Below are 56,451 nucleotides of genomic sequence, written 5' to 3' on the forward strand. Positions count from 1 at the left end.
CAGAAGGGTCTCCGCGTCTCCCACCTGCTCCAGGCCTGCGTGGACGAGTTCAAGGAGAACGAGGACCTGCCCAACACCACCAACCCGGACGACTGGGCCCGGATCTCCGGAAAGAAGGGCGAGCGGATCGTGTACATCCGTACGCTCATCACCGGAAAGCAGGGCGCGGACACCGGACGCTCCATCGACACGGTGGCGAATACCGGTCAGTACCTGTAACGGCAGGGCGGCTGCGGGTGCCCTCGGCGGGTACCCGCAGCCGACTGCTTTTCGGGCCACGACCGGAGCAGCCAATGACGCAAATGATCTCCCCACCAGCGCAAAGGCGTTCTAGGCTCGTTCCTGCCGCCGAGTCGCGCCGTGCGGGGACGGGCACCGCACACGCACCGGAGCGCCGGCGGTACTTGAGCGGCGCCCACGACCGAGGGTGCCGCCGGGCAAGGAGGGCCGCATGACCGTACGGCGAGTAATGGGCATCGAGACGGAGTACGGCATCTCCGTCCCCGGCCACCCGAACGCCAATGCCATGCTCACCTCGTCCCAGATCGTCAACGCCTACGCAGCGGCGATGCACCGGGCCCGCCGGGCCCGCTGGGACTTCGAGGAGGAGAACCCGCTGCGCGACGCGCGAGGCTTCGACCTCGCCCGGGAGGCCGCCGACTCCAGCCAGCTCACCGACGAGGACATCGGCCTGGCCAATGTCATCCTCACCAACGGTGCGCGCCTCTACGTCGACCACGCCCACCCCGAGTACAGCGCGCCCGAGGTCACCAACCCCCGCGACGCCGTCCTCTGGGACAAGGCCGGCGAGCGGATCATGGCCGAGGCCGCCGAGCGGGCCGCGCAGCTGCCCGGCGCCCAGCCGATCCACCTCTACAAGAACAACACCGACAACAAGGGCGCCTCCTACGGCACGCACGAGAACTACCTGATGAAGCGGGAGACCCCCTTCTCGGACATCGTGCGCCACCTCACGCCCTTCTTCGTCTCCCGCCAGGTCTTCGCCGGGGCCGGCCGCGTCGGCATCGGCCAGGACGGGCACGAGCACGGCTTCCAGATCAGCCAGCGCGCGGACTACTTCGAGGTCGAGGTCGGCCTGGAGACGACGCTCAAGCGGCCGATCATCAACACCCGCGACGAACCGCACGCGGACGCCGAGAAGTACCGCCGGCTGCACGTGATCATCGGCGACGCGAACCTCTCCGAGATCTCGACGTACCTGAAGCTGGGCACGACCGCCCTGGTCCTGTCCATGATCGAGGACGGCTTCATCGCCGTCGACCTCGCCGTCGACCAGCCCGTGCGCACCCTCCACCAGGTCTCGCACGACCCGTCGCTCAAGCGCCTGGTCACCCTGCGCAGCGGGCGCACGCTCACCGCGGTCCAGTTGCAGATGGAGTACTTCGAGCTGGCCCGCAAGTACGTCGAGGAGCGCTTCGGCGCCGACGCCGACGACCAGACCAAGGACGTCCTCAGCCGCTGGGAGGACACCCTCACCCGGCTGGAGAACGACCCGATGAGCCTGGCCGGCGAGCTGGACTGGGTCGCCAAGCGGGAGCTGATGGAGGGCTACCGCCGCCGCGACGACCTGGACTGGGACGCGGCCCGGCTGCACCTGGTCGACCTCCAGTACGCCGACGTGCGGGCCGAGAAGGGCCTCTACAACCGCCTGGCGGCCCGGGGGCGCATGAAGCGGCTGCTGGACGAGTCCGAGGTCGACAGGGCCCGCAGGAAGCCCCCGGAGGACACGCGCGCCTACTTCCGCGGGCGCTGCCTGGAGCAGTACGCGGACGACGTCGCGGCCGCCTCCTGGGACTCGGTCATCTTCGACCTCCCCGGCCGCGACTCGCTCCAGCGTGTTCCAACCCTGGAACCGCTACGCGGAACGCGAAATCACGTCAAGGAGCTCCTGGACCGCTGCCGTACCGCGGAAGACCTGGTCAGGGTCCTGTCCGGCGGGTGAGCGGAGCCAGGGGGGTACCCGGTGCGTCCGGGCGGCCGGGGTGGAAACCCCACCGCCCGGGAATCATCGGGATGGCCCCCGTACGTTGGAGAAACTGCGGGGCCGATGTCGGACCCGGCTTGTAGGGTCTGATCATCACCGATCGGCAGGCGAACTGAGCGGGGTGAGGGTTATGGCAACCAAGGACACCGGCGGCGGTCAGCAGAAGGCCACCCGGTCCACGGAAGAGGCCGAGGAGCAGGCGCAGGACGCGCAGGCCTCGGAGGACCTCAAGGAGCGGCACGAGAAGCTGTCGGACGACGTGGACTCCGTCCTGGACGAGATCGACGACGTGCTCGAAGAGAACGCAGAGGACTTCGTGAGGTCATTCGTTCAGAAGGGTGGCCAGTAGGGCCCTTCGCCTTCGAATCGAAGGTGACGGGTGGGGGTTCGGGTAGTGGAAGAGACGACAGGGCGGCGCTGCTCGCGGTGCAGGCGCGACCTGCCGCGGGCGGCTTTCGCTGGAAACCGGTCGATGCCCGACGGCCTGCAGGCGTACTGCCGTGAGTGCTCTGCCGAGTACTACCGTCAGCGCCAGCAGGCCAAGGGGCGGGTGGTTCGGCAGAGGGTGCCGGTCCCGCCCGGGCACAAGCGGTGTCCGCAGTGCGAAGCGATCAAGCCCCACTCCGAGTGGGAGCCCGACAAGTCGTCCTCGGACGGCTGGTCCAGTTACCGCCGTGCGTGCCGGGCGGAGCGGGATCGCATCAGCTGTTTCCAGCGGAAGTACGGCCTCACGCCGTCTGAGCTGGGCGCCATGATCGTGGCACGGCGAGGCATCTGTTGCATCTGCCTCGCGGCCCCCGCCGAGCATGTGGATCACTGCCATGAGACGGGTAGGGTCCGTGGCGTACTGTGCTTCAGCTGCAACGCTGCACTGGGGCAGTTCAAGGATCAGCCCGAGGTCATAAGGCGGGCTGCTGCATATGTGGAAGGAAACGCGTGGAAGCCAACACTCGTAGCACCGGGCGTCTACCAGCTGCCTTCCTGACGCCAGGATCCTCTTCGTTCATGGACTTCCTCGCCGAGCACCAGCCCGAGCTGCTGCCCGGCAACCGGCAGCTGCCGCCCGCCAAGGGCGTGATCGAGGCGCCGCACGGCACGACCATCGTGGCCGTGACGTTCCCCGGCGGGGTCGTGCTCGCCGGTGACCGCCGGGCCACGATGGGCAACGTGATCGCGCAGCGGGACATCGAGAAGGTGTTCCCGGCCGACGAGTACTCGGCTGTCGGCATCGCGGGCACCGCCGGCCTGGCCGTCGAGATGGTCAAGCTCTTCCAGCTCGAGCTGGAGCACTTCGAGAAGGTCGAGGGAGCCCAGCTGTCCCTGGAGGGCAAGGCGAACCGGCTGTCGACCATGATCCGCTCCAACCTCGGCATGGCCATGCAGGGCCTGGCGGTGGTCCCCCTCTTCGCGGGGTACGACCTGGACCGCGAGCGGGGGCGCATCTTCTCCTACGACGTCACGGGCGGCCGTTCCGAGGAGCACAACTTCGCGGCGACGGGCTCCGGCTCGATCTTCGCGCGCGGTGCGATGAAGAAGCTGTTCCGTGACGACCTGACCGAGGAGCAGGCCACCACCCTGGTGGTGCAGGCCCTCTACGACGCGGCTGACGACGACTCGGCGACCGGCGGTCCCGATGTCGCCCGCCGGATCTATCCGATCATCACCGTGATCACCGAGGACGGCTTCCGCCGGCTCACCGGGGACGAGTCGTCGGAGCTCGCCCGCGCGGTGCTCCAGAAGCGCCTGGAGGAGCCCGACGGCCCCAAGGCCGCCCTGCTCTGAGCGCGGGCCCGGTTCTTATCAAGGTGATCCAGTGACCATGACAGAAAGGGACGGATAACCGGTGTCGACGCCGTTCTATGTCTCACCCCAGCAGGCCATGGCCGACCGGGCGGAGTACGCCCGCAAGGGCATCGCCCGTGGCCGCAGCCTGGTCGTGCTGCAGTACGCCGACGGCATCGTCTTCGTCGGCGAGAACCCGTCCCGCGCGCTGCACAAGTTCAGCGAGATCTACGACCGGATCGGCTTCGCTGCGGCCGGCAAGTACAACGAGTACGAGAACCTGCGCATCGGTGGCGTCCGCTACGCCGACCTGCGCGGCTACACCTACGACCGCGACGACGTCACCGCCCGCGGCCTGGCCAACGTCTACGCCCAGACGCTGGGCACGATCTTCTCCTCCGCGGCCGAGAAGCCGTACGAGGTGGAGTTGGTGGTGGCCGAGGTGGGGGAGACCCCCGAGGGCGACCAGATCTACCGGCTGCCGCACGACGGCTCCATCGTGGACGAGCACGGCTCGGTCGCGGTGGGCGGCAACGCCGAGCAGATCAGCGGTTTCCTGGACCAGCGCCACCGTGACGGCATGAGCCTCGCCGAGGCCCTCAAGCTGGCCGTGCAGGCCCTGTCGCGGGACACCAACGGCAGCGAGCGGGAGATCCCCGCCGAGCGCCTGGAGGTCGCCGTACTGGACCGCACGCGCCCGCAGAAGCGCAAGTTCAAGCGGATCGTCGGCCGCCAGCTCGCCCGCCTGCTGGCGGCGGACGGCGCGAGCACGGAGGCGGAGAGCGCCGAGGGCAACGAGGACTCCGACGAGGAGTAGCCGTCCCCCGCACGTCCATCCGGGTGCCCCGGCCGGAGAGATCCGGCCGGGGCACCCGGCTTTTCACGCCGGCGCGCGTGGTGGCGCCGTGGAGCCCCGGACGACCAGTTCGACGGGGATGTCCCCGCCGTCCGGCTCGCGGCCCTCCAGGACCGCCAGCAGGGCCCGCATGCCCCGCTCCCCGAACAGCTCGGCGTCCAGCCGCACCGTCGTCAGCTCGGGGTCGAGCGCGGTGGCCAGGGCCAGGTCGTCCAGGCCGGTGACGGACATGTCGTCCGGGACGCGCAGCCCCAGCCGGCGCAGCGCCTTGTAGGCGCCGGCGGCGAGCTTGTCGTCGTCGCAGACCACCGCCGTCGGCCGGGGGCCCGGCGCGGTGAGCGCGGCCTCGGTGGCGGCGAGCGCGCCCTCGATGGAGATCGGGGCCCGGACCGTGCGGACCTCGGTGCCGGGCACGGCGGCCAGGCGCGCGGCCAGCTCCCTCGCGCGGACCTCGAAGGTCCAGGAGGGCACGTCGGCGGCGAGGTGCAGCACCCGTCGGTGGCCGAGGGCCAGCAGGTGCGCGGCGACCTGCCGGACGCCGTCGGCGATGTCCAGGTTCACGGTCGTGGCGCCCCGGCTGCCCTCCGGGTCGCTGTCGAGCATGACCAGGGGCAGCTGGTCGCCCCGGATCGCGGTGAGGGCGTCGGCGGCCATCGAGGAGGCGATGACGCCGTCCAGGGCGGCCTGCGCGGAGGCGAAGGGGTCGCGGGCCGGGCCGATGCCCTCGGGGGAGGGGTAGAGCACCACGCCGAAGCCGTGTTCGGCCGCCACGCGCGCGGCACCGGTGTAGACGCCGGCGAAGAACTCCGTCGTCAGGGCGGGCACCACGAGCAGGACGGTACGGGTGCGGCCCAGGCGGAGGTTGCGGGCGGCGAGGTTGGGGCGGTAGCCCAGCTCGCGCGCGGCCTCGCGGACGCGCTCGGCGGTGGTCTCGGAGACCCGGCCGCGCCACTTGTCGCCCAGTACGAGGGAGACGGCGGCCTGGGAGACGCCGGCCGCCCGGGCGACGTCCCGGCTGGTCGGGCGCGTGCTGCTGCGGGCCACCACATGACTCCCGGTCGTCTGGACGTGCGAATGCGCACATGGTACGTATGAACGAGAGACGTTATACGTAACACTTCCGGGCCCTCACGGCGTCCCGGCGAGCCGCGGAGGCAGCACATGGCCACGGGATACCTGGACATCCTGAGGGCGAGGCACGCCCTGCGGCTGCTCACCGGCACCCTGGTGGGCCGGCTGCCCAACGCCACCGCCGCCATCGCCCTGGTGCTCTTCGTCCGCGCCGAGGGCGGCACCTACAGCCTCGCCGGCGCCCTGGCCGCCGTGTACGGCGTCGCCAACGCCGTCGGCCAGCCCGTACTGGGCCGCCTCGTGGACCTGTACGGCCAGCCGCGCGTCCAGCTGCCCGCGGCCGTCCTCGCCGCCCTGGCCATGACCCTCTTCGCCTTCTCGGGCACCTCCCCGCTGCCGCTCGCCTACGCGGCCGTCGCGGCGGCCGGCCTGTTCACCCCGCCCCTGGAGGGCGGTCTGCGCGCCCTGTGGCCGTCCGTGCTGGGCCGTGAGGAGCAGGTGCACACCGCGTACGCCATGGACGCCATCGCGCAAGAGGTCATGTTCACCGCCGGACCGCTGCTGGTGACCCTGTGCGTGACCCTGTGGGACGAGCGCGCCGCCCTGCTGGCGCTGAACCTGGTGGGCGTGCTCGGCGCGCTCTCCGTGGTGGTCTCGCCGCCCTCGCGCGCGTGGCGCTCGGCCCCGCGCGAGGCCCACTGGCTGGGCGCCCTGCGCTCGCCCGGCCTGCTCGCGCTGCTCGCCGCCTTCCTGTTCGTCGGCATCGCGCTGGGCTCGATCACCGTCGCCTCGGTGTCGTACGCGGACGGTCACGGCGGTGACGCGGTGTACGGCTGGCTGATGGCCGGGGTGGGCCTCGGGGCCCTGGTGGGTGGCACCGTCTACGGCGCCCGCGCGTGGGGCGGCGCACCCGAACGGCGACTCAGGGTGCTGGTGGCCCTCCTGGCGGTGTGTTACCTGCCGCTGATGCTGATACCCGGACCCGTGGCCATGGTGTTGCTCAGCGTGGTCGCCGGTGTGTTCCTCGCGCCCTGCATCGCCTGCGCGTTCATCATCGTCGACCGGCACGCCCCGAGCGGCACCGTCACCGAGGCGTTCTCCTGGCTTGTCACCACGTTCACCGTGGGTGCCTCGGTCGGAACGGGCCTGGCAGGGCCGGTGGTCCAGGCCGGTGGCACCCTGTGGGGCTTCGCGCTGCCGGGTGCCGCCGGGGCCGTGTCGCTGCTGGTCCTGCTCGCCACCGGACGGGTCCTCGCAGCTCCCGCGCGGGGCGGGATCGTTGCGGCTTCATCGGAAAATGATCCAAATCGTGCTGCCGAACCCCGTTTCAGCTCGGGGGATCGGGCGTAATGTTCCCTCATGGACCGCCGCATTTTCGGGCTGGAGAACGAGTACGGCGTCACGTGCACGTTCAGGGGACAGCGCCGCCTGTCTCCTGACGAGGTGGCGCGGTACCTCTTCCGCCGTGTCGTGTCATGGGGCCGCAGCAGCAATGTCTTTCTGCGAAACGGCGCCCGGCTCTATCTCGACGTGGGCTCACATCCGGAATACGCGACCCCCGAATGTGACAACGTGATCGAACTGGTCACCCACGACAAGGCCGGCGAGCGCATTCTCGAAGGACTCCTGGTGGACGCGGAACGACGCCTGCACGAGGAGGGAATCGCGGGCGACGTCTACCTCTTCAAGAACAACACCGACTCGGCGGGCAACTCCTACGGCTGCCACGAGAACTACCTGGTGGCCCGGCACGGGGAGTTCTCCCGGCTCGCGGACATCCTCATCCCCTTCCTCGTCACCCGGCAGCTGCTGTGCGGCGCCGGCAAGGTGCTCCAGACCCCGCGCGGCGCCGTCTACTGCGTCAGCCAGCGGGCGGAGCACATCTGGGAGGGCGTCTCCTCGGCGACGACCCGCTCCCGGCCCATCATCAACACCCGCGACGAACCCCACGCGGACGCCGAGCGCTACCGCAGGCTGCACGTCATCGTCGGCGACTCGAACATGTCCGAGACGACGATGCTGCTCAAGGTCGGCGCCACCGACCTGGTGCTGCGCATGATCGAGGCCGGCACCGTGATGCGCGACCTCACGCTGGAGAACCCGATCCGGGCGATCCGCGAGGTCAGCCACGACATCACCGGACGGCGCAAGGTGCGCCTGGCCAGCGGCCGGGAGGCCTCGGCGCTGGAGGTGCAGCGCGAGTACTTCGACAAGGCCGTGGACTTCTGCGACCGCCGGGGCATCCGCACCGGCACGGTCGCGCAGGTCCTGGAGCTGTGGGGCCGCACCCTCGAAGCGATCGAGAACGAGGAACTCGACCGCATCGAGACCGAGATCGACTGGGTCATGAAGTACAAGCTCATCGAGCGGTACCGGGCCAAGCACAACATGACGATGTCGCACCCGCGGGTCGCCCAGATAGACCTCGCCTACCACGACATCCACCGCCGTCGTGGCCTGTACTACCTGCTGGAGAAGAAGGGCCAAGCCGCCCGGATCTGCAACGACTTGAAGATCTTCGAGGGCAAGTCGGTCCCGCCGCAGACCACTCGTGCGCGGCTGCGCGGCGATTTCATCCGACGGGCACAGGAACAGCGCAGGGACTTCACGGTCGACTGGGTGCACCTCAAGCTCAACGACCAGGCACAGCGCACCGTGTTGTGCAAGGACCCGTTCCGTTCGGTGGACGACCGGGTCGAGAAGCTCATCGCCGGAATGTAGCCACCGGGAGGTCATGCGGAGGCGGGCCGGCGTTCCGGCGCACAGGGCCGGAACGCCACACGGGCGCCGTACGTTTCCCGTACGGCGCCCTGTCCGGGTCGTAGAGTGGCGCGCACGCCATCCGCCAGACCGACCGATTACGAGGCTCTTCCGTGCGCCGACGCTCACTCCTCCTCGCCGCCGTTCCCGCAGGACTGGTCACGCTCGCCGGATGCGGTGACGGCAAGTCCGACTCCGGCAAGACCGGCGCCTCACCGTCGGCCTCGGCGTCGTCCGCGCCCCCGCCCAAGATCGTGGACGGACCGTTGCCGGCGGTCACGGCGGGCACGAAGTTCGGCGAGAAGCCGACCGTCGCCAAGGGGCCGGGCGACCCGTCGCAGAACCTCGCGGTGAAGACGCTGATCGCGGGCAGTGGCCGCACGATCGCGGAGAACGACTTCGTCCAGGCGAACTACCTCGGCCAGATCTGGAGCACGGCCAAGGTCTTCGACAACTCCTACGACCGCAAGCGCCCCCTGGTCATCCAGCTCGCGCAGGGCGGCATCATCGACGGCTGGCGGTACGCCCTCGCGGGCAAGAAGACCGGCAGCCGCGTCCAGATCGCCGTCCCGCCCACCTGGGGCTACGGCAAGGAGGGCAACGCGCAGGCGGGCATCAAGGGCACCGACACCCTGGTCTTCGTCATCGACCTGATCGACTCCTTCAACTCCAAGAGCTCCGTCAAGGGCACGCCGGTCCCGCAGCACGACGCGGCCCTGCCGAAGGTGGCCACCAACACCGACGGCCAGGTGCCCAAGGTCACCGTCCCCCGGACCGACCCGCCGAAGAAGCTCGTGTCGGAGTACGTCCTGGAGGGCGACGGTCCGCAGCTGAAGGCCGACCAGACGATCCTGTGCCAGTTCCAGGGCCTGGTCTGGGACGGCGGCAAGACCTTCCAGCGCACGTACGGCTCCGGCCGGCTCAGCCAGTTCTCGCTGGAGCAGATGCAGCAGGCGGTCAAGGGCCTCGCCCAGGGCCTGACCGGCAAGAAGGTCGGCAGCCGGGTACTGATCGTCGTCCCGCCGGACCTGGGGTACGGCGACAACCCGCCGAGCGGCGGTGTCATCAAGAAGGGCGCCACCCTCGTGTTCACCGTGGACATCCTCGCGGCGATGTAGCGCCCGGGACGCCCGGGGCGGGCGGGAGGCCCGCGATGATGACAGACTGTCCACGTTTCGTGTCGTACACAAAGCAGGAGCTTTTGACGTGAGCATCGACAAGCCCGAGATCGACTTCCCGGGCGGCGAGCCCCCGGCGGACCTGGAGATCAAGGACATCTGGGAGGGCGACGGACCGGTCGCGCAGGCGGGCCAGAACGTCACCGTCCACTACGTGGGCGTCGCCTTCAGCACCGGCGAGGAGTTCGACGCCAGCTGGAACCGCGGCACGCCGTTCAGCTTCCCGCTGGGCGCCGGCCGGGTCATCAAGGGCTGGGACCAGGGCGTGCAGGGCATGAAGGTCGGCGGCCGCCGCCAGCTGACCATCCCCGCCCACCTCGCCTACGGCAACCAGAGCCCGACCCCGGCGATCAAGCCCGGCGAGACCCTCATCTTCGTGGTCGACCTGCTCGGCGTCTGATCCACGCCCGGCCGGCCGGATCCGACCGGAACCGACCACCTGGGGCCCATGCCTGCTCGGGCATGGGCCCTCGGCTTTTGTCACCGCCCCGCGGAGCGGTACGGTCATCGGTCGGAAGCACCATAGGGAAGGCGAAGGGCGTCGATGGCCATTGCCAAGGCCGAGCGGCTGATGAACCTCGCGCTGTGTCTGCTCGGGACGCGGCGGCCGCTCAGCAAGCGGGAGCTGCGCGAGTCCATCGAGGCCTACCTGGAAGCGGGCAGTGACGACTCCTTCAACCGCATGTTCGAGCGGGACAAGGACGACCTGCGGGAGCTGGGCCTGGTCATCGAGACCGTCGAGAACCTCGAAGGCGAGGTCGGCTACCTCGCCCGCCGCGACAGCAACCGCCTGCCCCCCATCACCCTGGACGCCGAGGAGGCCGCCGCCCTCGGCCTCGCCGCCAAGGTCTGGCAGCAGGCCCGGCTGGCCGGGGCCGCCAGCGGCGCCCTGCAGAAGCTGCGCGCGGCCGGGCTCCCCGAGGACGTCGACCCGTACGAGGCGCACGGCGCCCTGGAGCCGCGCATCCCGGTGCACGAGGCCGCCTTCGAGCCGCTGATGCTGGCCTGCCGCGACCGCCGCCCGGTGGTCTTCGAGTACCGCAAGGCCTCCGCCGCCCACCCCGAGCCCCGGCACGTCGAACCGTGGGCGCTGGAGTGCTGGCGCGGCCACTGGTACCTGGCCGGCTTCGACCGCGACCGGGGCGCCGAGCGCGTCTTCCGGCTCTCCCGGATCACCGGCAGGGTCCGCTCCCGGGGCACGGGCTTCACCGCGCCCGTGCCGGACGTGGTCACCGTGCGCGAGACCGTCGCCGGCTGGGCCGGTGAGATCGCCGACCGCTCGGCCCTGATCCGGCTGCGCTCCGGCGCCGGTTACCCCCTTCGGGCGAAGGCCACCGCCGTCCGGGAACTCGGCGACGGCTGGGACGAGTTGGAGATTCCGTACGGGCACGGTCTGGACGCCTGGCTGGTGGAGTTCGGGCCGGACGTGGTGGTCCTGGAGCCGGCCGAGCTGCGGGCCGACGTGGTGGACCGGCTGCGCGCCGTGGCCAAGGGCTGAGGGGGAGCGGGACTGTGGCAGTCAAACCGGCCAGGACGGTCAACGCCATCGACCAGACGCGGCGGATGCTCTCCCTGGTGACGTACCTCAGAGAGCGCCCCGGCGCCCGGATCGCCGACGTGGCGCGCGCTTTCGGCATCACCGAGGACGAGCTGGTCGCCGACCTCGATCTGCTGCCCATGTGCGGCACCAGCTTCCGCGGCGGCGACCTGCTGGACATCGACACCGACGGCGAGCGCATCTGGTGGCACAACCCGGCCGCGCTCGGCGAGGACGCGGCCGAACCGCTCCGGCTCGCCGCCGACGAGGCCACCGCGCTGCTGGTCGCCGCCCGCGCGGTGTCGACCCTGCCCGGCCTGCGGGAGAGCGACCGCCAGGCCCTGCTGCGGGCCACCGCCAAGGTGGAGGCCGCCGCCGGTGAGGCCGCCGGTGCCAGCTCCCGGCTGTCGGTGACCTTCGAGTCCGAGGGCGGCGTTTTCGCCGATGTCGACCGGGCGATCTCCGAGCGCCGCCGGCTGTGGATCCGCTACTACTCCCCGGCCCGGGACGAGGTCACCGAGCGCGAGATCGACCCGATCCGCCTGGTCAGCGTCGGCCACACCTATGTGGAGGCATGGTGCCGCCGCTCCGAGGCGCGGCGCACCTTCCGCCTCGACCGGGTCGCCGAGATCAAGATCCTCGACGCGCCCTCGGCGCCGCCCGAGATAGAACTGCGCGACCTCTCCGAGGGGCTGGTGCAGCCGGCCGCCGAGGACCCCGAGGTGGTGGTCGAGGTCGGCCCCGGTGGCCGCTGGGTCGCCGAGTACTACCCGCACGACAGCGCCGATGAGCTTCCCGACGGCGGGCTGCGTATCACCCTGCGCACCCCCGAGCCGGCGTCCCTGCGCCGGCTCGCCCTGCGCCTCGGCCGCGACGGCCGGATCGTCTCCCCGCCCCAGCTGGCGGAGAGCGCACGCGAAGCGGCCGCGGAGGCGTTGGCCGCGTACGACGCCGAGCCGTCGGTGGGCTCCCGGCGGTGAGGCGCGTCCGCAGGGGGGCGGGGAACCGCGCGGCGAGCCGCCGCGGCGCCGCGGACACGCGACGGCGCGACGCGGCGGTCCCAGCGACGCCCCTGGTGAACGACCGGAAGAAGGAGCGAGGCCTGTGAGCGAGCGTGCGGGTGAGATGACGGTGGCGACCGCCTTCGCCGGCATGAGACGAGCGGTCCCGGTGATGTTCAGGGCCGGCTGCCCGGACTGCCGCGGCCGCTTCGAACTCGCCGCCGGCGCGCTGCGCCTCGCCATCGGCGCCAGCAGCAAGACGACGTTCTACTCCTTCACCTGCCCCGACTGCGGCGCCGCGGTCCGCAAGCCCGCCGGGGAGCGGATCGTCGAGCTGCTCACCGGCGGCGGGGTGCGGACCCTGCGGCTGCACTCCACGGTGTAGCCCCCCGCGTCGCGCGCCGGCGGACGGTCTAGGCTCGGCGTCATGTTCTGGCCGATGTTCGCGGTAGCGATGGGTTTCCTGGGTGTCGCCGTCCTGGGGGTGCTCGCCGTGCGGGTGTTCCTGGAGGCGCGGCGCCTCGGGGAGCAGGTCGCGGACTCCGCGCGCCGTATCAGCAGGGCCGCCGAGGATCTGGAGCGGGCGTCCGCGCGCGCGGCCCGCGCCGTGGACGCGCTCTGAGCGGTGCCGGGCGGTGCCCATGAGACCGGCGACGCAAGCGCTTTGTGTCACTTCGCCCTGTCATGCTGCCCTGTGGGACAGGTACGCTGCAGGTCATGGTGTGGAGAACGAGGCCCGCACCGTGGACCGGGAGTACGCACGGGGATTGCCTCACGTTTACCCCTGAGCGTTACGATCGCTGCCAGCATGACCATCGGACACATGTCCGACTGGTCGGACAGCACCCCACCCAGCCGCCTCGGTGAGAAGGTAAAGACTTATGTTCGGAAGGCTCGGAGCTCCCGAGATCATTCTCATCCTCGTCGTCATCGTCCTGCTGTTCGGCGCGAAGAAGCTTCCGGACATGGCCCGCTCGCTCGGCAAGTCCGCGCGCATCCTCAAGAGCGAGGCCAAGGCGATGAAGGAAGAGGGCGGCAGCACGTCCGCCCAGCCGCCCACCACGGGCGAGCAGCCCCCGGCGCAGCGCACCATCCAGGCGGCCCCCGGTGACGTGACCAGCTCGCGGCCGGTCAACGAGCCGACGGACACCACCCAGCGCTGACGCACGGCCGGAGACCCCCGGCCTGCCGCACGAGATGAGGACGTGGGTTGCTCAAGCCTGCCCGCAAGAAGGAGAAGGATCCCGAGGGGCGGATGCCCCTCGCGGATCACCTTCGTGAGCTCCGCAACCGGCTCGCGAAGGCGATGCTGGCCATCGTCATCGTGACGATCGTCGCGGCCTTCTACTACAACGACATCATCAACTTCCTGACGAAGCCGATCCTCGACTCGGTCGGCTGCCAGGAGACCTTCGCACAGCTGGCGCACTCCAACGGCAAGACCCAGTGCGCGGAGATCACGATCAACGGTCTCCTCGCGCCGTTCACGCTGGCCCTCCAGGTCTCGCTGACGGCGGGTGTCGTGCTCGCGTCGCCGATCTGGCTCTACCAGCTGTGGGGCTTCGTCGCGCCGGGCCTGCACCGCCACGAGAAGAAGTACGCCTACGCCTTCGTCTTCACGGGCGCCCCGCTGTTCTTCGCGGGTGCCTTCTTCGCGTACAAGGTGCTGCCGACCACCGCGAAGGTGCTGATCGACTTCACGCCGAACGGCGACATCAAGAACCTGCTGCCGCTCGACGACCTGCTCCAGCTGGTCACCCGCATGGTGGTCGTCTTCGGCCTCTCCTTCGAGCTGCCGCTGCTGCTGGTCATGCTCAACCTCACCGGGGTGCTGACCGGCCGGCGCATGCTCGGCTGGTGGCGGGCCATGATCCTCGGCATCACGGTGTTCGCGGCCGTGGCCACCCCGAGCACCGACCCGCTGTCCATGCTGGCCCTCGCCGGGCCGATCTGGGTGCTGTACTTCGGCGCGGTCGGCTTCTCCCTGCTCAACGACAAGCGCCGGCGCCGTCGCGAGGCCGCGGGCCCCGCCGACGACGAGGCCTCCGAGCTCGACCTCACGCCCGAGGACATCGGCGACGTCGAGCCCGTACCGGCCGCCCGGGCCCTGCCCGAGCAGGCGAGCGCCGACCGGGTCAACGGATACGACGACGCGACCTGAGCCCTCACCGAACCGCCACGCGATGCCCCCGCCTCCCGAGGACGGGGGCATCCGTGTCCCACCGGGTTTTCCGCCGCGATTCTTCCGGTCTTCTTACCCTCCGGTTCTCTTACCTTCGGGCTGTCGTCCGGAGGGTGATCCGGATAATGATCGTCCTGTTGTCAGCGGGGCCCGGTACGCTCGAAAGCACGATGACAGAGGACCTCTCACCGGCCGAGCGGTACGCGGCAGCCCGCAGGCGGGCAGCCGAGCAGGCCACCGCGCTCGCCTCCTTCCGCGAGATGTACGACTTCGGCCTCGACCCCTTCCAGATCGAGGCCTGCCAGGCCCTCGAAGCGGGCAAGGGCGTCCTGGTGGCCGCCCCCACCGGCTCGGGCAAGACGATCGTGGGCGAGTTCGCCGTCCACCTCGCCCTGCGGCAGGGCAAGAAGTGCTTCTACACGACACCCATCAAGGCGCTGTCGAACCAGAAGTACGCCGATCTGTGCCGCCGCTACGGCACCGGGAAGGTGGGCCTGCTCACCGGCGACAACAGCGTGAACTCGGACGCCCCGGTGGTCGTGATGACCACCGAGGTGCTGCGGAACATGCTCTACGCGGGCTCGCAGACCCTCCTCGGCCTCGGCTACGTGGTCATGGACGAGGTGCACTACCTCTCCGACCGCTTCCGCGGCGCCGTCTGGGAAGAGGTGATCATCCACCTGCCCGAGTCGGTGACCCTGGTCTCGCTCTCCGCCACCGTGTCCAACGCGGAGGAGTTCGGTGACTGGCTGGACACCGTCCGCGGTGACACCGACGTGATCGTCTCCGAGCACCGGCCGGTGCCGCTGTTCCAGCACGTGCTCGCCGGGCGCCGGATGTACGACCTGTTCGAGGAAGGGGAGGGCCACAAGAAGGCCGTCAACCCCGACCTGGTCCGCCTCGCCCGCATGGAGGCCACCCGGCCGTCGTACCAGGACCGCAGGCGCGGACGGGCGATGCGGGAGGCCGACCGGGAGCGCGAGCGCCGGCAGCGCTCGCGCGTGTGGACGCCGGGCCGTCCCGAGGTCATCGAACGGCTCGACTCCGAGGGCCTCCTCCCGGCCATCACCTTCATCTTCAGCCGCGCCGCCTGCGAGGCCGCCGTCCAGCAGTGCCTGTACGCGGGCCTGCGGCTCAACGACGAGGAGGCACGGGAGCAGGTCCGCGCCCTGGTCGAGGAGCGCACCGCCTCCATCCCGACCGAGGACCTGCACGTCCTCGGCTACTACGAATGGCTGGAGGGCCTGGAGCGCGGCATCGCCGCCCACCACGCGGGCATGCTGCCGACCTTCAAGGAGGTCGTGGAGGAGCTGTTCGTACGCGGTCTGGTCAAGGCCGTGTTCGCCACCGAGACCCTCGCGCTCGGCATCAACATGCCCGCCCGCTCGGTGGTCCTGGAAAAGCTCGTCAAGTGGAACGGCGAGCAGCACGCCGACATCACCCCCGGCGAGTACACCCAGCTGACCGGCCGGGCCGGCCGCCGGGGCATCGACGTCGAGGGCCACGCCGTGGTGCTGTGGCAGCGCGGCATGAGCCCCGAGCACCTCGCCGGGCTCGCGGGCACGCGCACGTACCCGCTGCGCTCCAGCTTCAAGCCGTCGTACAACATGGCGGTCAACCTGGTCGAGCAGTTCGGCCGGCACCGCTCGCGCGAGCTGCTCGAGACCTCCTTCGCCCAGTTCCAGGCCGACAAGTCGGTCGTCGGGATCTCCCGCCAGGTGCAGCGCAACGAGGAGGGCCTGGAGGGCTACAAGGCCTCCATGACCTGCCACCTCGGCGACTTCGAGGAGTACGCGCGGCTGCGCCGCGAGCTGAAGGACCGGGAGACCGAGCTGGCCCGGCAGGGCGTGCACCAGCGGCGTGCCGAGGCCACCGTCGCCCTGGAGAAGCTGAAGCCGGGCGACGTCATCCACGTGCCCACCGGCAAGTACGCGGGCCTGGCCCTGGTCCTGGACCCGGGCCTGCCCGCGGGCCGGTCCAACGGCCACCGCGGCTTCGACCACCACGACGGGCCGCGTCCGCTGGTGCTGACCGCCGAACGGCAGGTCAAGCGGCTGGCGTCGATGGACTTCCCGGTGCCGGTCGAGCCGCTGGACCGGATGCGGATCCCCAAGACCTTCAACCCGCGCTCGCCGCAGTCCCGCCGGGACCTCGCCTCCGCGCTGCGGACCAAGGCCGGGCACATCCCGCCGGAGCGGGCGCGCAAGAAGCGGTCCCAGGCCGCCGACGACCGCGAGATCGCACGGCTGCGTACGGCGATCCGGGCGCATCCCTGCCACGGGTGCAACGACCGCGAGGACCACGCCCGCTGGGCCGAGCGCTACCACCGGCTGCTGCGCGACACCTCGCAGCTGGAGCGGCGCATCGAGGGCCGTACGAACACCATCGCGCGGACCTTCGACCGGATCGTGGCCCTGCTGACCGAGCTGGACTACCTGCGCGGTGACGAGGTCACCGAGCACGGCAAGCGGCTCGCGCGGCTCTACGGCGAACTTGACCTGCTGGCCAGCGAGTGCCTGCGCGAGGGGGTCTGGGAGGGACTTGCCCCCGCCGAACTGGCCGCCTGTGTCTCGGCTCTGGTGTACGAGGCGCGGGTCGGCGACGACGCGATGGCGCCGAAGCTGCCCTCCGGCAAGGCCAGGGCCGCGCTCGGTGAGATGGTCCGGATCTGGGGCCGGCTCGACGGGCTGGAGGAGGAGTTCCGGATCAACCAGACCGAGGGCGTCGGGCAGCGGGAGCCGGACCTCGGGTTCGCCTGGGCGGCGTACATGTGGGCGTCCGGCAAGGGGCTGGACGAGGTGCTGCGGGAGGCGGAGATGCCGGCCGGGGACTTCGTGCGGTGGTGCAAGCAGGTCATCGACGTGCTCGGGCAGATCTCCGCCGCGGCTCCCGCGGAGGGCTCGACCGTGGCCAAGGCCGCGCGCAAGGCCGTCGACCAGTTGCTGCGGGGTGTGGTCGCCTACTCGTCCGTGGGCTGACCCTGCCGTCACGGCGTGGGAACGGGGGTCGCACCGGTCGAGGTGCGGCCCCCGTCGTCATTTCACCCCACACGGTGAGCAACTCTCGTACGCCCATGCGCTGTTACTCCCTGTGTGCGAGTAAAAACCCAGCGTGCAAAAGGAGTTGAGAGTACTCCCCTCGCGGGGCGATTTCAGGTGCTTGCCGAATATGACACGGCGATGATCCGGTCGGACTAAGCTCGCCCGCGACGCACCGAGTTGAGCTGAATCGTGCGTCTGTTCCCCAATGCGGAAAGTGCCCCGGTACTTCCGCGTGCCTTCCCCCCACATGCACCCCCGAACCCAGCCGACTCGTCCCAGAAGGCATCCATGGTGAGTGTTCAGAAGCCTCCCGGTCGCCGTGAACGTCCCTATGCGCGCGTGCTGTTGCCGCCGGCCATAGTGATGGCCGCGGCGGCCGGGGCCGCCGTCGCCCTGGTACCGCCCACGGCCCGGCTCGCCGTCGGCGCGTGCGGAGCACTGGCCGTCCTGCTGGTCCTCGGCACGGCCGGGGAGGCCGCCCGGCGCGGCCGTCTGCTCCGCGAGGCGCGGGCCGAACACGCCCGCCACGCCGCGCACCTGGAGCAGCGGATCGCCGCGCACAACGACCTGATGGAGCGCTTCGCCACCGACGTCCTGCCCGCGGGCTTCTACCGGCTGCGCCGCGGCCAGGTGCTCCGGGACGTCGTACGCGACGTGTTCGACGCGGATCCCGGACTGCGTGGCCTGCCCGAGGGCTACCGCGAACTGGTGCGCATCGCGCTGCGCGGCGCCGACCAGGAGATCTCGATGCGCGACGCCACCGAACGCTCCTTCGTGAGCGTCGCCCGGCGCGTCCAGGCCATCGTCCACCAGCAGGCGTACGAACTCCGCGAGATGGAGGAGGACCACGGCCGCAACCCCGAGGTCTTCGACGACCTGCTGCGCATCGACCACGGCACCTCGCTGATCGGCCGGCTCGCCGACACCATCTCCGTCCTCGGCGGTGGCCGGCCCGGCCGCCAGTGGCCCAAGCCGGTCTCCCTCTACAGCGTGCTGCGCGGCGCGATGTCCCGCATCCTGGAGTACCGCCGCATCAACCTCGCCTCGATCGTCAACATCAACATCAAGGGCACCGCGGTCGAGCCGGTCATCCACGCCGCGGCCGAACTCCTCGACAACGCCACGCGCTACTCGCCGCCGTCGACGAAGGTGCACGTCACCGCCGTCGAGGTGCAGGCAGGCATCGTCATCGAGATCGAGGACTGCGGTGTCAGCCTCAGCGAGGAGTCCCGCGCCCGCATCGAGCGGATGATCGAGGACGCCAAGAACGGCGAGGACGCGCACAACCTCGGCGAGAACCCGCGCCTCGGCCTCGCCGTCGTCGGCCGCCTCTGCAAGCGGTTCGACATGGACGTCTCGCTGCGCGCCTCCGCGTACGGCGGTGTCCGCGCGATCCTCGTGGTGCCGCGCGTCATGACGACCACCGAACCCGGCGTCGGCGCGGCGCACGGCATCGGTGCCGCCGCCGCCCAGATCCCCACGGCGGACGCCGTCGAGGGCCCCAAGCGCCCGCCCAAGAAGCGCCGTCCCACCAGCCCCAAGATTCCCGCCGGGATCTCGCTGGAGGACGACGTCCCCGAGGTCACCGAGTGGACGGCGGGCGGTCTGCCGCAGCGCCGCAGCCGGGTGAAGACCCCGCTCAGCCAGCGGTACGCCGAACAGGCCGCCATCGAACGCGCCGAGCGCGAGGGCCGGCCGACCATCTGGTCCCAGAAGAAGGCGGAACCGGAACCCGAGCCCGAGATCGACCCCGAGCGCAAGAAGCTCATGGAACGGCCGCCGGGCATGTGGATGGAGGCCTTCTGGGACGGTCTGCGCGAGGGCATGCCCCCGGACACCCCCACCCACGAACTGACCGACTTCACGCTCCACCCCACCAAGTACCTGCATCTGCTCAAAGATTCGGCCGACCCCGTCCAGGGCGCCACCGAGGCCGACGACGAGGGGGACCCCCAGTGATCCAGCAGCGAGGCAACCTGGACTGGATGCTCAAGCAGCTGAACGACGGCGTGCCGGGCATCGAGATGATCGTGGTCCTGTCCGCCGACGGCCTGCGCATCGCCCGCTACGGCGGCGACCCCGACGCCGCCGACCGGGTCGCCGCCGCCTGCGCGGGCGTGCAGAGCCTGGCCGGCGCCATCATCCAGGAGCTGCCCGGCGCCGGCGACATGAAGACCGTCGTCTTCGAGATCGACGGCGGCTACTTCTACCTCATGAACGCCGGCCCCAACGCCTTCCTCGCCGTGCTCTCCGACGTGACCTGCGAACCGGGGCGGATGAGCGGCATGATGCGCGACCTCGTCGTCCGGATCGGCGCCCATCTCACCAGTCCGCCCCGGCGGAACGGGCAGACCGTATGACACCTCCACGACGCACGCGGCGCCGGCCGCAGCCCCCGCCCGCCCCGCGGCTGCCGCAGCCCCCGCAGCCTCCGCCGCAGGACGCGGCGGAGGCCAAGGGGCCGGGCGACAACCCGGAGCGGCTGTACTCCGTCACCGGGTCCGGCGACGGCGCCCGCGCCGAACTCGACCTGGTGACCCTGATCGTGGCGCGCTCCGGACCCCCGGTCTCCGCCACCCCGGAGCAGGCGGCGGTGCTCCGGCTCTGCGGGACCCCCCTGTCCGTGGCGGAGCTGTCCGCCTACCTCCGACTGCCGTTCAGCACGATGACCGTCCTGCTCACCGAGCTGATCACGGCCGAACTGGTGCGGGCGCGCGCCCCCATCGTCCGCCAGGCGCTCCCCGACCGTTCACTCCTCGAAGCGGTGATGCATGGACTTCAACGGCTCTGACACCCTCCCCGGCCCGCGCACCGAGGACCACCTGCCGCACACCGCGCAGGCCGCGGTGAAGATCGTGATCGTGGGAGGCTTCGGCGTCGGCAAGACCACCATGGTCGGTTCGGTCAGCGAGATCAGACCGCTGACCACCGAGGAGACCATGACCCAGGCCGGCATCGGCGTCGACGACGACTACGGGTCCGAGTCCAAGACGGCCACCACCGTGGCCATGGACTTCGGCCGGATCAGCATCACCGAGAAACTGGTCCTCTACCTCTTCGGCACCCCCGGCCAGGAGCGCTTCTGGTTCCTGTGGAACGGCCTGTTCGAAGGCGCGCTCGGCGCGGTCGTCCTGGTCGACACCCGGCGCCTGGAGGTCAGCTTCGACGTGATGGGCCGGCTGGAGGAGGGCGGCGTGCCCTTCGTCGTCGCCGTCAACTCCTTTCCGGACGCGCCCCGTTACCCGGTCGAGGAGCTGCGCACCGCCCTCGACCTGAGCCCGGGCATCCCGATCATCGACTGCGATGTGCGCCGCCGGGCCTCCAGCAAGGACGTGCTGATGACCCTGATGGGCTTCCTGCACTCCCTCGCCATGTCCGGCGCCCTCACCTGACCGGCAGCCCATCGACCCCGAACCCTTCCGCCCCGGAGCGACCACTGTGACGTCTGAATCCCCCTCACCGACCGGGACACCCGACACCCTCTCCGGTCCGCCACCTGGCTGCCCCGCGCACGGCCTCGCCCCCGGGGGGCCGCGCCGGCTCTACGGCCCCGACGCGGAGGACCTCGGCGACCTCTACGAGCGCCTGCGGGAGGAGCACGGTCCCGTGGCACCCGTGCTGCTCCACGACGACGTACCGATGTGGGTGGTCCTCGGCCACGCCGAGAACCTGCAACTCGTGCGGAACCCCTCGCAGTTCACCCGCGACAGCCGGATCTGGACCCCGCTGCGCGAAGGCATGGTCAAGCCCGACCACCCGCTCATGCCGCACATCGCCTGGCAGCCCGTCTGCTCCCACGCCGAGGGCGAGGAGCACAAGCGGCTGCGCGGCGCGGTCACCGCGGCCATGGAGACCATCGACCACCGCGGGGTGCGCCGGCACATCGGCCGCTACACCCAGATCCTGGTCAACGGCTTCTGCGAGCGGGGCCGGGCCGAGCTGGTGTCCCAGTTCGCCGAGCACCTGCCGATGGCCGTGATGTGCGAGATCCTCGGCATGCCCGAGGAGTACAACGACCGGATGGTGCAGGCCGCGCGTGACGCCCTCAAGGGCACCGAGACCGCCATCCAGAGCCACGCCTACGTCATGGACGCGCTCAGCCGGCTCACCACCCGGCGGCGCGTCCGGCCCGGGGACGACTTCACCAGCCACCTCCTCACCCACCCGGCCGGGCTCGGCGACGACGAGGTCCGCGAACACCTGCGCGTCGTCCTCTTCGCCGCCTACGAGGCCACCGCGAACCTCCTCGCCAACGCGCTGCGCATGGTCCTCACCGAGCCGGGGTTCCGGGCCCAGCTCAACGGCGGCCAGATGACCGTGCCGGAGGCGATCGAGCAGTCCCTGTGGGACGAGCCGCCGTTCAGCACGGTCTTCGGCTACTACGCCAAGCAGGACACCGAGCTGGGCGGGCGGCGGATCCGCGAGGGCGACGGGCTGCTCTTCGCGCCGGCACCGGGCAACATCGACCCGCGGGTGCGGCCCGACCTGTCCGCGAGCATGCAGGGCAACCGCGCCCACCTCGCCTTCGGCGGCGGCCCGCACGAGTGCCCCGGGCAGGACATCGGCCGCGCCATCGCCGACGTCGGCGTCGACGCGCTGCTCACCCGGCTGTCCGACATCCAGCTCGACTGCGCCGAGGAGGACCTGCGCTGGCGGTCGTCCATCGCCTCCCGGCACCTGGTGGCCCTGCCGGTGCGCTTCGAACCGAAGCCGCAGCAGGACGTCGACATGCCGCCGCGGGCCATGCCGGTCCCGCCGCAGCGCTCCGACTGGCAGGTCGGCACCCTGCGCGGCGATCCGGCCCCGGCCGCCGATCCGGCCCCGGCACCCGTGCGCGCGGCCTTCCCTCCGGCCCCCGCCCCCGCCCCCGCGGCCCCGGAACCACCCCGCCCCCGGGGCCTGTGGGGCCGACTGCTGCACTGGTGGCGCGGAGAGTGACACGGCGCCGCTGCCGGCGGCACCTGCTCCGGGGGAGCGGGTGCCGGCCGCGCCCGGCGTGATCCGGAAGAGCGGCCCTGCGTCCCGGCCTACCACGCCTCGGGCGACGTCCACGCGTCCAGGGTGCGGGCGCTGGTGAACGCGTGTTCCGCACCGGTGACCGGGTCGGTGAACTCCAGGCCGCGCGCGAGCAGTTGCAGGGGGCGGCGGAAGTCGCCGGGCGGTACCGGGGCGGTCACCTCGGGGTACAGCGGGTCGCCGAGGATGGGCACGCCCAGCGCGGTCAGGTGCACCCGGAGCTGGTGGGTCTGCCCGGTGGCCGGCACGAGCCGGTAGCGGCCGAGCCCGGCCCGGTGCCCGGCCAGCTCCACCAGGGTCTGCGCGTTCGGCTCGCCCGGCACCTCCCGCGCGGCCGGCACCCCGCGCTCCTTCACGATCCTGCTGCGCACGGTCCGGGGCAGCACGAGCGCGGGATCGTACGGCGCCACGGCCTCGTACTCCTTGCGCACCCGCCGGTCCCGGAAGAGCGACTGGTACGCACCCCGCTCCTGCGGCCGCACGGTGAACAGCACCAGCCCGGCGGTGAGCCGGTCCAGCCGGTGCGCGGCCGTCAGCGTCGGGATGCCGAGCTGACGCCGGAGCCGGGCCAGCGCGGTCTGGGCGACGTGCGCACCACGCGGGGTGGTGGCCAGGAAGTGCGGCTTGTCGGCCACCACGATGTGCTCGTCCCGGTACACCACCTCCACCGGGAACGGCACCGGCACCTCGGCGGGCAGCTCTCGGTGGAACCAGACGAACATCCCCGGCCGGTACGGGGCGTCCGGCGCCACGGCCCGCCCGTCGGCCCCGACCACCAGCCCGGCGGCGAACATCGACTCCACCACCCCGTCCGGGGCCCCCGTCAGCCGCTCCACCAGATGCTCCCGCACGGTGGCCCACGCCCCGTCCACGGGCAGCCGGACGCGGACGGGGTCCACGCCCTCGCGCTGGGGGAGCGGGGCGGGCGGCGGCGGGGTACGGCGTCTCATCGGGGTCAAGGGTACGGGGGCACGTTCACCCCGCCGGCCGTCGCGAAGAGGCGGTCCGCCGGTCCCGTGCTCGGCAGGATGGGGGTCATGCCGTTCCTCACCAGCCCCGTCCTGACCCCCGGCGTCCTCGCCCGTACCCCGCAGCCCGCGCTCCCCGCCGACGGCGGCACGCTCCTGCGCCCGTGGCGGGCCGAGGACGCGCCCGCCGTGCACGCCGCCTTCGAGGACCCGGTGCTGCGCCACTGGCACGGCCGGTCCTGCGACTCCGCGGACGAGGCCGCCGGCTGGATCGCGCAGTGGCGACAGGGGTGGGCGGACGAGCGCGAGGCGCAGTGGGCCGTCGTGGACGAGGGCACGGACGAGCTGCTGGGCCGGGTGGCGCTGCGCCGGATCGTGCTGAGCGACGGCGTCGCCGAGATCGCGTACTGGACGGTGGCGGGGGCGCGAGGCCGGGGCGTCGCCCTGCGTGCCGCGACCGCCCTGACCCGCTGGGCCTTCGACGGGGTCGGCTTCCACCGCCTGGAGCTCATGCACGCGATCGCCAACCCCGCTTCCTGCCGGGTCGCCGGCAAGGCCGGTTTCGCCCTGGAGGGCACCAAGCGCAGCGCCTACCTCCACCAGGACGGCTGGCACGACATGCACCTGCACGCGCGGGTACGGGGCGACTGACCCGGCGGGACCGCGCGGGAGCGGGGGAGGGGAGACCGGCGTACGGAAGCGGCGGCGTCCGGCGTACGAAGGCCGCGGCGTCCGGCGTACGCAAGCGGCGGCACCCTTCCCGGATGCCGCCGCCCCTTTCCGTCCGCTCAGGCAGCCGCCGCCGGGCCGTGCTCCTGCTCCGCCTCGATCCGGGCGTTCCACTCCCGCTTGGAGGCCTGCCAGCCGTCCTCGTTGTGGCCGAGCCGCCAGTAACCGGAGATCGACAGGTCCTCGCGCGGGATCTGGCGCTCGACCCGCAGCAGCCGGCGCAGCTCCTTCACGAATCCCGCCTCGCCGTGCACGAAGGCGTGCGGCCGGCCCTCCGGGAACTCCAGCCCGCGCACGGCCTCCAGCAGGGCCTCGCCGACCGGCCGGTCCCCGCGGTGCAGCCAGACGACCGGCACCTCGGTGTCGATCTTCTGCTCCTCCTCGGGCCCGGAGACCTCGACGAACGCGTGCGCTCGGGCGCCCGCGGGCAGCGTCTCCAGGGCGCGGGCGATGGCGGGCAGCGCGCTCTCGTCCCCGGCGAGCAGGTGCCAGTCGGCCTCCGGGTCGGGCGCGTACGCGCCGCCGGGGCCCATGAAGCGCACGGTGTCGCCGGGGCGTGCGCGCAGCGCCCAGGGGCCGGCCAGGCCCTCGTCGCCGTGGACCACGAAGTCCAGGGTCAGCTCGCGCTGTCCGGGGTCCCAGGCGCGCACGGTGTAGGTCCGGGTCACCGGCCACTGCTCGCGCGGGAACTCGGTGCGGATCCGCTCCAGGTCGAAGGGCTCCGGGTAGACGACTCCGGCGGCGCCGAACAGCAGCTTCACATAGTGGTCGGTGCAGGTGTCCGCGGCGAATCCGGCCAGACCCTCGCCACCGAGCACCACGCGCTGCATGTGCGGGGTCAGCCGCTCGCTGCTCACCACCTGGGCGGTATGGAGCTTGCGCGGCTTTCGTCCCGGACGCTCTGCCATCACGGCCTCCTGCAAGGTTGGTTAGGTTTACCTAAGTTAGCACCTCGCGCCGATTCGACACCTCTGTGATGAGTGTTCGATGGGATCCTTTTGCCGGAACATGGGCCGGGCTCACTCCGCGAGCGTGTGCAGCAGCCGCTGCAAGGAGCCGCCGAGGCCCCACCGGTGCGTCAGTGCCTCCAGTTCCGCCGGGTCGTGCGGGGCGCGCGGCAGGGCCGTGCGGACGTCCGGCAGCGGCACGTCGTCGGCGACCCGCACCACCTTCGGCGCGACCGCGAGGTACGGCCGGGCCTCGGTGAGCCGCTTGCGCTGCGACGGCGTGAGCTTCGCCCGCGGGTCGTCGACCGCCGCCATGATCCCGGCGAGGTCGCCGAACTCGGCGAGCAGCTTCGCGGCCGTCTTCTCGCCGATGCCGGCCACGCCCGGCAGTCCGTCGCTCGGATCGCCGCGCAGCAGCGCCAGATCCGCGTACCCCCGCCCGTCGACGCCATACTTCGCGCGCAGCGCCGCCTCGTCGGTCAGCTGGAGCGTGCCGACGCCCTTCACCGGGTACAGCACCCGGACCCGGCGCTCGTCGTCCACGAGCTGGTACAGGTCGCGGTCGCCGGTGACGATGTCCACCGGGCCCCCGGCCCGGGCGGTGAACGTGCCGATCACATCGTCGGCCTCGTACCCCGCGACCCCGACACGGGCGATGCCGATCGCGTCCAGCACGTCCTCGATCACCGGCACCTGCGGGGCGAGGGTGTCCGGCACCTCCTCCTCGTCCGGCGCGCCCTCGTGCTCCTCGGCGACCCGGTGCGCCTTGTAGCTGGGGATGAGGTCCACCCGCCACTGCGGGCGCCAGTCGGCGTCCATGCAGGCCACCAGGTGCTCCGGGCGGTGGTCCTTGACCAGCCGGTCGATGAAGTCCAGCAGCCCGCGCACCGCGTTGACGGGCGTGCCGTCCGGCGCCTTCACGGAGTCCGGGACGCCGAAGTAGGCGCGGAAGTACAGCGAGGCGGTGTCGAGAAGCATGAGTCGTCCGGTCACGGACGCATCATGCCGCACGGCACCGACAGCGGCCCGCGCTCCCGGAACGCGTGCGGCACGGGCGGGCGCCGTGCGCCGCGGCGGCCGGGGACGCGGCGGCCCACGGACAGGTTCAGGCCAATCACCCCGCGTGCGGACCCCTGGCCCGTGCCCGGACACCCGGCCCAGCTCGACGGCAGGTTCAGCCGCCGGGGCGACCGCGTCCCGGAGTGCTCCCCGGCCCCCGGGTGCCGGCGCGAACCGTGAGGTTTCGGAGGCCTGGAAGTGTCGGGGATGTGACAGGCACGTGAAACGGTTTGCCGAACATGCGTAGGGTGCAGAGAAGTCATCGGAAGAGGTGTGCCCCACAGCGGGCACCCGGCAAGCGGCACGACGAGCGAGGGAGGGAGCCGGAGCGATGGGCGACCACAAAGAGCAGCAGCCCGTGCGGGTGGGCGCGGCCGTCCGGCGGCGCCGTCGTGCGCTGGAACTGACCCTCGCCGTCGTGGCCGAGCGCAGCGGCCTGTCGGTGCCCTTCCTCAGCCAGGTCGAGAACGACCGGGCCCGCCCGAGCCGCACCTCCCTGGAGAAGCTGGCCGACGCGCTGCGGACCACGGCCGTCGAACTCCTCGCCGCCGCCGACCCGGCCGCCAGCGTGGACGTCGTCCGCGCCGAGGCCGTCGCCGAGGGCGACTTCGCCCCCCGTACCCGCTCCCTCGTGCGCGGCCACCACCAGCTGCACGCGTCCGAGTTCACCGGCGACCACGACGCGGGCCGCGAGTTCCAGCACCGCAACGACGAGCTGATGTACGTCGCCGACGGGGCGGTGGAGATCGAGGCCGAGGGGCGCGCGTACCGGCTCGGACGCGGCGACACGCTGTATCTGACGGGCGGGGTGCGGCACCGGTGGCGGGCGACCGTGCCGGACACGAGGGTGATCGTGGTGGCCGTGGCGGAGCACATCGAGGCGGTGCAGGATCGGGCACGCTGAGCGCCCGCCGGACCCAGCGGTGCCCGACCGCCGGAGCCCCCGGGTCCGCCCCGGCCCGTCGCGCGGTTCGTCGCGCCCCTTCCGGCCGCGTGTCGTCTCCCTCGTCCCCTCGCTGACGGAGGCGGTGGCGAGGACGCTCCCCGGAACCCTCGTCGGGGCCACCGCCTGGTGCAGCCGTCCGCGGGGGCTGGACGTCGTCCGGATCGGCGGTACGAAGAACCCGGACGTGGACGGGATCATCGGACTCGGCCCGGACCTGGTGCTCGCCAACGAGGAGGAGAACCGCGCGCCCGACCTCGACGCCCTCCGCGCGGCCGGTCTGGACGTGCTGGTCACCGAGGTGCGGAGCGTGCCGCAGGCCGTCGCCGAGCTGGACCGGGTGCTCACCGCGTGCGGCGCGGCGGGCCGGCCCGGCTGGCTGGACGAGGCGGAGCGGACCTGGACGGCCCTGCCCGGACCGGCCCGGCGCGTGACGGCGGTCGTACCGGTCTGGCGGCGCCCCTGGATGGTCCTCGGGCGGGACACCTTCGCCGGTGACGTCCTCGCCCGTCTCGGCGTGGACCACCTGTACGCCCACCACCCCGAGCGCTATCCCCGCGTCCCCCTGGACGAGCTGCGCGCCCGGCGGCCCGACCTGGTGGTCCTGCCCGACGAGCCGTACCGCTTCACCGCCGACGACGGCCCCGAGGCCTTCCCGGGGCTGCCCTGCGCCCTGGTCAGCGGACGGCACCTGACCTGGTACGGCCCGTCCCTGACGGAGGCGCCGCGGGTGCTGGCCCGGGCGCTGGGAGCAGCTCGCCGCTGAGCAGGCCGCGCACGGTGCCGCGGGCCGCCGCGAGCCAGAACGCCACCAGGACGCCGTACAGACCGGCCGCCAGGGCGTCGTACACCGCGAGACCGGTGTGCCGGGCCAGCGTGGCGGCCCCGGTGACACAGGTCCCCACCGGGAAGGTAAAGGCCCACCAGGTCAGCGTGAAGCCCATGCCCCGCCGCCCGGCCCGCACCAGGTGCGCGGTGGCGAGTGCCAGCCACAGCAGCGCGAACCCCATGACGGGGACCCCGTACAGCACCGCGAAGACGGCGAGGCCGCGGTCGTAGGGCGCCGCGACGACGCCCGGAGCGGCGTCCGCGATCAGCCCGACGGCGGTGGTGGACTGCCCGAGCGGGCCGAGGACCAGGAACAGGGCCGGGGTCAGCGCGAGCGGCAGCGGCCCGGTGGTGATCAGCCGGGCGAAGACCAGCGGCAGCGTCAGCAGCACGGCCAGCAGGCTCAGCCCGAACAGCGCGAGGCAGGCCCACAGCAGGGTGGCCCGGGCCTGTCCCGGCGGCAGACGCGGCACCAGGAGCGGACCGGCCGAGGCCGACACCATGGGCGCCACCAGCGGCAGCAGCCACACCGGGGAGGCCTGGCCGGCATCGACCCGGTGCCGTACGGCCATCAGGTACGGCACCGCCACGGCGGCCCCGAGCCCGGCCGCCGTACCGGCGGTGAACAGCACGGCGTCCAGCGCCACGGCCGTACGCGTGCCGATCAGCTCCCGGCCGGCCGTCAGGGCGCCGGTGCCCACCGCGAGCAGCGCCATGGCCAGGCAGCCGTAGAAGGGGGCGACGGCCGGGTCGAGGAGATGGGCGCGGGCCTGGTCGCGGTGGTGCCTCCAGTGCAGGGCACGGGCGGTCAGCAGGGCCGTCAGCAGGAGCAGGGACAGCGCCCAGACGGCCGCGAAGACGGCGCGTGCCGCGTGCGCCGGGCCGGGCAGCGCGGCCCCGGCCGTGCCGACGATCGCGGTGCCCATCACGGAGGCGTACCAGTTCGGGCCCAGGTGACGGAACCGGGCGGTGCGGGGGAGGGGCAGAGGCTGGGCTGCGGTGACCATGCGTCCAAGATCCCGCCGACCGGCCCCCGGGACCAGGAGTCACGGGTCTATGAGGACATAAGCTGGTCTTATGACCGAGGAGAAGGGGCGGCACACGCGATCGCTGGCGCACCGGGTGCCGGACCTCGCCGCGCTGGAGCTGCTGCTCGCGGTGGCGCGGCTGGGCAGTCTGGGCGCGGCGGCGCGCGAGGTCGGCATCACCCAGCCGGCCGCCAGCAGCCGCATCCGTTCCATGGAGCGGCAGCTGGGCGTGGCCCTGGTCGACCGCTCGCCGCGCGGCTCCCGGCTCACCGACGCCGGCGCCCTGGTCACGGACTGGGCCCGGCGGGTCGTGGAGGCGGCGGCGGCCTTCGACGCGGGCGCGCGGGCGCTGCGGGACCGGCGGGACTCACGGCTCCGGGTCGCGGCGAGCATGACCATCGCCGAGTACCTGCTGCCCGGCTGGCTCCTCGCGCTGCACGCCGAGCGGCCCGACACGGCGGTCTCGCTGCTCGCCGGGAACTCGGCGAAGGTCGCGGAACTCCTGCTGGCCGGCGAGGCGGACCTGGGCTTCGTGGAGGGGCTGAGCGTGCCCACGGGCCTGGACTCCACGGTCATCGCCCGCGACCGGCTGATCGTCGTCACCGCGCCCGCCCACCCGTGGGCCCGCCGCCGACGGCCCCTGACGGCGGCGGAACTGGCCGCGACCCCGCTCATCCTCAGGGAACGGGGCTCCGGCACCCGTCAGGTCCTGGACGCGGCCCTCGGCGGGCTGGCCCGCCCGCTGATCGAGCTGTCCTCCACGACGGCGGTGAAGGCGTCCGCCGTCAGCGGGGCGGGCCCCTCCGTCCTCAGCGAACTCGCGGTGGGGGAGGAGCTGGGGACGCGGCGCCTGGTCAGCATCCCGGTCGAGGGCGTCTCCCTCCGCCGCGACCTGAGAGCGGTGTGGCCGACCGGCCACCGCCCCACGGGCCCGGCCCGGGAACTGCTGTCCCTGACCCGGAACTGAAGCAGGGGGAGCGTAGAAGGGGTGCGGGAACTGCCCGACCGGCCACGACGCAGAGCACCGGACGGAGGGCCGCACCCACAGCGGCGCTCAGCCCGCGGCAGCGACCAGCGCCGCCATCACCCGCGGGTCCTCGCCCATCTCCGGATGCCACTGCACCCCCAGCGTCCACCCCCGCTCCGCCGGCAGCTCCACGGCCTCCACCGTGCCGTCCGCCGCGTAGGCCGACGGGACCAGCCCCTCGCCGAGCCGTTCCACCGCCTGGTGGTGATACGTCGGCACCGTCACCTCCTCCGGCACGATGCCGGCGTACAACGTCCCCGGCACCGGCTTCACCGGGTGCTCACCGAACGCGCCGACCACCTCGGCGTGCCCGTCCAGGTGCTGGACGAGGGTGCCGCCGAGCGCCACGTTCAGCAGCTGCATGCCCCGGCACACCCCGAGCAGCGGCACGCCCGCCGACAGCGCCGCGTCGATCAGCGCCAGCTCCCAGGCGTCGCGCTCCGGTGCGGGCGGACCCGTGCGCGGCGAACGCCCGGCGCCGTACCGGGCCGGGTCGACGTCCGGGCCGCCCGCGACGACCAGCCCGTCGAGCCGGGCCACCGCCGCCCCGGCGTGCTCCGGCGCGTCCGGCGGCAGCAGCGCGGCCAGCCCGCCGGCCCGCTGCACCAGCCGGGGATAGCCGGCCGGCAGCAGCACCGCGTCCAGCTCCCACACCCCCCAGCGCACGCCGGACTCCAGGTACGTGCTCACACCGATCAGCGGCCGTACGGCCATGCTGCCCTCCTCGCTTTCAAAGGTTCAGTGGAGAACCTTTCCGGAATGCCCTTGAACGGCGGACTCACGCCAGGAAACCCCGCAGCAGCGCCGCCGTACCCGCGCAGTGCTCGCGCGCGATCTCCCGCGCCCCGTCCGCGTCCCCGTCCAGCACCGCCTCCACCAGCGCGGTGTGCTGGCGCTGGGAGTGCTCCAGGTTGCGCACCAGCAGCGGGATGCGGTCCAGCAGGTCGTTGACCGTGGCCCGCACCGCCGCGTACTGCGCGGTCAGCGACGGCGAACCGCACAGCTCGGCCAGCGTCAGGTGCAGCAGCGTGTCCGCCCGGCGGTAGTCCGTCAGCGGGGCCTCGTGCGTGCGGTCCAGCGCCTCCCGCAGCCGCCGCGCCCGGTCCGGCGCCAGGCCGTGCGCCGCGCACAGCCCGGCCGCGCCCACCTCCAGCACCTCACGGAAGCGCAGCACGTCCTCGATGTCGACCTCGGCGATCCGGCGCCGCAGCCCGTCCTCGCCGCCGCCGTCCGGCCGGGGCAGTACGAACGTTCCGCCGTACCGCCCGCGCCGCGCCTCCACCAGCCCCTGGTCCTGGAGCACCTTCAGCACCTCGCGCAGCGTCACCCGGCTGACCCCGAGCCGTTCCGCCAGCTCCCGCTCGGCCGGCAGCCGCCCGCCCGCCGGCACCAGCCCGAGCCGCACCACCTGGAGGATCTGCTCCAGCGTCTCCTCGAAGCCGTTGCCCGCCCGCACCGGCCGCAGCACCGGGGCGAGCCGGTCGGCCACCCCTCGCACATCCGTCTCCCGCGACATCCGGGCGCACCCCCTTCCCAAGCAATGGTTCGCGGCAATACCTTATGGCTCCCGGCCCGGCCGAAGAAGCGCGATGGCGCCGAAGGAGGCTTCCCCGTGGCAGACCGCACACCCCCGCTCAGCGTCGAGGAACTGCACGCCCTGGTCGCGAGCGGCGAGATCGACACGGTCGTCCTGGCCTTCCCCGACATGCAGGGACGCCTCCAGGGCAAGCGGTTCGCCGCCCGCTTCTTCCTCGACGAGGTCCTGCACCACGGCACCGAGGGCTGCAACTACCTGCTCGCCGTGGACACCGAGATGAACACCGTCGACGGCTACGCGATGTCCTCCTGGGAACGCGGCTACGGCGACTTCGCCCTGCACTCCGACCCGTCCACCCTGCGCCGCGTCCCCTGGCACCCCGGCACCGCGCTCCTCATCGCCGACCTCGCCTGGAACGACGGCTCCCCGGTCGCCGCCGCCCCCCGCCAGATCCTGCGCCGCCAGCTCCGGCGTCTCGCCGAGCACGGCTACACCGCCCAGGTCGGCACCGAGCTGGAGTTCATCGTCTTCAAGAACAGCTACGAGCAGGCCTGGGACGCGAACTACCGGGGCCTGACCCCGGCCAACCAGTACAACATCGACTACTCCGTCCTCGGCACCGGCCGCATCGAACCCCTGCTGCGCCGGCTGCGCAACGACATGACCGGCGCCGGCCTCACCGTCGAGTCCGCCAAGGGCGAGTGCAATCCCGGCCAGCACGAGATCGTCTTCCGCTACGACGAGGCCCTGCGCACCTGCGACCAGCACGCCCTGTACAAGACCGGCGCCAAGGAGATCGCCGCCCAGGAAGGTGTCTCGATCACCTTCATGGCCAAGTACAACGAGCGCGAGGGCAACTCCTGCCACATCCACCTCTCGCTCGCCGACGCCGACGGCACCAACGCCATGGCCGGACCCGACGGCATGTCCGAGGTGATGCGGCACTTCCTCGCCGGACAGCTCGCCGCGCTGCGCGACTTCTCCCTGCTGTACGCCCCCAACATCAACTCCTACAAGCGGTTCCAGCCGGGCTCCTTCGCCCCCACCGCCGTCGCCTGGGGCCACGACAACCGCACCTGCGCCCTGCGCGTCGTCGGCCACGGCCGCTCCCTGCGCTTCGAGAACCGCCTCCCCGGCGGCGACGTGAACCCCCACCTCGCCGTCGCGGGGCTCGTCGCGGCGGGCCTGTACGGCATCGAGCACAAGCTGGAGCTGCCCGAGCCCTGCCCCGGCAACGCCTACACCGCCGGCTACGCGCGGGTGCCGACCACCCTGCGCGAGGCCGCCGAGCTGTGGGAGAACAGCCCGATCGCGGCGGCGGCGTTCGGCGACGAGGTCGTCGCCCACTACCGCAACATGGCGCGCGTCGAGCAGGAGGCCTTCGACGCCGCGGTCACCGACTGGGAGCTGCGCCGCTCCTTCGAACGCCTGTGAAAGGTCACCCCGTGCCCGACCCGAACGAGCTGACCGTCCTCGACCCCGCCACCGAGGAGACCGTCGCCACCGTCCCCGCCGCCACCGCCGGGGACGTGGACACCGCCGTCGTACGCGCCGCCCGCGCCCAGACCCGCTGGGCCGCCCTCGCCCCCGCCGACCGGGCCCGGCTGCTGCGCCGCTTCGCCGACGTGGTCGACGCCCACACCGAGGAACTCGCCCAGCTGGAGGTCCGCGAGGCCGGCCACACCGTCGCGAACGCCCGCTGGGAGGCCGGCAACGCCCGCGACCTGCTCCTGTACGCCGCCGGCGGCGCCGAGCGCCTCACCGGCAAGCAGATCCCGGTCCCCGGCGGCTGGGACGTCACCTTCCAGGAGCCGCTGGGCGTCATCGGCGTCATCGCCCCCTGGAACTTCCCCATGCCGATCGCCGCCTGGGGCTCCTTCCCGGCGCTCGCGGCCGGGAACGCGGTCCTCCTCAAGCCCGCCGAGACCACCCCGCTCACCGCGCTCCGCCTCGCCGGACTGGCGCTGGAGGCGGGCCTGCCCGAGCACCTCTTCCAGGTGCTGCCCGGCCACGGCGACACCGCCGGACGCGCCCTGGTCGACCACCCGGACGTCGTCAAGATCGTGTTCACCGGCTCCACCCGCACCGGCCGCGAGATCATGGAGCGCTGCGCCCGCCTGGTCAAGCCGGTCACCCTCGAACTCGGCGGCAAGAGCCCCAACGTCGTCTTCGCCGACGCCGACCTCGAGGCCGCCCTCGACCCCTTCTCCTTCCTGGACAACGCCGGCCAGGACTGCTGCGCCCGCACCCGCGTCCTGGTCCAGGAGACGGTGCTGGACGAGGCCCGCGCCCTCCTCGCCGACGCGCTGGCCGCCGTGGTCGTGGGCGACCCGGCCGACGAGAGGACCCAGATGGGCCCGCTCATCTCCGGCCGGCAGCTCGAGCGCGTACGGTCCTACGTCCCCGACGACGCCCCGGCCCTGCGCGGCAAGGCCCCCGACGGCCCCGGCTTCTGGTTCCCGCCGACCGTGCTCACCGGCGAGCGGCACGACAGCCCGGCGGCCCGCGAGGAGATCTTCGGCCCGGTCGCCGTCCTGCTGCCCTTCACCGACGAGCAGGACGCGATCCGCCTCGCCAACGACACCCCCTACGGCCTGTCCGGCTCCATCTGGACCCGGGACGTGGGCCGCGCCCTGCGCGTGTCCCAGGCCGTCCGCGCGGGCAACCTGTCCGTCAACTCCCACTCCAGCGTCCGCTACTGGACCCCGTTCGGCGGCTACAAGCAGTCCGGTCTCGGCCGGGAACTCGGCCCCGACGCCCTGACCGCCTTCACCCAGACCAAGAACGTCTTCCTCAGCACGGAGGTCCCCGCACCGTGACCGACAACAGCGTGAGCGACACCCCTGTCTGCCGCCGCCTGGCCGGCCGTACCGCCGTCGTCACCGGAGCCGGCAGCGGCATCGGACTCGCCAGCGCCCGACGCCTCGCCTCCGAGGGCGCCCACGTCGTCTGCGCGGACGTCGACGAGACGCGTGGCAAGGCCGCCGCCGACGAGGTCGGCGGGCTCTTCGTGAAGACCGACGTCACCGACCCCGAGCAGGTCGAGGCGCTGTTCAAGGCCGCGTACGACACCTACGGCAGCGTCGACGTCGCCTTCAACAACGCCGGCATCTCCCCGCCCGACGACGACTCCATCCTGGAGACCGGGCTGGACGCCTGGAAGCGGGTCCAGGAGGTCAACCTGACCTCCGTCTACCTGTGCTGCAAGGCCGCCCTGCCCTACATGCGCCGCCAGGGCAGGGGCTCCATCATCAACACCGCGTCCTTCGTGGCGCGGATGGGCGCGGCCACGTCCCAGATCTCCTACACGGCCTCCAAGGGCGGCGTCCTCGCCATGTCCCGCGAACTGGGCGTGCAGTTCGCCCGGGAGGGCATCCGGGTCAACGCGCTGTGCCCCGGCCCGGTCAACACCCCGCTGCTCCAGGAGCTGTTCGCCAAGGACCCGGAGCGGGCCGCGCGCCGGCTCGTCCACATCCCGCTCGGCCGGTTCGCCGAGGCCGAGGAGATCGCCGCCGCCGTCGCCTTCCTGGCCAGCGACGACTCCTCCTTCGTCAACGCCACCGACTTCCTGGTCGACGGAGGGATCGCCGGCGCGTACGTCACGCCCCTGTAGGACGGCTCAGAGGAACGTCCGCCCCTCGCCCCGGTAGGTGGGCACGGCGGCGGTCACCGCGTCCCCCTCGACCAGGTGCAGGGTGTCGAACCGCTCGCACAGCTCGCCCGCCTTGGCGTGGCGGAACCACACCTTGTCGCCGATGAGCAGATCGTCGGCGGGCGAGCCGAGCAGCGGGGTCTGCACCTCGCCGGGGCCCTCCTGCGGGTCGTACCGCAGCCCCTCCGGCAGGTACGGCACCGGCAGCCGGTCGGGGCCGGCGGCGCCGGATGCCGGGTAGCCGCCGCCGAGCACGGTGACGACGCCCACGCCGGGCCGCCGGACCACCGGCTGCGCGAAGAGGGCGGCCGGACGGGCGTTGAAGGACGTGTAGTTGTCGAACAGGCGCGGCACGTACAGCCCCGAGCCGGCCGCGATCTCCGTCACCGCGTCCTCGGCGGCGGTGTGCTGCACGCTGCCGGTGCCGCCGCCGTTGACGAACTCCAGGTCCGGGGCCACCGCACGGACCGCCCGGACGACCGCGGCCCGCCGCTCGGCCAGCTCCCGCCGGGCGGTGGCCTGCATCAGCCGGATCGCCCGCGAGCGCAGGGGCCGCCCGGCGACCGCGTCCCCGACCCCGGCGATGTGCCCCTCGTACGCCATGATCCCCACCAGCCGGAAACCCGGCCGCCGGGCCACGGACCGGGCCAGCTCGGCGAGTTGGGCGGGGGAGTGCAGCGGCGAACGCCGTGCCCCGACCCGGACCCGGCCGCCCAGCAGCCTCAGCGAGGTGTCCAGCTCCAGGCACACCCGCACCACTTCGCGTCCGCCGTCGCGGGCCGCGTCGATGAGCGCGAGCTGCGCCGGATCGTCGATCATCACGGTGACGGCACCGGCGAGCTTGGGATCGGCGGCCAGTTCGGCGAACCCGGCCCGGTCCGCCGACGGATAGGCCAGCAGGATGTCCTCGAACCCCGAACGCGCGAGCCACAGCGACTCGTCCAGGGTGAACGACATGACGCCCTGGAAGCCGTCCCTGGCCAGCACGCGTTCCAGCAGCGCCCGGCAGCGGACCGACTTGCTGGCGACCCGCACGGGCTTGCCTCCGGCACGGCGGACCAGGTCGTCCGCGTTGGCGTCGAAGGCGTCCAGGTCCACGATCGCGAGAGGGGCGTCGAGATGGGCGGTGGCCCGGTCGTAACGGGCCCGGTCGGCGGCGCGCGCAGTCATGACGGAAGCGTGCCAGACAGGATTACCGCAGGGTAGGGGACGTTCCGGGCAGATGCCCCGGGCTCGTGGACTGGTTCTCCCTCCCTCCCGGACAACCCGTAGAGTGACGCGCACGTACGGCGGAACCCGCCCGGTCACCGGCTGAACCGGGATGCCGGTCCGGCCGTACGGGTATGCGTGCCCGGAAGGAGCTTCCACACCGGGCGGCCGAGCAGCGGACCGGCCCGCGTACGAGGAGACGGCCCGGGCACGAGGAAACGGGGGGTGCATGAGCACGGGAGCCCGCCACGCCCCGGTCCCGCGACGCCCGTCGACCCCTCCGGGGCCCCCGGCCCAGCGCCCGCCGGCGCGGCCGGACGAGGACCCCGAAGAGGAGCCGTCGGTCTTCACCCCGCGCGGTGCGCGGCCCGCACCCGAAGCGGTCCCGCACGCCCACCGCCCCCGCCCCTCGGCCGTACCCGAGGCCCCCGCCCCCCTGAGCCCGCCCCCGCCGCCCGCCTCGGCCCGGTTCCCCGACAGCCCACCGACCGCGCACCCCAGCGGCGCACCGGCTCCGGCGGGTCCGACCGGTCCGGCGGCTCCGAGAGGGCTGACGGCTCCGGTGGTTTCTACGGCGCCGACGGCTTCGGATACCCCGGCGGAGACGGCGAGCCCGGCTGAGACGGCCACGGAGAACGGTACGGTCCGGCTCCGCCCGATCCGCCCGGCAACGTCACCGGCGCCGGTGTCCCCGACTCCGCCGGGGTCCTCGCGTACGCCGGATTCCGCGCGTAGTCCGTCACCCGGCCCCGGACACCCCGGCTCGGCCCCCAGCGCGCCCACCGGGCCGACCGGTTCGGCTCCGGCCGGCTCCGTGGGTGCGCCCGGGGCCCGCCGTACCGCCGACGTGTCCGCGCCCGGGCAGGAGACGCGTCCCCGCACGGCTGACGCACCGGCACCGGCACCGGGGCAGGCGGGAGCCCCCCGCAGGGGTGGCGCGCCCGGGCAGGCGGAGGTCGCTCGCGCTGGTGCCGTTCCCCCGCCTGGGCGGGGAGACGACCGGGCCGGGGCCTGGAGTCCCCTGGGTTCCGCCTCCGCTCACCCCGTGCGTCCCGCGCCCGACCCCGCTCACTCCTGGGGGGCCGGAAGCGACGGGCGGCCGTTCGTGTCGTTCGGGGAGCCCGAACGGTTCGGGGAGCGGACACGTCCCCGTGTCGGGGCCCGCACCGTCGCCGCCGCTGCCTGCGTCGTGCTCGGGCTCGGACTCATCGGCGGTGCCGCGACCGGGAGCTGGCTCACCGGCGCGGACGGCGCGGGCGGCGCCGGGAACGCCTTCGGCACCGCCCGGACCCTCTGGCACAGCGTGCCCGTGGACGACCTGTTCCCGCGCACCGTCCAGGGCACGGGCGCGGGCCCCGGCGGCGCCGACCGCACCTGGACCCGGATCGCCGTCGCCCGGGACAGCGGCTGCGCCCACGCCTTCGACCCGCTGCTGCACAAGGCCCTCGCGCCCGTCGGCTGCCAGCGGCTGCTGCGCGCCACGTACACCGACGCCACCCAGACCTACGTCACCACCGTCGGACTGCTCTTCACCAAGGCCGACCCCGCCGCGATGTCCGCGCTCGCCGCCCGCTTCCGCGACGAACACCTCGACAGCCGCGCCGATCTGATGCCCCGGCCGTACGCCGCCGCCGGCACGGCCGCCGCCGGGTTCGGCGACCGGCAGCGGGCCTCGTGGACCGTCTCCGTGCTCACCGACGCCCCCGTCGTCGCCTACGCCGTCTCCGGCTGGGCCGACGGCCGTACCGTCGACGCCCCCCAGCCCGCCGCGGACGCCGTCCGCTCCGGCGCGACCACGGCACCGGCCCAGGCCGGCCTCGGCAACGAGGCCCAGGGCCTGGCCGACCGCGTCGAACGGCGCCTGCGCAAGACCGTCGGCACGGCCACGGAGAAGCCTTCATGAAGCACGCGGCCAGGCACGCCGCCGAGTCCGCCGCCAGGCACGCCGTCCGGCATGCCGCCCGGGCGGCGGTGAGCCTGCTGCTCGCCGTCCCCCTCGCCCTGCTGCCGTCCGCCGCCGCCCGCGCCGACGGCATCCGCGCCCAGCAGTGGGGCCTCACCGCCCTCCACCTGGACGACGCCTGGCGGACCACAGAGGGCCGGGGCGTCACCGTCGCCGTCCTGGACACCGGTGTCGAGGCCGGCCACCCGGACCTCGCCGGCAACGTCCTGCCCGACAAGGACATGATCGGCTTCGGCTCCGGACCCGGCGACCGCACCTGGGCCCGGCACGGCACCGCCATGGCCGGGATCATCGCCGGGCACGGCCACGGCCCCGGACGCACCGACGGCGTCGTCGGCGTCGCCCCCGAGGCGAAGATCCTGCCGGTCCGGGTGATCCTGGAGGACGGTGACCCGGCCCGCGCCAAGGCCCGCACCACCCGCGGCAACGCCCTCGCCGACGGCATCCGCTGGGCCGCCGACCACGGCGCCGACGTCATCAACCTCTCCCTCGGCGACGACTCGAACTCGGCCCATCCCGAACCCGGCGAGGACGAGGCGGTGCAGTACGCCCTGAAGAAGGGCGTGGTCGTCGTCGCCTCGGCGGGCAACGGCGGCGACAAGGGCGACCACGTCTCCTACCCGGCCGCGTACCCGGGCGTCATCGCCGCGACCGCCGTGGACAAGTACGGCACCCGTGCCGCCTTCTCCACCCGCCGCTGGTACGCGGCCGTGAGCGCGCCCGGCGTCGACGTCGTCATCGCCGACCCCGACCACAAGTACTACGCGGGCTGGGGCACGAGCGCCGCCTCGGCCTTCGTCTCCGGCGCGGCGGCCCTGATCAAGGCCGCCCACCCCGGCCTCTCCCCGGCCCAGGTCAAGAAGGTCCTGGAGGACACCGCGCGGGACGCCCCGGCCGGCGGCCGGGACGACTCCCGGGGCTTCGGCATGATCGACCCGGCGGCGGCCCTCAGGGCGGCCGCCCGCGTCCGACCCCGGGACCTTGAGGCCGCGTCCTACGGCGAGAAGTACTTCGGCGCCGGCCCGGACGCCCCCAGGGCCACGAGCGGCCCCGCCGACTGGGCGGCCCCGCTCGCGGGCGGCGCGGGCGGGGTCCTGCTGGTGGCCGGGGTGATCCTGTGGCGGGGCCGCAGACACCCGGACTGAGCCGCTAGCCGGCGATGTACCCGATCTCCGGGTGGCGCGGCGAAGCGCCGTGCAGCAGGTGCGCGGTGTCGGGGCGGCGGCGCAGATGCAGGTCGAAGAAGGCCCGCACCGTGGCCCGTACGGCCGCCACCGCCCGGTCGGCGGGAAGGGCGCCGACCTGCAACTGCTGCCGCACCACGTCCGGGACCTGGGGCGCGACGGCCACCAGGTCCGTGTAGGAGTTGTGGTCGGCGTCCGCGAGCCGCAGGCAGCGGCGCCAGCCGCGCAGTCGCTCCCAGAACGGGTGCCAGGTCGGATCCTGGTCCATGCCGTCGTGAACGGCCGTGTCCATCAGCAGGAACGGCCGGCCGAGACCGTGCTCGACCACCGGCCCGTACAGCGCGCCGTCCAGGTCGATGCCGGCCCGCACCCGCTCGTCCAGGTACATGACGGCCGCGGACGCGGCACCGCCCCGGGAGTGCCCGAAAGCGCCGGTCCGCGTGAGGTCCAGGCTCCCGCACAGACCGCGGGGCAGCGCGCGCCGCTGTGCGTCGGGACTGCCGCCCCGGTTGACGACGGCCAACTGGTCGAGCACGAACCGCAGGTCGCCGGCGCGCACCGCGACCGCCTCCGCCCGGCCGGCCGGGTCCGGCTCGGGGCAGGTCACGACGCGGCCGTCGGGGAACTCCACCTCGCCCGAGTCGTACGGGTGGTCCACCGTGACCACCACGTATCCATAGGACACCAGGTCCTCGACGACGAGGGTGTCGAACGTGCGGTCCGCGGTGTAGCCCGGCGAGTACAGCAGCACCGGCCGGCGGCCCGGCCTGGCCGGCGCCCGGTCCGCGCTGTGCGTCCACGGCAGCGCGTAGCCGTCCAGCGCTCCGCCGAAGCGGGCCTTCACCGCCCGCTCGGCACCGGGCGGCAGCCACGGCAGCGGCGCGTGTCCACGTACATCGGCGGCCGGGTAGTGCACGGTCACCATCAGCTCACGCGGCTCTCCGCTGCCCGACCGGGGCTCGGTCCGCGACGGGTCGACCAGGTGCAGCTCCACGGCTCCCACCGGCTCGGGCCCGGTCGGTCCGGCCAGCCGGACGGGGAGGAGGCCGGCCGCCGAGGCGTGTCCGGGAGCCGACAGGGGAACGGCGGCGGCCGCGACGGCTCCGAGGCCACCGGTCAGGAGGGATCGGCGAGTGGGGCGTACGGGAGGCACCGGGCTCCTTCCGCGGCCGGACGCAGGCTCGGTGAAGACATCGCCGGCGCCCGGCCTGCTCATCGTCAAGTCCCTTGCACACTAGGTCATCTGACCGGCCGTCGCCGGATCTTTCACGGCCGGACGCGACGGGTCATTCGTCGCCGAACACCCCCACCGCCGCCTTCGCCGCCGCCTCCACCAGGAAGATCCCCCGCGCCAGGCTCGCCGTGCCGTCGGACAGCACCGCCACCAGGTAGTCGGTCCCGTCCACCGTCACCCGGCCGATGCTGTTGACGTCCCACAGTCCCGTCGTGCTGCGCGGCAGCCACCCGTTCTTCAGCGCCCAGGAGCTGCCCTCGGCGGCGGCCGACACCCCCCACCGCTGATCCGGCTCGACGGACTCCATCAGCCCCTGGAGGTACGTCCGCGAGGCGGCGCTCAGCTTCGAGCGCTCACCGAACACCTGCTGGAGGAGGACCAGTTGGTCGGCCGCGGTGGTCCGGGTCAGCCCCCACAGCTCACCGTCCCCGCCGGAGGTCCCCGTCAGCCCGAAGCGCTCGTTGGCCGCGTCCAGCCCCGCGGCCCGCCCGATCGTGTGCCACAGCGCGGTCGCGGACGCGTTGTCGCTGTTGACGATCATCTTCGTGGCGTACGCCCGCTCCGGCGCCGTCAGCCGCCGGCCGGCGTCCTGCGCCCGGAGCAGCAGCGCGGCCAGGATGTCGACCTTGACGATGCTCGCCGTGTCGAAGGAGGCGTCGCCGTACACGGCGCTCTCCCCGGACCCCGGCGCCAGCACCGCCGCCGACACCCGCGCGCCCGGCGGCACCCCGATCTCGGCCATGGCAGCGCTCAGCAGGGCTGTCCGGTCCACCGCTGCGGGCTCGCGCACGGACGCCTCCTCCCCGGCCCCGGCCGAGGCGGTGGCCGTGGGCGCCGCCGCCGACGATACGGCCACGGCCGCGGGGCGTGCCCGGCCCCGCACGTAGACCGTGCCGCCGGCGGTGACCCCGCCCACGGCGACGGCGGCGAGGGCGGTGCACAGCAGGGCACGGCGCCGGGGCGGTCGCGCGCGGCGGCCACGGCGGGCTCCCGAGGACTCCATGCCGCGATGCTCGGGGCAGCGGCTGTGCGCCCCGTGGGACGGAGCTGGGAGCCGGGTCAGGGAAGACCGCGAACGCTGTGAACGCGCTGTCACCGGCGCCCCCGGCCCCGGACAGGCCACGCAGCCGTCCCCCTATAGGGTCAGGGACCGTGGCGAACAAGAACATTCCCGACCCCGGCTTCTCCGACGACGACGGCTCCGCCGACCCCCGGCTGAGCGCGGCGCTGGCCGCCTGGGCCGAGGACCGCAGTGCCCTCGGGCCCGTCCTGGAGGCGCTCCGGGGCGCCCGTCTGCTGGTCCCCGTCGTCGCCGTGCTCGGCGAGGTGGAGGAGGACGAGAACGGCCTGCGCCGCGAGAAGACCAGCGACATGGCCGTACCCACCCTGAAGGCCGGCGGCCGCACCGCGCTGCCCGCCTTCACCTCCACCGACTCCCTCGCCCGCTGGGACCCCGCGGCCCGCCCGGTCGCCGTCCCCCTGCACCAGGCCCTCCAGGCCGCCGCGCACGAGAAGGCCGACACGGTGGTGCTCGACCTCGCCGGGCCCGTGCCGTTCGAGCTGACCGGTCCGGCGCTGCTCGCCCTCGCCGAGGGCCGCACCAGCACCGACCCGCTCGCCGACCCCGCCGTGGTGGAGGCCGTGCGTACGGCGGTGGCGGCGGAGCCCGCCGTGCTGCGCGCCCACCTCGGGCCCGGCCAGGCCGACGGCACCCTCGCCCTCGTCCTCGACCCGGCCGCGCCGCCCGCCGAGGCCGCCCGCGCGGTCGCCGAGCGGCTGGCGGCCGACGAAACACTGCGGGCCCGCCTGGTGCGCGGTCTCGACCTGGCACTGCTGCCGGCCGGGACCACGCCTCCGGGCGAGCCCCTGTACGTGAGGGAAGGGATCAGCCGCGGGGGAGCGGGTCAGCCGTAGACCGGGCCGGTGTACTTCTCGCCCGGCCCCTGGCCCGGCTCGTCCGGGACGATCGACGCCTCGCGGAACGCCAGCTGGAGCGACTTCAGGCCGTCGCGCAGCGGAGCCGCGTGGAAGGAGCTGATCTCGGTCGCGCTCGCGTCCAGCAGACCGGCGAGCCCGGTGATCAGCTTGCGGGCCTCGTCCAGGTCCTTGTACTTCTCGCCCTCCTCGCTGAGCCCGAGCTTCACGGCGGCGGCGCTCATCAGGTTGACGGCGACCGTCACGATCACCTCGACGGCGGGGACCTCGGCGATGTCCCGGGTCATCGCGTCGAAGTCGGGGACCTCTGAAGACTCAGCGGGCTCGGCAGGGGTGTCACTCATGCCCCACACCATAGGTGGTCGCGCCCGGCGCCCCTGAATTCGCCCTTGTCAAGCGATCCTGCTAATCTGGAGGACGACCGGCTGGACATGATTGTGTCCGGCCCACAAGTGGAGGCTCCGATCTCCCACCCGACCGTCCCCCGGGACGGCGGGTCACCCGGTCAGGCGGCCGCCATCGTTCCGTACGGACGATGGAGTCGCCCGAAAGCGCGCCCCGCGGCATCGCGGCGGTGCTCCGGTCGTTTGGAGCCCCGCCTGTGATCGTCCGGGGCATTTTTTATGCTTCGGCGCGGTTAGGTCTCACGAAAAGAGACGTTACGCGGCTGTCCGCCAGACCGCCGTGTGGTGCTACCGAGGAGGATCCATCAGCGCCGAGCCCCGCATCAACGACCGGATTCGCGTTCCCGAGGTGCGACTTGTCGGTCCCAGTGGCGAGCAGGTCGGCATCGTGCCGCTCGCGAAGGCACTGGAGCTTGCGCAGGAGTACGACCTGGACCTGGTCGAGGTCGCGGCGAACGCCCGTCCGCCCGTGTGCAAGCTCATGGACTACGGGAAGTTCAAGTACGAGTCGGCCATGAAGGCCCGTGAGGCGCGCAAGAACCAGGCGCACACGGTCATCAAGGAGATGAAGCTCCGGCCGAAGATCGACCCGCACGACTATGACACCAAGAAGGGTCACGTCGTCCGGTTCCTCAAGCAGGGCGACAAGGTCAAGATCACGATCATGTTCCGTGGTCGCGAGCAGTCCCGCCCCGAGCTGGGCTACCGACTGCTGCAGCGGCTCGCGGAGGACGTCCAGGACCTCGGTTTCGTGGAGTCGAACCCGAAGCAGGACGGCCGAAACATGATCATGGTCCTCGGTCCGCACAAGAAGAAGACCGAGGCGATGGCCGAGGCCCGCCAGGCGCAGGAGGCCCGCAAGGCCGACGCGAAGGCGAACCCCGGCAAGTCGCAGAACCCTGCCGAGGCCGAGGCGCCCTCCGAGGCGCCGTCCGAAGAGCCGGCCGAGGCGTGACCCCGGGGGATGTACGTCCCGTACGTCCCCGAGGATGTAACCGACAGAAGAGAGCGACGCTCCACCGTGCCCGGTTTCACGACCGGGCACCGGAGCGCCACCGACGAGGAGATAACGGCGCTATGCCGAAGAACAAGTCGCACAGCGGTGCCAGCAAGCGCTTCAAGGTCACCGGCTCCGGCAAGGTGCTCCGTGAGCGCGCCGGCAAGCGCCACCTGCTCGAGCACAAGTCGTCCCGCGTCACGCGTCGCCTCACCGGCAACGCCGAGATGGCCCCGGGCGACGCCGCGAAGATCAAGAAGCTTCTCGGCAAGTGACGCGGCGGCGCGCTGAGCGCCGTGCGTCGGGACCGGGACCGAATCGATTCCGGGTCGTGTGAGGACCACCACGACCCCGCTACAAGGAGTTAACAAGTGGCACGCGTCAAGCGGGCAGTCAACGCCCACAAGAAGCGCCGGGCGATCCTCGAGCAGGCCTCCGGCTACCGCGGTCAGCGCTCGCGCCTGTACCGCAAGGCCAAGGAGCAGGTCACCCACTCGCTGGTCTACAACTACAACGACCGCAAGAAGCGCAAGGGCGACTTCCGTCAGCTGTGGATCCAGCGCATCAACGCCGCTGCCCGCGCCAACGGCATCACCTACAACCGCTTCATCCAGGGTCTGAAGGCCGCGAACGTCGAGGTCGACCGCAAGATCCTGGCCGAGCTGGCCGTGAACGACGCGAGCGCCTTCGCGGCGCTCGTCGAGGTCGCGCAGAAGGCGCTGCCGTCGGACGTGAACGCGCCCAAGGCCGCGTGACGCCGCGCCGGCTCTGAGCCGACGCTCACTGGAGGACCCGCAGGCTGTCACGGCTTGCGGGTCCTGTCGTTGGGCCCCTCGGCGGTCGTTCGGCCGACGGCCGGTGGGGGCCGGTCGCGCCCACGCGGCGAAGCCGCATATCGACAGAGCCCCGCGCCCCTTCGGGGGCGCCACGAGTTTGCGAAAGTACGAGGATGCCCCCCGCCACCCCTGAGCTGATCTCTCCCAGGTCCACCCGTGTCTCCGCCGCGCGGCGGCTGGCCAAGCGGAACTTCCGGGGGAAGGACCGGCTGTTCCTGGCCGAAGGGCCGCAGGCCGTCCGGGAGGCGGCCGGGCACCGGGTCGACGGCGTCCCGACCCTCGTCGAGCTGTTCGCGACCGTGGAGGCCGCGGAGCGGTACGCCGACATCATCGGCGCGGCCCGCGACGCCGGTGCCCGGGTGCACCTGGCCTCCGAAGAGGTCATCGCCGACATCTCCACCACCGTGACCCCGCAGGGCCTGGTCGGGGTCTGCCGCTTCCTGGACACCCCGTTCGAGGACATCCTCGCCGCCCGGCCCACGCTGGTCGCCGTGCTGGCGCACGTGCGGGACCCCGGCAACGCCGGCACCGTGCTGCGCTGCGCCGACGCCGCCGGTGCCGAGGCCGTGATCCTCACCGACGCCTCCGTGGACCTGTACAACCCCAAGGCCGTCCGGGCCTCCGTCGGCTCGCACTTCCACCTGCCCGTGGCCGTCGGCGTCCCCGTCGAGCGGGCCGTGGCCGCGCTGCGGGAGGCCGGGGTGCGCGTCCTGGCCGCGGACGGGGCCGGCGACCGCGACCTGGACGAGGAGCTGGACCGCGGCACCATGGGCGGGCCGACCGCCTGGGTGTTCGGGAACGAGGCATGGGGACTGCCCGAGGAGACCCGCGCCCTCGCCGACGCCGTCGTACGCGTCCCGATCCACGGGAAGGCCGAGAGTCTGAACCTCGCCACCGCCGCCGCCGTATGTCTCTACGCGTCGGCCCGTGCACAGCGCGCCTCCGGAGGGTGCCGCTCCGTCACCGAGAGCTAGTAGGGTGACCAGCGCGGGGCCCTGCGCCGTCTGAGAGGTGGGGTACGGGGATGACTGTGGCCGGCACGAGCACCGCGCCGGAAGGACGGGACGCGCGGGGCGCGCCCGCGTCCCGGTGCGCCGGCTCCGGCGTCGATCCCGACCAGCTGCCCGACGGCCTCGTCGTCGCCGACGCACACGGCCGCGTGACCTGCTTCAACGCCGCCGCCGCACGGATCACCGCGGTGCGGCCCGCCGACGCCATCGGACAGTCGCTGGAGAAGGCGCTGCCGCTGGAGGACCTGGAGGGGCGCCGCTGGTGGCAGCTCACCGATCCCTACGGCGGGCTCGCCATCCGGGTGCGGCAGCCGGAGCGCAACCTGCTGCTGCCCGGCGGCCGCGAGGTCCTCGTCTCCGCCCGCTACGTGCGCGACGCGCCCCTGGGTCCGGTGCGCAGCGTGGTCGTCTCCCTGCGGGACACCGAGGCCCGCCGCCGCACCGAGCGCAGCCACGCCGAACTGATCGCCACCGTCGCCCACGAGCTGCGCTCCCCGCTGACCTCCGTGAAGGGCTTCACCGCCACCCTGCTCGCCAAGTGGGAACGCTTCACCGACGACCAGAAGCGGCTCATGCTGGAGACCGTCGACGCCGACGCGGACCGGGTCACCCGTCTGATCGCCGAGCTGCTGGACATCTCCCGGATCGACTCCGGGCGGCTGGAGGTGCGCCGCCAGCCCGTCGACATCGGGGCCGCCGTCTCCCGGCACATCCAGGCCTACGTCGCCGCCGGCCAGCCCGCCGACCGGTTCCTGCTGCGGATCGAACAGCCGCTGCCCGCCCTGTGGGCCGACCCCGACAAGATCGACCAGGTGCTCAGCAACCTCCTCGAAAATGCCGTGCGGCACGGCGAGGGAACCGTCACCATTGACGTCACGCCCACGCCGTCCCCGCGCGAGGGCGAGGAAACCGGCACGTCGGTCACCGTGAGCGACGAGGGGCCCGGCATCCCGGAGGAGTCCATGAACCGCGTCTTCACCCGTTTCTGGAGGGGCAGCAAGCGCGGCGGCACGGGCCTCGGGCTGTACATCGTCAAGGGCATCGTCGAGGCCCACGGCGGCACGATCACGGTCGGCCGGGCCGCCGGCGGCGGCGCCGAGTTCCGGTTTACGTTGCCCGTGAGCGCGCCGGCGTTTGAATTCTAGGTGCCGCGTAGCGTCGTATAGGGCGGTGGCGGGTGACGGGTGGGCCTAGCGGCCCACGGGCCATTCGTCTACGTCCACCCCGTTAGACTCGGCCTTTGGCACCTTTGTGTCCTGCACGGCCCTCTACGCCGGTCACGGGGACCATCCGCCAGGGGGCACCTCCCAGCGTCAGCTGGGGGACAATCGGAAGCACGGGAAGAGATGTCGGCACCCAATAAGTCGTACGACCCTGTCGAGGTCGAGGCGTTGAAACCGGAAGAGATCGAGCGCATGCGGGACGAGGCGCTCGCCGCCTTCGCCGCCGCGGACTCCCTCGACGCGCTCCACGAGGCCAAGGTCGCCCACACCGGCCCCGCCTCCCCGCTGGCCCTCGCCAACCGCGAGATCGGCGCGCTCCCCCCGCACGCCAAGGCCGAGGCGGGCAAGCGCGTCGGCATGGCGCGCGGCGCCGTGAACAAGGCCCTCGCCGCCCGCCAGGGCGAACTGGAGGCCGAGCGGGACGCCCGCGTGCTGGTCGAGGAGGACGTCGACGTCACGCTGCCGTACGACCGCGTCCCGGCCGGTGCCCGCCACCCGCTGACCACGCTCTCCGAGCGCATCGAGGACATCTTCGTGGCCATGGGCTACGAGGTCGCCGAGGGTCCCCAGGTCGAGGCGGAGTGGTTCAACTTCGACGCCCTGAACATCGGCCCGGACCACCCGGCGCGCGGTGAGGCCGACACCTTCTTCGTCCAGGGGCCCGACGGCGGCGCCGAGTCCGGTGTCGTGCTGCGCACCCACACCTCGCCGGTCCAGATCCGCTCCCTGCTCGACCGCGAGCTGCCGGTCTACGTGATCTGCCCGGGCCGCGTCTACCGCACCGACGAGCTGGACGCCACGCACACGCCCGTCTTCCACCAGGTCGAGCTGCTCGCCGTGGACGAGGGCCTGACCATGGCCGACCTCAAGGGGACCCTGGACCACATGGTCCAGTCGCTGTTCGGCGAGGGCATGAAGACCCGGCTGCGGCCGAACTTCTTCCCGTTCACCGAGCCGAGCGCCGAGATGGACATGCTCTGCTACGTCTGCAAGGGCGAGTCCGTCGGCAACCCCGACCGGCCCTGCCGCACCTGCTCCAGCGAGGGCTGGATCGAGCTGGGCGGCTGCGGCATGGTCAACCCGCGGGTGCTCACCGCCTGCGGCGTCGACCCGGAGAAGTACAGCGGCTTCGCCTTCGGGTTCGGCATCGAGCGGATGCTGATGTTCCGCCACAACGTCGACGACATGCGAGACATGGTCGAGGGTGACGTCCGGTTCACCCGGCCGTTCGGGATGGAGATCTGATGCGGGTCCCGCTTTCTTGGCTGCGGGAGTACGTCGACCTGCCGGCGACCGAGACCGGCCGTGACGTCCAGGCCAAGCTCATTTCGGCCGGTCTGGAGGTCGAGACGGTCGAGCAGCTCGGCGCCGACCTCAAGGGCCCCCTGGTCGTCGGCCAGGTGCTGACCATCGAGGAGCTGGAGGGCTTCAAGAAGCCGATCCGCTTCTGCACCGTCGACGTCGGCCAGGCCAACGGCACGGGCGAGCCCCAGGAGATCGTCTGCGGCGCCCGCAACTTCCAGGTCGGCGACAAGGTCGTCGTGGTCCTGCCCGGCGCCACGCTGCCCGGCGGCTTCTCCATCTCCGCCCGCAAGACCTACGGCAAGACGTCCCACGGCATGATCTGCTCCAGCGACGAGCTGGGCATGGGCGACGACGGCACCCACGGCATCATCGTGCTGCCGCCGGAGACCGAGGTCGGCAAGGACGCCATCGAGCTGCTGGAGCTGGTCGACGAGGTCCTGGACATCGCCGTCACCGCCAACCGCGGCGACTGCCTGTCCATCCGCGGTGTCGCGCGCGAGACCGCCATCGCCTACGGCCTGCCGCTGCGCGACCCGGCCCTGATCGACGTCCCGGCGCCGAACGCCTACGGCTACCCGGTCCAGGTCTCCGACCCGTTCGGCTGCGACCGCTTCACCGCCCGCACGGTCACCGGTCTGCGCCCCGAGGCGCGCTCCCCGATCTGGCTCCGGCGCCGGCTCCAGAAGGTCGGCATGCGCCCGATCTCGCTCGCCGTCGACGTCACGAACTACGTGATGATGGAGCTGGGCCAGCCGCTGCACGCCTATGACCGGTCCCTGGTCCAGGGCACCATCGGCGTGCGCCGCGCCCGGGAGGGCGAGAAGCTCGTCACCCTCGACGGCACCGAGCGCACGCTGCACGCCGAGGACCTGGTCATCACCGACGAGCGCGGCCCGATCGGCCTCGCCGGAGTGATGGGCGGCGCCAACACGGAGATCGCCGACCACGAGGTGACCGAGGACGGCGTCAACGGCACGACGGACGTGGTCATCGAGGCCGCGCACTTCGACGCCGTCTCCATCGCCCGGACGGCCCGCCGTCACAAGCTGCTCTCCGAGGCGTCCCGCCGCTTCGAGCGGGGCGTCGACCCGCAGGCCGCCGCTGCCGCCGCGCAGCGCACGGTGGACCTGCTGGTCCTCCTCGCGGGCGGTACGGCCGAGGCCGGCGTCACCGAGATCATCGCGCCCTCGGCGCCGCACACCATCACCCTCCCGGCCGGCCACCCGGACAAGGTGGCGGGCGTCGACTACGGCCGCGAGACGGTCGTACGCCGTCTCCAGCAGGTCGGCTGCGACGTGTACGGGCAGGACGAGCTGCTGGTCACCGTGCCGTCCTGGCGTCCCGACCTGGTCGACCCGAACGACCTGGCCGAAGAGGTCATCCGGCTGGAGGGCTACGAGAACCTGCCCTCCACGCTGCCCAAGCCGCCCTCGGGCCGCGGCCTGACGCACCGCCAGCGGCTGCACCGGCGGGTCGGCCGGGCACTGGCCGGCGCGGGCTACGTCGAGGCGCCGAACTACCCGTTCGTCAGCGAGCAGGTCTTCGACCAGCTCGGGCTGGAGGCCGGTGACCCGGCCCGCCGCGTCGTGAAGCTGGTCAACCCGCTCAACGACGAGGAGCCGGCGCTGCGCACCACGCTGCTGCCGGGCCTGCTCGGCGCCCTGCGGCGCAACGACGGCCGGGGCTCGCACGACCTCGCCCTGTTCGAGACCGGGCTGGTCTTCCTGCCGCGCGAGGAGTCGCGCGGTGCCACGCACCTGCCCGTCGACCGGCGTCCCACCGACGAGGAGATCGCCGCGCTGAACGCCGCGCTGCCCGAGCAGCCCCGGCACGTGGCCGTCGTCCTCGCGGGCGCCCGTGAGCAGGCCGGCTGGTGGGGCAAGGGCCGTCCGGCCGACTGGGCCGACGCCGTCGAGGCCGGGCGTGCCGTCGCCCGGGAGGCCGGTGCCGACCTGGTCGTCCGCAAGGGTCAGTACGGTCCGTGGCACCCCGGCCGGTGCGCCGAGCTGGTGGTCGTCGCCGACGGCGCGGAGCAGGTCGTGGGTCACGCGGGCGAGCTGCACCCGAGGGTGCTCAAGGCCCTGGGTCTGCCCGAGCGCACGTGCGCGATGGAGCTGAACCTGGACGCCCTGGAGGCGGTGGGCGACGGCGTTCCGCAGGCGCCGGGCATCTCCACGTTCCCGGTCGCCACGCAGGACGTCGCCCTCGTCGTCGACAAGCCGGTGCCGGCCGTGGAGGTCGAGGCGGCGCTGCGCGAGGGTGCCGGTGAACTGCTGGAGTCCATCCGGCTGTTCGACGTGTACGAGAACGCCGAGCAGCTCGGGGAGGGCCGCAAGTCGCTCGCGTACGCGCTGCGCTTCCGGGCCGCCGACCGCACGCTGACCGTGGACGAGGCCTCGGCCGCGCGGGACGCGGCGGTCGCCCTCGCGGGTGAGCGGACCGGGGCGGTGCTCCGGGGCTGAACGCCTCCGCCAGCTGCATAAATGCGGGCTGACCGACGGAGGCTCACTCGTTCGGGTGGGAAGTGAGGGTGATCCTCGCCGCCCGGGTCATGCCGTCGACAGAATCGGACCGGCCTTTCGGGGCCGGTCCGATTCCTCTGTCAGGCCCATATGGGGGACCAGAGGCATGATCCGCATCAAGGCACGGGCGCCCACCGGGCGGGTGGCAGTACTGCCCACGGTCTGGGGAGCCGTCGCGGTCGGCTACAAGTTCGGCTGTCCGCTCGCCCAGCAGAACGGGCTCGGGGCCCGCATCGTCACCAGTGCCGTGTTCTTCGCCGTCGGCACCGGCCTCATCGTCCATGTCCGCCACTCCCTGCTGCGGGAGCTGCGGCTCGCCCGGCGGGCGGCGAACGCCGCGCAGGACGTCGTCCTGCGTCCGCTGCCGCCTCGGCTCGACGGCATCGACGTCGCCGCCGCCCAGCTCTCCGCCGACCGGGGCGCGAGCGTCGGCGGCGACCTGTACGAGGCCGTCGCCACCGAGCACGGGGTCCGGGTGGTGATGGGGGACGTACGGGGGCACGGCCTGGCCGCCCTCGGCACCGTCGCCGCCCTCCTCGGCAGCTTCCGCGAGGCCGCCCACGACGAGCCCGGACTCGACCGCGTGCTCCGCAGACTGGACCGCGCCCTCGCCCGCCACCTGCGCGAACGCGCCCGCGCCGAGCACCCCGCACACGGCCCCTGCGACCTCGACCACCCGGTCGCCGAGGAGTTCGTCACCGTGCTGCTCCTGGAGATCGGCCGGGACGGCGAGCTGCGCGCCCTCAACTGCGGCCACCCGTGGCCGTACGCGCTGCGGGGGACCAGGGTCGAGCAGCTGACCGGCGCGGACCCCCTTCCGCCGCTGGGGGCGTTCCCGCTGCCGGCCGAGCTGGAGGTCCTGCCCTGCGGCCGGCTGGGTCCGGGGGAGTCGCTGGTCCTCTTCACGGACGGGGCGGAGGACGCCCGGGACGGCCGGGGACGGTTCTTCTCGCTGCCGGAGGCCCTGCGCGCGGCCGTCCGGGACCACCCCGTCTCACCCCAGAAGGTCCTGCGCACCGTCTTCACGGGCCTGCTGCGGCACACGCTCGGCAGGACGACGGACGACGTCGCGGTGCTGGTCCTGCGCAACGGCCGGCGAGGGGCGGGCCACGACTCCCCGGGGGCGCGGGGCGACGGCATCAGCGACTCCGCCGCGTGCGCGGGTACGGCACCCGCCCGCCCGCAGCCGACGACGTACGGCTAGCGGCCGGGCCGCCGTCGTTCGAGGGGGGAGCCGGCGGCCCGGCCGGCCTCTCGCGAGGCGTCTCAGTCAACCGGACCGACACGCTCCGCGACAGCGCGCGTACGCCACGGATACGGGCACTCGGTTCACACCCCGTGTGAACGCCCAGCCACTACGCTGACCGCACCAGGCCACTCGGGGGGCATCCCATGCAGCCCAACACCCTGCTCGACGCCATCCTGGACGAGGCGGGCATCTCGCACGCCGGTCTCGCCGCCCACGTCAACCAGGCGGGCCGCGCCCGCGGACTCGCGCTGCGGTACGAACACACCGCCGTGGCACGCTGGTTGAAGGGCCAGCGGCCCCGCGGCCAGGTGCCGGACCTGATCTGCGAGGTGCTCGCGGCACGGCTGCAACGCCCCGTCACGCTCGACGACATCGGGCTCGGCGTGCCCGGTGAGCCCAGCACCCCGCACCCCGGTTCGCTGGGCGGGTTCGTGGAGCGGGCCACCGCGCTGTGGCGCTCGGACGAACAGCAGCGGCCCCATGTGCTGGGCGCCCCGGCCGTCACCGGGACCCCGGCGGTGATGCCGGTGTGGGAGTGGGAGAACCCGCCCGAGGACGTCGACGTCTCCCGGGGCGGCCGGCACCCGGTGACCACGGCCGACATCGAGATGCTGCGCGCCGCCCGGACGCACTACGAGCAGATGTACCGCAAGACCGGCGGTGTCGCGACCCGCTCACGGATCGTCGGGTTCCTCAACTCCGAGGCCGCGCCGCTGCTGCGCGGCAGCTACGCGGACGCCACCGGCCGTCAACTGCACCGGGCCACCGGCGGCCTGGTGGCGATCGCGGGCATCTGCGCGTACGACTCCGACGCGCACGGGCTCGCCCAGCGCTACTTCCACCAGGCGCTGCGGCTGGCGAAGGCCAGCGGGGACCGCGGTCTCGGTGCGTACGTCATCGCGCTGCTGGTCAACCAGTCGCTGTTCATGCGGGAGTACCGGCAGGCCGTCGCCTTCGCCGAGGCCGCGCTGCGCGCCGCCGGCCGGCACATCACCCCGGCGCTCGCCTCCGACCTGTACGCGATGCAGGCCAAGGCGTACGCGCACCTCGGCGACAGCGCGAGCGCGCTGTCGTGCATCCGGCGGGCGGAGACGGCGGCCGACCGGATCCGGCGGGGCCACGAGCCCGACGAGACCGGGTACGTCCAGCCGGGGCTGGTCAACGTGCAGGTGGCCGAGGCGCTGCTGAGCCTCGGGGAACTCGCCGCCGCCCGGGAGCACGCGGCGGAGGCCGTCGACAACCCGGCCCACGACCGGGGCCGGGTGCACCGGCTGGCCATGCTCAGCACCATCGAACTGCGCCAGGGCAACGCCGACAAGGCCGTCGCCACCGCCGTGCGGATGGCGGAGCAGGCACGGGGAATGGAGTCCCAGCGGCTGCGCGACAGACTGCGCGCGGTACGCGAGCACCTGGTGCGTTGCGGCTCGGCCGGCACCGCCGAAGCCGCCGAACTCATCGACGGGGCACTGCGCGTACCGCTGTAGGCCCTCTGTAGGCGCACCGTCCCTGCTGCGATATTGCCACTTACTCGGCGGAAGGTGGCAGAACCGTGCAGTGGACGAAACAAAGCGAACAGACTGTGTATGAAAACCGCTGGTTCAGCGTCAATCTGGCGGACGTCGCGTTGCCGGACGGCCGGCACCTCGACCACTTCCTGATCCGGCTGCGCCCCGTGGCCGTGGCCACGGTCGTCAACGAGGCGAACGAGGTGCTGCTGCTGTGGCGGCACCGCTTCATCACCGACAGCTGGGGCTGGGAGCTGGCCGCGGGCGTCGTCGAGGACGGCGAGGACATCGCGAGCGCGGCGGCCCGGGAACTGGAGGAGGAGACCGGCTGGCGGCCGGGGCCCCTGCACCACCTGATGAGCGTGGAGCCGTCCAACGGCCTCACCGACGCCCGGCACCACATCTACTGGTCCGACCGGGGCGAGTACATCGGGCACCCCGTGGACGACTTCGAGTCGGACCGGCGGGAATGGGTGCCCCTGAAACTCGTCCCCGACCTGATCGCCCGTGGGGAGGTCCCGGCCGCCAACATGGCGGCCGCGTTACTCCTGCTGCACCACCTCAGGCTCGCGGAAGGCTAGGGAGCCGGCGGCTAGCGGGCGGCCAGCGCCTGCCACACCGTCACCACGAGCGCACCGAGCGCGGTCAGCGCGGCGAGCGAGGGCAGCGGCCAGCGTGCGTGTTCCAGCGAGGCCATCCGGGTGTTCAGCTCGTCCAGTTCCTTGGCGGTCTCCTCGGTACGGTGACGCAGCAGCGCCAGTCCTCCCTCGACACGGGCATAGGCCACGTCGAGACGGCGCCGTAACTCTGCGAGTTCTCCATGGACCACGGGATGCTCCGGTTCGGCGGTCACAGGTCCGCTCCTTTCGGTGGTCGAAATGGATGGTTCCGCATCCCTTGCATGCGCATGATGAGTCAACTCGCCTGGTGGGCGCGTGGGGAGCGTGTGTGGCGGGCATATGCGTGCCCGGCGCGCACACGGTGTGTGAAACGGACGGGCCCGGCACCGCAATCCGGTGCCGGGCCCGTGGGCGTCGCTGTTCGTAATCAGCCGTAGGTGTAGAAACCCGAGCCGGTCTTCCGGCCGAGCCGGCCCGCCTCCACCATGCGCTGGAGCAGCGGGGGAGCGGCGTACAGCGGCTCCTTGTACTCGGCGTACATCGAGTTGGCGATGGAGACGATGGTGTCCAGGCCGATCAGGTCGGACAGCTTCAGCGGGCCCATCGGGTGGGCGCAGCCCATCTCCATGCCGTTGTCGATGTCCTCGCGGCTCGCGATGCCCGACTCGAACATCCGGATCGCGGACAGCAGGTACGGCACGAGCAGAGCGTTCACCACGAAGCCGGAGCGGTCCTGGGCGCGGATGGCGTGCTTGCCGAGCACCTTCTCGGCGAAGACCTGGGCGCGGCTGAGCGTGCCCTCGGAGGTGGTGAGCGCCGGGATCAGCTCGACCAGCTTCTGCACCGGGGCCGGGTTGAAGAAGTGGACGCCGACCACGTGGTCCGGGCGGGAGGTGGCGACCGCCAGCTTCACCAGCGGGATCGAGGAGGTGTTGGAGGCCAGGATCGCGTCCGGCCGGGTCACCACCTGGTCGAGCACCTGGAAGATCTCCGTCTTGACCTGCTCGTTCTCGACGACGGCCTCGATCACCAGGTCCCGGTCGGCGAACTCGCCGAGGTCGGTGGTGAAGCTCAGCCGCGCCTGGGTGGAATCCCGCTCCTCCTCGGAGATCTTGCCGCGCTCGGCGGCCTTGGCCAGGGAGTTGTACAGCCGGGTACGGCCGATCTCCAGGGCCTCGCCGGTGGTCTCGGCGACCTTCACGTCCAGTCCCGCGCGGGCGCACACCTCGGCGATGCCCGCACCCATCTGGCCGCAGCCCACGACTCCGACGCGCTCGATGTCGGTCACATCGTTCCCTTCGCTGAGTTCTCCGGCTCGCTGGCAGACCTCCGGGTTCGGCGCCTGCTCCGATCGTGCACGTTACCGCCAAGTATCGATGATCGATCGCCGGGGTTGGGAATCCTGAACCGCACAGCGGTCCGTGACCGAGCGGATCCCGAGCGAACGAGGGTGTGCCGATGGGGCGCATGTCGCGGCGGACCTTCGCCCTGGGCGCGCTGTCCACGCTGGCCACGGCACCGGCCGTGCCGACGCGGAGCGCGCCGGTCCCGGGCCGGGCCGGGCCCGCTCCCACGCCGCACCCCGCCGGCCGCACCGCGCGCGCCGCCGCCCGGATGCGGGGCGTGTGGATCGCCACCGTCGCCAACCGGGACTGGCCCTCGCGGGCCGGCCTCCCGGCGAGCGCGCAGCGCGAGGAGCTGACCGCCCACCTCGACCGCGCGGTCCGCGACCGCCTCAACACCGTGATCCTCCAGGTGCGGCCCACGGCCGACGCGCTGTGGCCGTCGCCGTACGAACCCTGGTCCGAGTACCTCACCGGCACCCAGGGCAGGCACCCGGGGTGGGACCCGCTCGGCACGGCCGTGAAGGAGGCACACGCCCGGGGCCTGGAGCTGCACGCCTGGTTCAACCCGTACCGGATCGCCCAGCACACCGATCCGGGCCGGCTGACCGCCTCCCACCCGGCCCGCAAGCACCCCGACTGGGTGGTGCCCTACGACGGCCGGCTCTACTACAACCCCGGCCTGCCCGAGGTGCGCGCCTTCGTGCGGCAGGCGATCCTCGACGCGGTCGCCCGCTACCCGGTCGACGCCGTCCACTTCGACGA

At 72.8% G+C, this 56,451-nt stretch carries 56 protein-coding genes (2 of these 56 only partly in view); 43 read left to right on the forward strand and 13 right to left on the reverse strand.

The genetic code is table 11. The annotated features are described in order from the left end of the window. From arc to prcA, 6 genes are all read left to right on the forward strand, one after another. Positions 1–219, forward strand: the 3' end of a protein-coding gene (gene arc / locus ACZ5DC_RS18070) for a proteasome ATPase (RefSeq protein WP_103812389.1). The gene continues 1,548 nt to the left of window position 1, outside the view; the window shows 219 of its 1,767 coding nt (coding positions 1,549–1,767); the start codon falls outside the window, past its left edge; it ends in the stop codon at positions 217–219. Between the two features lie 232 nt (positions 220–451). Next, a complete protein-coding gene (gene dop, locus ACZ5DC_RS18075; RefSeq protein ID WP_366761242.1) occupies positions 452–1,963 on the forward strand; it encodes a depupylase/deamidase Dop in 1,512 nt (503 codons plus the stop codon). A gap of 172 nt (positions 1,964–2,135) precedes the next feature. Next, a complete protein-coding gene (locus ACZ5DC_RS18080) occupies positions 2,136–2,354 on the forward strand; it encodes a ubiquitin-like protein Pup (protein ID WP_344025019.1) in 219 nt (72 codons plus the stop codon). Positions 2,355–2,477: 123 nt separating this feature from the next. Beyond that, positions 2,478–2,990: an endonuclease VII domain-containing protein gene (locus tag ACZ5DC_RS18085; RefSeq protein WP_468653786.1), complete on the forward strand. Its 513-nt coding sequence runs from the start codon at positions 2,478–2,480 to the stop codon at positions 2,988–2,990. Beyond that, positions 2,942–3,787: a proteasome subunit beta gene (gene prcB, locus ACZ5DC_RS18090; RefSeq protein WP_366750760.1), complete on the forward strand. Its 846-nt coding sequence runs from the start codon at positions 2,942–2,944 to the stop codon at positions 3,785–3,787. The genes ACZ5DC_RS18085 and prcB overlap by 49 nt, the downstream gene beginning before the upstream one ends. Before the next feature lie 61 nt (positions 3,788–3,848). Next, entirely contained in the window at positions 3,849–4,604 is a 756-nt protein-coding gene (gene prcA / locus ACZ5DC_RS18095; protein ID WP_468653788.1) for a proteasome subunit alpha, read from the forward strand. Positions 4,605–4,667: 63 nt separating this feature from the next. Here the strand turns inward: prcA and ACZ5DC_RS18100 are convergent, their stop codons facing one another. Further along, entirely contained in the window at positions 4,668–5,687 is a 1,020-nt protein-coding gene (locus ACZ5DC_RS18100; RefSeq protein WP_468653790.1) for a LacI family DNA-binding transcriptional regulator, read from the reverse strand. Positions 5,688–5,804: 117 nt separating this feature from the next. Between ACZ5DC_RS18100 and ACZ5DC_RS18105 the strand changes: the two genes are divergently transcribed. The 16 genes from ACZ5DC_RS18105 to ACZ5DC_RS18180 all read left to right on the forward strand — a co-directional run bounded on the left by ACZ5DC_RS18105 (position 5,805) and on the right by ACZ5DC_RS18180 (position 22,351). Beyond that, positions 5,805–7,064 carry an MFS transporter gene (locus ACZ5DC_RS18105; protein WP_468653792.1) on the forward strand — a complete coding sequence of 420 codons (1,260 nt, stop codon included), beginning with the start codon at positions 5,805–5,807 and terminating at the stop codon, positions 7,062–7,064. Between the two features lie 9 nt (positions 7,065–7,073). After that, positions 7,074–8,435: a Pup--protein ligase gene (gene pafA, locus ACZ5DC_RS18110; RefSeq protein ID WP_468653794.1), complete on the forward strand. Its 1,362-nt coding sequence runs from the start codon at positions 7,074–7,076 to the stop codon at positions 8,433–8,435. 152 nt (positions 8,436–8,587) lie between these two features. Then, on the forward strand, positions 8,588–9,592 hold the full coding sequence (locus tag ACZ5DC_RS18115; RefSeq protein WP_468653796.1) for an FKBP-type peptidyl-prolyl cis-trans isomerase: 1,005 nt from the start codon (positions 8,588–8,590) through the stop codon (positions 9,590–9,592). 88 nt (positions 9,593–9,680) lie between these two features. Next, complete coding sequence (locus ACZ5DC_RS18120; protein ID WP_468653798.1) at positions 9,681–10,052, forward strand: FKBP-type peptidyl-prolyl cis-trans isomerase; 372 nt, start codon at positions 9,681–9,683, stop codon at positions 10,050–10,052. Between the two features lie 144 nt (positions 10,053–10,196). Beyond that, positions 10,197–11,150, forward strand: a complete 954-nt coding sequence (locus tag ACZ5DC_RS18125) for a helix-turn-helix transcriptional regulator (protein WP_468653800.1) — start codon at positions 10,197–10,199, stop codon at positions 11,148–11,150. A 14-nt stretch (positions 11,151–11,164) separates the two neighbouring features. After that, positions 11,165–12,169: a helix-turn-helix transcriptional regulator gene (locus tag ACZ5DC_RS18130; RefSeq protein WP_468653802.1), complete on the forward strand. Its 1,005-nt coding sequence runs from the start codon at positions 11,165–11,167 to the stop codon at positions 12,167–12,169. Between the two features lie 145 nt (positions 12,170–12,314). Next, positions 12,315–12,575: a hypothetical protein gene (locus tag ACZ5DC_RS18135; RefSeq protein ID WP_366750921.1), complete on the forward strand. Its 261-nt coding sequence runs from the start codon at positions 12,315–12,317 to the stop codon at positions 12,573–12,575. Positions 12,576–12,617: 42 nt separating this feature from the next. Next, positions 12,618–12,812 (forward strand): hypothetical protein, encoded by a 195-nt coding sequence (locus tag ACZ5DC_RS18140; RefSeq protein WP_468653804.1) that lies wholly within the window; start codon positions 12,618–12,620, stop codon positions 12,810–12,812. Positions 12,813–13,071: 259 nt separating this feature from the next. Then, the gene (gene tatA / locus ACZ5DC_RS18145) at positions 13,072–13,353 is read left to right on the forward strand and encodes a Sec-independent protein translocase subunit TatA (RefSeq protein ID WP_366750770.1); all 282 of its coding nucleotides are present in this window, start codon (positions 13,072–13,074) and stop codon (positions 13,351–13,353) included. A 47-nt stretch (positions 13,354–13,400) separates the two neighbouring features. Continuing rightward, positions 13,401–14,351, forward strand: a complete 951-nt coding sequence (tatC, locus tag ACZ5DC_RS18150; RefSeq protein ID WP_468653806.1) for a twin-arginine translocase subunit TatC — start codon at positions 13,401–13,403, stop codon at positions 14,349–14,351. A gap of 146 nt (positions 14,352–14,497) precedes the next feature. After that, positions 14,498–17,350, forward strand: a complete 2,853-nt coding sequence (locus tag ACZ5DC_RS18155) for a DEAD/DEAH box helicase (protein WP_468653808.1) — start codon at positions 14,498–14,500, stop codon at positions 17,348–17,350. Between the two features lie 351 nt (positions 17,351–17,701). After that, positions 17,702–19,372: a sensor histidine kinase gene (locus ACZ5DC_RS18160; protein ID WP_468653810.1), complete on the forward strand. Its 1,671-nt coding sequence runs from the start codon at positions 17,702–17,704 to the stop codon at positions 19,370–19,372. Beyond that, the gene (locus ACZ5DC_RS18165; RefSeq protein WP_468653812.1) at positions 19,369–19,773 is read left to right on the forward strand and encodes a roadblock/LC7 domain-containing protein; all 405 of its coding nucleotides are present in this window, start codon (positions 19,369–19,371) and stop codon (positions 19,771–19,773) included. The genes ACZ5DC_RS18160 and ACZ5DC_RS18165 overlap by 4 nt, the downstream gene beginning before the upstream one ends. Further along, entirely contained in the window at positions 19,770–20,204 is a 435-nt protein-coding gene (locus ACZ5DC_RS18170; RefSeq protein ID WP_468653814.1) for a DUF742 domain-containing protein, read from the forward strand. Before ACZ5DC_RS18165 ends, ACZ5DC_RS18170 begins: the two co-directional genes overlap by 4 nt. Beyond that, entirely contained in the window at positions 20,185–20,805 is a 621-nt protein-coding gene (locus ACZ5DC_RS18175; RefSeq protein ID WP_468653816.1) for a GTP-binding protein, read from the forward strand. The genes ACZ5DC_RS18170 and ACZ5DC_RS18175 overlap by 20 nt, the downstream gene beginning before the upstream one ends. 46 nt (positions 20,806–20,851) lie before the next feature. After that, the gene (locus ACZ5DC_RS18180) at positions 20,852–22,351 is read left to right on the forward strand and encodes a cytochrome P450 (RefSeq protein ID WP_468653818.1); all 1,500 of its coding nucleotides are present in this window, start codon (positions 20,852–20,854) and stop codon (positions 22,349–22,351) included. Between the two features lie 89 nt (positions 22,352–22,440). Here the strand turns inward: ACZ5DC_RS18180 and ACZ5DC_RS18185 are convergent, their stop codons facing one another. Beyond that, entirely contained in the window at positions 22,441–23,379 is a 939-nt protein-coding gene (locus ACZ5DC_RS18185; protein WP_468653820.1) for a pseudouridine synthase, read from the reverse strand. Positions 23,380–23,466: 87 nt separating this feature from the next. On the opposite strand from ACZ5DC_RS18185, the gene ACZ5DC_RS18190 reads away from it, so the two are divergent. Further along, a complete protein-coding gene (locus ACZ5DC_RS18190) occupies positions 23,467–24,048 on the forward strand; it encodes a GNAT family N-acetyltransferase (RefSeq protein ID WP_468653822.1) in 582 nt (193 codons plus the stop codon). 137 nt (positions 24,049–24,185) lie between these two features. On the opposite strand, the gene ACZ5DC_RS18195 is transcribed toward ACZ5DC_RS18190, so the two are convergent. Both ACZ5DC_RS18195 and ACZ5DC_RS18200 read right to left on the reverse strand, forming a co-directional pair. Then, complete coding sequence (locus ACZ5DC_RS18195) at positions 24,186–25,034, reverse strand: siderophore-interacting protein (RefSeq protein WP_468653824.1); 849 nt, start codon at positions 25,032–25,034, stop codon at positions 24,186–24,188. Between the two features lie 111 nt (positions 25,035–25,145). Then, positions 25,146–26,066, reverse strand: a complete 921-nt coding sequence (locus ACZ5DC_RS18200; RefSeq protein ID WP_468653826.1) for a 5'-3' exonuclease — start codon at positions 26,064–26,066, stop codon at positions 25,146–25,148. Between the two features lie 397 nt (positions 26,067–26,463). On the opposite strand from ACZ5DC_RS18200, the gene ACZ5DC_RS18205 reads away from it, so the two are divergent. Both ACZ5DC_RS18205 and ACZ5DC_RS18210 read left to right on the forward strand, forming a co-directional pair. Next, positions 26,464–27,036, forward strand: coding sequence for a helix-turn-helix domain-containing protein (locus ACZ5DC_RS18205; protein WP_468653828.1), 573 nt, complete (start codon positions 26,464–26,466; stop codon positions 27,034–27,036). Between the two features lie 124 nt (positions 27,037–27,160). After that, on the forward strand, positions 27,161–27,841 hold the full coding sequence (locus ACZ5DC_RS18210) for a helical backbone metal receptor (RefSeq protein ID WP_468653830.1): 681 nt from the start codon (positions 27,161–27,163) through the stop codon (positions 27,839–27,841). Here ACZ5DC_RS18210 and ACZ5DC_RS18215 read toward each other — a convergent pair. Beyond that, positions 27,753–28,910 (reverse strand): TDT family transporter, encoded by a 1,158-nt coding sequence (locus tag ACZ5DC_RS18215; protein ID WP_468653832.1) that lies wholly within the window; start codon positions 28,908–28,910, stop codon positions 27,753–27,755. The two genes, ACZ5DC_RS18210 and ACZ5DC_RS18215, sit on opposite strands and share 89 nt — an antisense overlap. A 70-nt stretch (positions 28,911–28,980) precedes the next feature. Between ACZ5DC_RS18215 and ACZ5DC_RS18220 the strand changes: the two genes are divergently transcribed. Further along, a complete protein-coding gene (locus ACZ5DC_RS18220; protein WP_468653834.1) occupies positions 28,981–29,898 on the forward strand; it encodes a LysR family transcriptional regulator in 918 nt (305 codons plus the stop codon). 87 nt (positions 29,899–29,985) lie between these two features. On the opposite strand, the gene ACZ5DC_RS18225 is transcribed toward ACZ5DC_RS18220, so the two are convergent. Together ACZ5DC_RS18225 and ACZ5DC_RS18230 are read right to left on the reverse strand one after the other, a co-directional pair. Then, positions 29,986–30,672: a gamma-glutamyl-gamma-aminobutyrate hydrolase family protein gene (locus ACZ5DC_RS18225; RefSeq protein WP_468653836.1), complete on the reverse strand. Its 687-nt coding sequence runs from the start codon at positions 30,670–30,672 to the stop codon at positions 29,986–29,988. Between the two features lie 64 nt (positions 30,673–30,736). Next, the gene (locus ACZ5DC_RS18230; RefSeq protein WP_468653838.1) at positions 30,737–31,474 is read right to left on the reverse strand and encodes a FadR/GntR family transcriptional regulator; all 738 of its coding nucleotides are present in this window, start codon (positions 31,472–31,474) and stop codon (positions 30,737–30,739) included. Between the two features lie 96 nt (positions 31,475–31,570). Here ACZ5DC_RS18230 and ACZ5DC_RS18235 point away from each other — a divergent pair, with 96 nt between their 5' ends. Genes ACZ5DC_RS18235 through ACZ5DC_RS18245 form a run of 3 tightly spaced genes read left to right on the forward strand, consistent with a single transcriptional unit; the run spans position 31,571 to position 35,108 of the window. After that, positions 31,571–32,929, forward strand: coding sequence for a glutamine synthetase family protein (locus ACZ5DC_RS18235; protein ID WP_468653840.1), 1,359 nt, complete (start codon positions 31,571–31,573; stop codon positions 32,927–32,929). 11 nt (positions 32,930–32,940) lie between these two features. Then, the gene (locus ACZ5DC_RS18240) at positions 32,941–34,314 is read left to right on the forward strand and encodes an aldehyde dehydrogenase family protein (protein WP_468653842.1); all 1,374 of its coding nucleotides are present in this window, start codon (positions 32,941–32,943) and stop codon (positions 34,312–34,314) included. Next, positions 34,311–35,108, forward strand: a complete 798-nt coding sequence (locus ACZ5DC_RS18245; RefSeq protein ID WP_468653844.1) for a 3-oxoacyl-ACP reductase — start codon at positions 34,311–34,313, stop codon at positions 35,106–35,108. Before ACZ5DC_RS18240 ends, ACZ5DC_RS18245 begins: the two co-directional genes overlap by 4 nt. A 6-nt stretch (positions 35,109–35,114) precedes the next feature. On the opposite strand, the gene ACZ5DC_RS18250 is transcribed toward ACZ5DC_RS18245, so the two are convergent. Next, positions 35,115–36,317, reverse strand: a complete 1,203-nt coding sequence (locus tag ACZ5DC_RS18250) for an amino acid deaminase/aldolase (RefSeq protein ID WP_468653846.1) — start codon at positions 36,315–36,317, stop codon at positions 35,115–35,117. Positions 36,318–37,401: 1,084 nt separating this feature from the next. On the opposite strand from ACZ5DC_RS18250, the gene ACZ5DC_RS18255 reads away from it, so the two are divergent. Next, complete coding sequence (locus ACZ5DC_RS18255; protein WP_468653848.1) at positions 37,402–38,259, forward strand: hypothetical protein; 858 nt, start codon at positions 37,402–37,404, stop codon at positions 38,257–38,259. Continuing rightward, on the forward strand, positions 38,256–39,464 hold the full coding sequence (gene mycP, locus ACZ5DC_RS18260; RefSeq protein WP_468653849.1) for a type VII secretion-associated serine protease mycosin: 1,209 nt from the start codon (positions 38,256–38,258) through the stop codon (positions 39,462–39,464). Before ACZ5DC_RS18255 ends, mycP begins: the two co-directional genes overlap by 4 nt. Positions 39,465–39,468: 4 nt before the next feature. Here the strand turns inward: mycP and ACZ5DC_RS18265 are convergent, their stop codons facing one another. Together ACZ5DC_RS18265 and ACZ5DC_RS18270 are read right to left on the reverse strand one after the other, a co-directional pair. Next, on the reverse strand, positions 39,469–40,656 hold the full coding sequence (locus ACZ5DC_RS18265) for an alpha/beta hydrolase family protein (protein ID WP_468653851.1): 1,188 nt from the start codon (positions 40,654–40,656) through the stop codon (positions 39,469–39,471). 133 nt (positions 40,657–40,789) lie between these two features. Next, positions 40,790–41,740: a serine hydrolase gene (locus ACZ5DC_RS18270; RefSeq protein WP_468653853.1), complete on the reverse strand. Its 951-nt coding sequence runs from the start codon at positions 41,738–41,740 to the stop codon at positions 40,790–40,792. Positions 41,741–41,889: 149 nt separating this feature from the next. Between ACZ5DC_RS18270 and ACZ5DC_RS18275 the strand changes: the two genes are divergently transcribed. Continuing rightward, positions 41,890–42,651 carry an SseB family protein gene (locus tag ACZ5DC_RS18275; protein ID WP_468653855.1) on the forward strand — a complete coding sequence of 254 codons (762 nt, stop codon included), beginning with the start codon at positions 41,890–41,892 and terminating at the stop codon, positions 42,649–42,651. On the opposite strand, the gene ACZ5DC_RS18280 is transcribed toward ACZ5DC_RS18275, so the two are convergent. Then, positions 42,642–43,016, reverse strand: a complete 375-nt coding sequence (locus ACZ5DC_RS18280) for a DUF1844 domain-containing protein (protein ID WP_366750793.1) — start codon at positions 43,014–43,016, stop codon at positions 42,642–42,644. The two genes, ACZ5DC_RS18275 and ACZ5DC_RS18280, sit on opposite strands and share 10 nt — an antisense overlap. Positions 43,017–43,356: 340 nt before the next feature. Here ACZ5DC_RS18280 and infC point away from each other — a divergent pair, with 340 nt between their 5' ends. From infC to ACZ5DC_RS18330, 10 genes are all read left to right on the forward strand, one after another. After that, on the forward strand, positions 43,357–44,031 hold the full coding sequence (gene infC / locus ACZ5DC_RS18285; protein WP_468653858.1) for a translation initiation factor IF-3: 675 nt from the start codon (positions 43,357–43,359) through the stop codon (positions 44,029–44,031). 122 nt (positions 44,032–44,153) lie between these two features. Continuing rightward, positions 44,154–44,348 (forward strand): 50S ribosomal protein L35, encoded by a 195-nt coding sequence (gene rpmI, locus ACZ5DC_RS18290; protein ID WP_004933563.1) that lies wholly within the window; start codon positions 44,154–44,156, stop codon positions 44,346–44,348. Positions 44,349–44,444: 96 nt separating this feature from the next. Beyond that, positions 44,445–44,828: a 50S ribosomal protein L20 gene (rplT, locus tag ACZ5DC_RS18295; protein ID WP_014671645.1), complete on the forward strand. Its 384-nt coding sequence runs from the start codon at positions 44,445–44,447 to the stop codon at positions 44,826–44,828. Between the two features lie 194 nt (positions 44,829–45,022). Continuing rightward, positions 45,023–45,883, forward strand: coding sequence for a TrmH family RNA methyltransferase (locus ACZ5DC_RS18300; protein ID WP_366750795.1), 861 nt, complete (start codon positions 45,023–45,025; stop codon positions 45,881–45,883). 50 nt (positions 45,884–45,933) lie between these two features. Further along, positions 45,934–47,064 carry a sensor histidine kinase gene (locus tag ACZ5DC_RS18305; protein WP_468653861.1) on the forward strand — a complete coding sequence of 377 codons (1,131 nt, stop codon included), beginning with the start codon at positions 45,934–45,936 and terminating at the stop codon, positions 47,062–47,064. Between the two features lie 201 nt (positions 47,065–47,265). Then, complete coding sequence (gene pheS, locus ACZ5DC_RS18310; RefSeq protein WP_366750797.1) at positions 47,266–48,387, forward strand: phenylalanine--tRNA ligase subunit alpha; 1,122 nt, start codon at positions 47,266–47,268, stop codon at positions 48,385–48,387. After that, complete coding sequence (pheT, locus tag ACZ5DC_RS18315; RefSeq protein WP_468653863.1) at positions 48,387–50,909, forward strand: phenylalanine--tRNA ligase subunit beta; 2,523 nt, start codon at positions 48,387–48,389, stop codon at positions 50,907–50,909. The genes pheS and pheT overlap by 1 nt, the downstream gene beginning before the upstream one ends. A gap of 166 nt (positions 50,910–51,075) precedes the next feature. Continuing rightward, entirely contained in the window at positions 51,076–52,173 is a 1,098-nt protein-coding gene (locus ACZ5DC_RS18320) for a PP2C family protein-serine/threonine phosphatase (RefSeq protein ID WP_468653865.1), read from the forward strand. A 188-nt stretch (positions 52,174–52,361) separates the two neighbouring features. Beyond that, positions 52,362–53,702: a transcriptional regulator gene (locus tag ACZ5DC_RS18325; protein WP_468653867.1), complete on the forward strand. Its 1,341-nt coding sequence runs from the start codon at positions 52,362–52,364 to the stop codon at positions 53,700–53,702. A 65-nt stretch (positions 53,703–53,767) separates the two neighbouring features. Then, positions 53,768–54,304 carry an NUDIX hydrolase gene (locus tag ACZ5DC_RS18330; RefSeq protein WP_366750802.1) on the forward strand — a complete coding sequence of 179 codons (537 nt, stop codon included), beginning with the start codon at positions 53,768–53,770 and terminating at the stop codon, positions 54,302–54,304. Positions 54,305–54,315: 11 nt separating this feature from the next. On the opposite strand, the gene ACZ5DC_RS18335 is transcribed toward ACZ5DC_RS18330, so the two are convergent. Continuing rightward, on the reverse strand, positions 54,316–54,576 hold the full coding sequence (locus tag ACZ5DC_RS18335) for a hypothetical protein (RefSeq protein WP_171158001.1): 261 nt from the start codon (positions 54,574–54,576) through the stop codon (positions 54,316–54,318). Positions 54,577–54,770: 194 nt separating this feature from the next. Beyond that, positions 54,771–55,631, reverse strand: a complete 861-nt coding sequence (locus ACZ5DC_RS18340) for a 3-hydroxybutyryl-CoA dehydrogenase (RefSeq protein ID WP_468653870.1) — start codon at positions 55,629–55,631, stop codon at positions 54,771–54,773. A 170-nt stretch (positions 55,632–55,801) separates the two neighbouring features. Here ACZ5DC_RS18340 and ACZ5DC_RS18345 point away from each other — a divergent pair, with 170 nt between their 5' ends. Next, on the forward strand, positions 55,802–56,451 hold the 5' portion of the coding sequence (locus ACZ5DC_RS18345; protein WP_468653872.1) for a glycoside hydrolase family 10-like protein. It continues 625 nt past the right edge of the window; the window shows 650 of its 1,275 coding nt (coding positions 1–650); it begins with the start codon at positions 55,802–55,804; the stop codon falls past the right edge of the window.

It is taken from the genome of Streptomyces sp. NPDC031445, assembly GCF_055581365.1.

Bases quoted from the DNA above. Each gene is read 5' to 3' on its own strand.
- ACZ5DC_RS18080 (WP_344025019.1), top strand. From the start codon at position 2,136: ATGGCAACCAAGGACACCGGCGGCGGTCAGCAGAAGGCCACCCGGTCC.
- ACZ5DC_RS18225 (WP_468653836.1), bottom strand. From the start codon at position 30,672: ATGGCCGTACGGCCGCTGATCGGTGTGAGCACGTACCTGGAGTCCGGC.
- ACZ5DC_RS18170 (WP_468653814.1), top strand. From the start codon at position 19,770: ATGACACCTCCACGACGCACGCGGCGCCGGCCGCAGCCCCCGCCCGCC.
- ACZ5DC_RS18325 (WP_468653867.1), top strand. From the start codon at position 52,362: ATGCAGCCCAACACCCTGCTCGACGCCATCCTGGACGAGGCGGGCATC.
- dop (WP_366761242.1), top strand. From the start codon at position 452: ATGACCGTACGGCGAGTAATGGGCATCGAGACGGAGTACGGCATCTCC.
- pafA (WP_468653794.1), top strand. From the start codon at position 7,074: ATGGACCGCCGCATTTTCGGGCTGGAGAACGAGTACGGCGTCACGTGC.
- ACZ5DC_RS18205 (WP_468653828.1), top strand. From the start codon at position 26,464: ATGGGCGACCACAAAGAGCAGCAGCCCGTGCGGGTGGGCGCGGCCGTC.
- ACZ5DC_RS18220 (WP_468653834.1), top strand. From the start codon at position 28,981: ATGACCGAGGAGAAGGGGCGGCACACGCGATCGCTGGCGCACCGGGTG.
- ACZ5DC_RS18320 (WP_468653865.1), top strand. From the start codon at position 51,076: ATGATCCGCATCAAGGCACGGGCGCCCACCGGGCGGGTGGCAGTACTG.
- ACZ5DC_RS18215 (WP_468653832.1), bottom strand. From the start codon at position 28,910: ATGGTCACCGCAGCCCAGCCTCTGCCCCTCCCCCGCACCGCCCGGTTC.
- ACZ5DC_RS18085 (WP_468653786.1), top strand. From the start codon at position 2,478: ATGCCCGACGGCCTGCAGGCGTACTGCCGTGAGTGCTCTGCCGAGTAC.
- ACZ5DC_RS18140 (WP_468653804.1), top strand. From the start codon at position 12,618: ATGTTCTGGCCGATGTTCGCGGTAGCGATGGGTTTCCTGGGTGTCGCC.
- rpmI (WP_004933563.1), top strand. From the start codon at position 44,154: ATGCCGAAGAACAAGTCGCACAGCGGTGCCAGCAAGCGCTTCAAGGTC.
- pheS (WP_366750797.1), top strand. From the start codon at position 47,266: ATGTCGGCACCCAATAAGTCGTACGACCCTGTCGAGGTCGAGGCGTTG.
- ACZ5DC_RS18230 (WP_468653838.1), bottom strand. From the start codon at position 31,474: ATGTCGCGGGAGACGGATGTGCGAGGGGTGGCCGACCGGCTCGCCCCG.
- ACZ5DC_RS18190 (WP_468653822.1), top strand. From the start codon at position 23,467: ATGCCGTTCCTCACCAGCCCCGTCCTGACCCCCGGCGTCCTCGCCCGT.
- pheT (WP_468653863.1), top strand. From the start codon at position 48,387: ATGCGGGTCCCGCTTTCTTGGCTGCGGGAGTACGTCGACCTGCCGGCG.
- ACZ5DC_RS18305 (WP_468653861.1), top strand. From the start codon at position 45,934: ATGACTGTGGCCGGCACGAGCACCGCGCCGGAAGGACGGGACGCGCGG.
- ACZ5DC_RS18135 (WP_366750921.1), top strand. From the start codon at position 12,315: ATGACGGTGGCGACCGCCTTCGCCGGCATGAGACGAGCGGTCCCGGTG.
- ACZ5DC_RS18280 (WP_366750793.1), bottom strand. From the start codon at position 43,016: ATGAGTGACACCCCTGCCGAGCCCGCTGAGTCTTCAGAGGTCCCCGAC.
- mycP (WP_468653849.1), top strand. From the start codon at position 38,256: ATGAAGCACGCGGCCAGGCACGCCGCCGAGTCCGCCGCCAGGCACGCC.
- ACZ5DC_RS18270 (WP_468653853.1), bottom strand. From the start codon at position 41,740: ATGGAGTCCTCGGGAGCCCGCCGTGGCCGCCGCGCGCGACCGCCCCGG.
- ACZ5DC_RS18300 (WP_366750795.1), top strand. From the start codon at position 45,023: ATGCCCCCCGCCACCCCTGAGCTGATCTCTCCCAGGTCCACCCGTGTC.
- ACZ5DC_RS18155 (WP_468653808.1), top strand. From the start codon at position 14,498: ATGATCGTCCTGTTGTCAGCGGGGCCCGGTACGCTCGAAAGCACGATG.
- ACZ5DC_RS18125 (WP_468653800.1), top strand. From the start codon at position 10,197: ATGGCCATTGCCAAGGCCGAGCGGCTGATGAACCTCGCGCTGTGTCTG.
- ACZ5DC_RS18160 (WP_468653810.1), top strand. From the start codon at position 17,702: ATGGTGAGTGTTCAGAAGCCTCCCGGTCGCCGTGAACGTCCCTATGCG.
- tatA (WP_366750770.1), top strand. From the start codon at position 13,072: ATGTTCGGAAGGCTCGGAGCTCCCGAGATCATTCTCATCCTCGTCGTC.
- ACZ5DC_RS18195 (WP_468653824.1), bottom strand. From the start codon at position 25,034: ATGGCAGAGCGTCCGGGACGAAAGCCGCGCAAGCTCCATACCGCCCAG.
- ACZ5DC_RS18185 (WP_468653820.1), bottom strand. From the start codon at position 23,379: ATGAGACGCCGTACCCCGCCGCCGCCCGCCCCGCTCCCCCAGCGCGAG.
- ACZ5DC_RS18250 (WP_468653846.1), bottom strand. From the start codon at position 36,317: ATGACTGCGCGCGCCGCCGACCGGGCCCGTTACGACCGGGCCACCGCC.
- ACZ5DC_RS18175 (WP_468653816.1), top strand. From the start codon at position 20,185: ATGGACTTCAACGGCTCTGACACCCTCCCCGGCCCGCGCACCGAGGAC.
- ACZ5DC_RS18105 (WP_468653792.1), top strand. From the start codon at position 5,805: ATGGCCACGGGATACCTGGACATCCTGAGGGCGAGGCACGCCCTGCGG.